General features: G+C 68.1%; 43 protein-coding genes (2 of these 43 running past the window's edge). 20 read left to right on the top strand and 23 right to left on the bottom strand.

Annotated features, from left to right (window positions below; translation table 11 throughout):
- Together QP552_RS00255 and plsB are read left to right on the top strand one after the other, a co-directional pair.
- On the top strand, positions 1-414 hold the final stretch of the coding sequence (locus QP552_RS00255; RefSeq protein ID WP_111111658.1) for a hypothetical protein. It extends 540 nt beyond the left edge of the window; only the last 414 of its 954 coding nucleotides appear in the window; the start codon falls outside the window, past its left edge; it ends in the stop codon at positions 412-414.
- A complete protein-coding gene (gene plsB, locus QP552_RS00260) occupies positions 414-3,050 on the top strand; it encodes a glycerol-3-phosphate 1-O-acyltransferase PlsB (protein WP_106551164.1) in 2,637 nt (878 codons plus the stop codon). Before QP552_RS00255 ends, plsB begins: the two co-directional genes overlap by 1 nt.
- A 116-nt stretch (positions 3,051-3,166) precedes the next feature.
- Here plsB and QP552_RS00265 read toward each other — a convergent pair whose 3' ends face one another.
- Positions 3,167-3,370 carry a YdcH family protein gene (locus tag QP552_RS00265; protein WP_049430910.1) on the bottom strand — a complete coding sequence of 68 codons (204 nt, stop codon included), beginning with the start codon at positions 3,368-3,370 and terminating at the stop codon, positions 3,167-3,169.
- A gap of 91 nt (positions 3,371-3,461) precedes the next feature.
- On the opposite strand from QP552_RS00265, the gene ttcA reads away from it, so the two are divergent.
- From ttcA to QP552_RS00280, 3 genes are read left to right on the top strand one after another with little or no spacing between them, the layout of a single operon-like run.
- A complete protein-coding gene (gene ttcA / locus QP552_RS00270; RefSeq protein ID WP_286074636.1) occupies positions 3,462-4,382 on the top strand; it encodes a tRNA 2-thiocytidine(32) synthetase TtcA in 921 nt (306 codons plus the stop codon).
- Positions 4,383-4,418: 36 nt separating this feature from the next.
- A complete protein-coding gene (locus QP552_RS00275) occupies positions 4,419-5,324 on the top strand; it encodes a recombination-associated protein RdgC (RefSeq protein ID WP_005411825.1) in 906 nt (301 codons plus the stop codon).
- A gap of 59 nt (positions 5,325-5,383) precedes the next feature.
- Entirely contained in the window at positions 5,384-6,163 is a 780-nt protein-coding gene (locus tag QP552_RS00280) for a SprT family zinc-dependent metalloprotease (RefSeq protein ID WP_111111656.1), read from the top strand.
- Positions 6,164-6,582: 419 nt separating this feature from the next.
- Here QP552_RS00280 and QP552_RS00285 read toward each other — a convergent pair whose 3' ends face one another.
- The gene (locus QP552_RS00285; RefSeq protein ID WP_286074638.1) at positions 6,583-7,449 is read right to left on the bottom strand and encodes a methylglyoxal synthase; all 867 of its coding nucleotides are present in this window, start codon (positions 7,447-7,449) and stop codon (positions 6,583-6,585) included.
- Between the two features lie 159 nt (positions 7,450-7,608).
- Here QP552_RS00285 and QP552_RS00290 point away from each other — a divergent pair, with 159 nt between their 5' ends.
- Positions 7,609-10,026, top strand: coding sequence for a response regulator (locus QP552_RS00290; protein ID WP_286074639.1), 2,418 nt, complete (start codon positions 7,609-7,611; stop codon positions 10,024-10,026).
- On the opposite strand, the gene QP552_RS00295 is transcribed toward QP552_RS00290, so the two are convergent.
- From QP552_RS00295 to QP552_RS00305, 3 genes are all read right to left on the bottom strand, one after another.
- Positions 10,012-11,457 (bottom strand): FAD-dependent oxidoreductase, encoded by a 1,446-nt coding sequence (locus QP552_RS00295; protein WP_106550574.1) that lies wholly within the window; start codon positions 11,455-11,457, stop codon positions 10,012-10,014. The genes QP552_RS00290 and QP552_RS00295 overlap by 15 nt on opposite strands.
- Before the next feature lie 95 nt (positions 11,458-11,552).
- Complete coding sequence (gltB, locus tag QP552_RS00300; RefSeq protein ID WP_286074640.1) at positions 11,553-16,007, bottom strand: glutamate synthase large subunit; 4,455 nt, start codon at positions 16,005-16,007, stop codon at positions 11,553-11,555.
- 174 nt (positions 16,008-16,181) lie between these two features.
- A complete protein-coding gene (locus tag QP552_RS00305) occupies positions 16,182-16,571 on the bottom strand; it encodes an I78 family peptidase inhibitor (protein WP_099552806.1) in 390 nt (129 codons plus the stop codon).
- A 112-nt stretch (positions 16,572-16,683) separates the two neighbouring features.
- Here QP552_RS00305 and QP552_RS00310 point away from each other — a divergent pair, with 112 nt between their 5' ends.
- Positions 16,684-17,739: a DNA topoisomerase IB gene (locus QP552_RS00310; RefSeq protein ID WP_286074641.1), complete on the top strand. Its 1,056-nt coding sequence runs from the start codon at positions 16,684-16,686 to the stop codon at positions 17,737-17,739.
- Here QP552_RS00310 and QP552_RS00315 read toward each other — a convergent pair.
- Entirely contained in the window at positions 17,717-18,025 is a 309-nt protein-coding gene (locus tag QP552_RS00315) for a hypothetical protein (protein WP_286074642.1), read from the bottom strand. The two genes, QP552_RS00310 and QP552_RS00315, sit on opposite strands and share 23 nt — an antisense overlap.
- A 196-nt stretch (positions 18,026-18,221) precedes the next feature.
- On the opposite strand from QP552_RS00315, the gene QP552_RS00320 reads away from it, so the two are divergent.
- The 3 genes from QP552_RS00320 (at position 18,222) to QP552_RS00330 (ending at position 21,686) form a co-directional block, all read left to right on the top strand.
- A complete protein-coding gene (locus QP552_RS00320) occupies positions 18,222-19,343 on the top strand; it encodes an SDR family oxidoreductase (protein WP_111113219.1) in 1,122 nt (373 codons plus the stop codon).
- A gap of 123 nt (positions 19,344-19,466) precedes the next feature.
- Positions 19,467-20,882, top strand: a complete 1,416-nt coding sequence (locus tag QP552_RS00325; RefSeq protein WP_286074643.1) for an XVIPCD domain-containing protein — start codon at positions 19,467-19,469, stop codon at positions 20,880-20,882.
- A 21-nt stretch (positions 20,883-20,903) separates the two neighbouring features.
- On the top strand, positions 20,904-21,686 hold the full coding sequence (locus tag QP552_RS00330) for a hypothetical protein (RefSeq protein WP_258394068.1): 783 nt from the start codon (positions 20,904-20,906) through the stop codon (positions 21,684-21,686).
- Here the strand turns inward: QP552_RS00330 and QP552_RS00335 are convergent.
- Positions 21,621-22,757, bottom strand: coding sequence for a serine hydrolase domain-containing protein (locus QP552_RS00335; protein ID WP_286074644.1), 1,137 nt, complete (start codon positions 22,755-22,757; stop codon positions 21,621-21,623). The two genes, QP552_RS00330 and QP552_RS00335, sit on opposite strands and share 66 nt — an antisense overlap.
- A 141-nt stretch (positions 22,758-22,898) precedes the next feature.
- On the bottom strand, positions 22,899-23,846 hold the full coding sequence (locus QP552_RS00340) for an AraC family transcriptional regulator (protein ID WP_111113222.1): 948 nt from the start codon (positions 23,844-23,846) through the stop codon (positions 22,899-22,901).
- Positions 23,847-23,973: 127 nt separating this feature from the next.
- On the opposite strand from QP552_RS00340, the gene QP552_RS00345 reads away from it, so the two are divergent.
- The 5 genes from QP552_RS00345 (at position 23,974) to QP552_RS00365 (ending at position 30,344) form a co-directional block, all read left to right on the top strand.
- On the top strand, positions 23,974-24,366 hold the full coding sequence (locus QP552_RS00345; protein WP_258394069.1) for a hypothetical protein: 393 nt from the start codon (positions 23,974-23,976) through the stop codon (positions 24,364-24,366).
- Positions 24,356-25,576, top strand: coding sequence for an MFS transporter (locus QP552_RS00350; RefSeq protein WP_286074645.1), 1,221 nt, complete (start codon positions 24,356-24,358; stop codon positions 25,574-25,576). Before QP552_RS00345 ends, QP552_RS00350 begins: the two co-directional genes overlap by 11 nt.
- A gap of 17 nt (positions 25,577-25,593) precedes the next feature.
- Positions 25,594-27,849, top strand: coding sequence for a TonB-dependent receptor (locus tag QP552_RS00355; RefSeq protein ID WP_286074646.1), 2,256 nt, complete (start codon positions 25,594-25,596; stop codon positions 27,847-27,849).
- Between the two features lie 107 nt (positions 27,850-27,956).
- On the top strand, positions 27,957-28,343 hold the full coding sequence (locus QP552_RS00360) for a BlaI/MecI/CopY family transcriptional regulator (RefSeq protein WP_049430885.1): 387 nt from the start codon (positions 27,957-27,959) through the stop codon (positions 28,341-28,343).
- A gap of 3 nt (positions 28,344-28,346) precedes the next feature.
- Positions 28,347-30,344, top strand: coding sequence for a M56 family metallopeptidase (locus tag QP552_RS00365; protein WP_286074647.1), 1,998 nt, complete (start codon positions 28,347-28,349; stop codon positions 30,342-30,344).
- Between the two features lie 93 nt (positions 30,345-30,437).
- Here the strand turns inward: QP552_RS00365 and QP552_RS00370 are convergent, their stop codons facing one another.
- The 3 genes from QP552_RS00370 to QP552_RS00380 all read right to left on the bottom strand — a co-directional run bounded on the left by QP552_RS00370 (position 30,438) and on the right by QP552_RS00380 (position 34,327).
- The gene (locus tag QP552_RS00370; RefSeq protein WP_111113227.1) at positions 30,438-30,752 is read right to left on the bottom strand and encodes an I78 family peptidase inhibitor; all 315 of its coding nucleotides are present in this window, start codon (positions 30,750-30,752) and stop codon (positions 30,438-30,440) included.
- A gap of 66 nt (positions 30,753-30,818) precedes the next feature.
- Positions 30,819-31,841, bottom strand: coding sequence for a ribonuclease H-like domain-containing protein (locus QP552_RS00375; RefSeq protein WP_111113228.1), 1,023 nt, complete (start codon positions 31,839-31,841; stop codon positions 30,819-30,821).
- Positions 31,838-34,327, bottom strand: a complete 2,490-nt coding sequence (locus QP552_RS00380) for a DEAD/DEAH box helicase (protein WP_111113229.1) — start codon at positions 34,325-34,327, stop codon at positions 31,838-31,840. Before QP552_RS00380 ends, QP552_RS00375 begins: the two co-directional genes overlap by 4 nt.
- A gap of 205 nt (positions 34,328-34,532) precedes the next feature.
- Here QP552_RS00380 and QP552_RS00385 point away from each other — a divergent pair, with 205 nt between their 5' ends.
- Entirely contained in the window at positions 34,533-35,045 is a 513-nt protein-coding gene (locus QP552_RS00385; RefSeq protein ID WP_286074648.1) for a hypothetical protein, read from the top strand.
- A 40-nt stretch (positions 35,046-35,085) separates the two neighbouring features.
- Positions 35,086-35,760 carry a hypothetical protein gene (locus tag QP552_RS00390; RefSeq protein ID WP_286074649.1) on the top strand — a complete coding sequence of 225 codons (675 nt, stop codon included), beginning with the start codon at positions 35,086-35,088 and terminating at the stop codon, positions 35,758-35,760.
- Positions 35,761-35,961: 201 nt separating this feature from the next.
- On the opposite strand, the gene QP552_RS00395 is transcribed toward QP552_RS00390, so the two are convergent.
- From QP552_RS00395 to QP552_RS00440, 10 genes are all read right to left on the bottom strand, one after another.
- Positions 35,962-37,770, bottom strand: coding sequence for a hypothetical protein (locus tag QP552_RS00395; RefSeq protein WP_286074650.1), 1,809 nt, complete (start codon positions 37,768-37,770; stop codon positions 35,962-35,964).
- Entirely contained in the window at positions 37,767-39,932 is a 2,166-nt protein-coding gene (locus tag QP552_RS00400; protein WP_286074651.1) for a hypothetical protein, read from the bottom strand. Before QP552_RS00400 ends, QP552_RS00395 begins: the two co-directional genes overlap by 4 nt.
- On the bottom strand, positions 39,929-41,050 hold the full coding sequence (locus QP552_RS00405; RefSeq protein WP_286074652.1) for a BatA domain-containing protein: 1,122 nt from the start codon (positions 41,048-41,050) through the stop codon (positions 39,929-39,931). The genes QP552_RS00400 and QP552_RS00405 overlap by 4 nt, the downstream gene beginning before the upstream one ends.
- Positions 41,047-41,943, bottom strand: coding sequence for a DUF58 domain-containing protein (locus QP552_RS00410; protein WP_286074653.1), 897 nt, complete (start codon positions 41,941-41,943; stop codon positions 41,047-41,049). Before QP552_RS00410 ends, QP552_RS00405 begins: the two co-directional genes overlap by 4 nt.
- Before the next feature lie 7 nt (positions 41,944-41,950).
- On the bottom strand, positions 41,951-42,934 hold the full coding sequence (locus QP552_RS00415) for a MoxR family ATPase (protein WP_286074654.1): 984 nt from the start codon (positions 42,932-42,934) through the stop codon (positions 41,951-41,953).
- Positions 42,935-42,950: 16 nt separating this feature from the next.
- Positions 42,951-43,658 carry a DUF4159 domain-containing protein gene (locus QP552_RS00420; RefSeq protein ID WP_049430856.1) on the bottom strand — a complete coding sequence of 236 codons (708 nt, stop codon included), beginning with the start codon at positions 43,656-43,658 and terminating at the stop codon, positions 42,951-42,953.
- Positions 43,658-44,992, bottom strand: coding sequence for a TldD/PmbA family protein (locus QP552_RS00425; protein WP_106550556.1), 1,335 nt, complete (start codon positions 44,990-44,992; stop codon positions 43,658-43,660). Before QP552_RS00425 ends, QP552_RS00420 begins: the two co-directional genes overlap by 1 nt.
- 21 nt (positions 44,993-45,013) lie before the next feature.
- Positions 45,014-46,648, bottom strand: a complete 1,635-nt coding sequence (locus QP552_RS00430) for a TldD/PmbA family protein (protein WP_286074657.1) — start codon at positions 46,646-46,648, stop codon at positions 45,014-45,016.
- A 30-nt stretch (positions 46,649-46,678) separates the two neighbouring features.
- The gene (locus tag QP552_RS00435) at positions 46,679-48,310 is read right to left on the bottom strand and encodes a TldD/PmbA family protein (RefSeq protein ID WP_286074659.1); all 1,632 of its coding nucleotides are present in this window, start codon (positions 48,308-48,310) and stop codon (positions 46,679-46,681) included.
- 341 nt (positions 48,311-48,651) lie between these two features.
- Positions 48,652-49,566 carry an IS110 family transposase gene (locus QP552_RS00440; RefSeq protein WP_286074661.1) on the bottom strand — a complete coding sequence of 305 codons (915 nt, stop codon included), beginning with the start codon at positions 49,564-49,566 and terminating at the stop codon, positions 48,652-48,654.
- Positions 49,567-50,211: 645 nt separating this feature from the next.
- Here QP552_RS00440 and QP552_RS00445 point away from each other — a divergent pair.
- Positions 50,212-50,826: a DUF938 domain-containing protein gene (locus QP552_RS00445; protein WP_111112285.1), complete on the top strand. Its 615-nt coding sequence runs from the start codon at positions 50,212-50,214 to the stop codon at positions 50,824-50,826.
- A gap of 83 nt (positions 50,827-50,909) precedes the next feature.
- Here QP552_RS00445 and QP552_RS00450 read toward each other — a convergent pair whose 3' ends face one another.
- Complete coding sequence (locus QP552_RS00450) at positions 50,910-54,596, bottom strand: indolepyruvate ferredoxin oxidoreductase family protein (protein WP_111112286.1); 3,687 nt, start codon at positions 54,594-54,596, stop codon at positions 50,910-50,912.
- 171 nt (positions 54,597-54,767) lie between these two features.
- Between QP552_RS00450 and QP552_RS00455 the strand changes: the two genes are divergently transcribed.
- On the top strand, positions 54,768-55,403 hold the full coding sequence (locus tag QP552_RS00455) for a tetratricopeptide repeat protein (protein WP_111112287.1): 636 nt from the start codon (positions 54,768-54,770) through the stop codon (positions 55,401-55,403).
- 567 nt (positions 55,404-55,970) lie between these two features.
- Here QP552_RS00455 and QP552_RS00460 read toward each other — a convergent pair.
- Positions 55,971-57,455 carry an AAA family ATPase gene (locus QP552_RS00460; protein WP_111113342.1) on the bottom strand — a complete coding sequence of 495 codons (1,485 nt, stop codon included), beginning with the start codon at positions 57,453-57,455 and terminating at the stop codon, positions 55,971-55,973.
- A 123-nt stretch (positions 57,456-57,578) separates the two neighbouring features.
- On the opposite strand from QP552_RS00460, the gene QP552_RS00465 reads away from it, so the two are divergent.
- Positions 57,579-57,671: the beginning of a ParA family protein gene (locus QP552_RS00465; protein ID WP_049446080.1), read on the top strand. Its footprint extends 537 nt past the window's final position; only the first 93 of its 630 coding nucleotides appear in the window; the start codon lies at positions 57,579-57,581; its stop codon lies off the right edge, out of view.

Here is a 57,671-nt window from a genome sequence, read left to right on the forward strand (position 1 = left end):
GCCGCGCTGGTCGGCGCCGCCAACAAGGTCGGCTTCGACGACGAAGCCAGCCTGCAGGCCGCCGGCATGGAAGGCAGCCTGGAGCAGCTGGCGCCGTTCATCCACACCCTCAAGGCGGTGCTGGGCAGCTACGGGCTGGGCGTGGACGACGCGTTGCGCAGCGTGCGCGGCGAACTGCTGTCGGTGGAAGGCGACAACGCGCTGGTACGCCTGCGCTACGACCTCGCTGGTCGCGAGATGAGCCTGCAGCTGCCGCTGAGCCGGCGCGAAGGCCACTGGTACCTGACCCGAACCCTGGCCGACACCGACGCCCTGCTGCACAAGGCCGATGCGGCCCGCGCCGCCGCCGCACCCGAACCGGCTGAAGCCCCCGCCGAGGGTGGGGAAGCGGCAACGCCACCGCCTAAGCCATAATGGCGCCGATGTCGAAACAGAACCCGCTGCCGTTCCCCGGCGAAGAATCCCAGTCGACGCCCGCCGATACGGTGCCGGCGTCCCCCTCGACCGGTACCGGCCCGAACCCGGTACCGCCGCCCGCGCACGCGCGTCCGGCCGGCCGCCGCCCGCTGTGGGCTCGCCTGCTGGGCCGCCTGGTCGAGCCGTGGCTGTCGCTGAAGATCGAGCCGGAAGACCCGGGCCAGTACAACGATGGCCGCCCGGTCATGTACGTGCTGGAAGACTATGGCCTGTCCAACGCGCTGATCCTGGACAAGGCCTGCCGCCAGGCCGGCCTGCCGTCGCCGCTGGTGCCGCTGGCCGGTGACCCGACTGGGCGCAAGCGCGCTTACCTGGCACTGTCGCGCCGCAGCTCCAGCAATTCGCTGATTCCCGAACAGCGGGGCGCCAAGACCCATTCCGACTCGTTGGCCAAGGTCCTGCAGGCGCACCGCGTGCGCGAGGACCTGGATGTCCACCTGGTGCCGGTGTCGATCTTCGTCGGCCGCGCACCGGACAAGCAGAGTGGCTGGTTCGCGGTGCTGTTCTCGGAAAACTGGGCGCTGGTCGGCCGCTTCCGCCGCCTGCTGGCGGTGCTGCTGAATGGTCGCAGCACCATCGTCCGCTTCGCGCCGCCGATCTCGCTGCGCAACACCGTTGACGAAGGCCTGGAGCCGGAGCGCACGGTGCGCAAGCTGCAGCGCGTGCTGCGTACCCATTTCCGCCGCATCCGTGAATCGGTGATCGGCCCTGACCTGTCGACCCGGCGCCTGCTGGTGGACCAGGTGCTGGCCGCCGAACCGGTGCGCGAAGCGATTGCCGCGCAGGCCAAGCGCGACAATTCCAAGCCGGCCGATGCCTGGAAGAAGGCGCACGCCTACGCCTGGGAAATCGCCGCGGACTACTCCAGCCCGGTGGTGCGTTCGGCCAGCTTCATGCTCAGCCACGTGTGGAACCGCATCTATGCGGGCGTGCTGGTGCACCATCTGGACAAGTTCAAGGCCGCCGCACCGGGCCACGAAGTGGTCTACGTGCCCAGCCACCGCAGCCACATGGACTACCTGCTGCTGTCCTACCTGCTGTACGACCGTGGCATCGTACCGCCGCACATCGTGGCCGGCATCAACCTGAACCTGCCGGTGGTCGGTACCCTGCTGCGCAAGGGCGGTGCGTTCTTCATCCGTCGCTCGATCCGCGGCAACGCGCTGTACTCGGCCGTGCTCAGTGAGTACGTCGCGCAGCTGGTGGCCGGTGGCTACTCGCTGGAGTACTTCGTCGAAGGTGGCCGTTCGCGCACCGGCCGCCTGCTGCAGCCCAAGGGCGGCATGATCTCGATGACGCTGCGCGCGTTCCTGCGCCAGCCGCGCAAGCCGGTGCTGTTCCAGCCCATCTACATCGGCTACGAGAAGCTGATGGAAGGTGGCAGCTACCTGGACGAACTGTCCGGGCGGCCGAAGGAGAAGGAATCGATCTGGTCGCTGCTGTGGGGCATCCCCAAGGTGCTCAAGCAGAACTACGGCCAGGTGGTGGTGAACTTCGGCGAGCCGATCGCGCTGAACGACGTGCTGGCCGAGAAGGCGCCGGAGTGGAAGGGCGAGGCGGTGTCCGAGGACGAGAAGCCGGCGTGGCTGTCGACCACGGTGGATACGCTGGCCGAGCGCATCCAGGTGCACATCAACGGTGCTGCCGACGTCAACCCGATCAACCTGCTGGCACTGGCCCTGCTGTCCACGCCGAAGCATGCGATGGGCGAGGCCGACCTGATCGCGCAGATCGAGCTGTGCAAGACCCTTCTGGTCGAAATGCCGTATTCGGACCGGGTGACGGTGACCCCGCACTCGCCGGAGCGGATCATCGCCCATGCCGAGGAAATCAACGTCCTCACCCGCATCAAGCACCCGCTGGGCGATGTGCTCAGCGTCAGCGGCGATACCGCGGTGCTGCTGAGCTACTTCCGCAACAACGTGCTGCACCTGTTCACCGCCTCGTCGTGGGTGGCCTGCTGCTTCCAGAACAACCGACGCATGAGCCGTACCGGCCTGGTCCAGCTGGGCCGTACGGTGTACCCGTTCCTGCAGGCCGAGCTGTTCCTGCCGTGGAGCGAGGACGAGTTCGCGCAGCGCATCGACCAGACCATCAACGTGTTCGTGCGCGAGGGCCTGCTGCAGAACGTCAATGATGACGACGGCGGCATCCTGGCGCGCAACACCGGGCAGACCGACGAAGTGTTCCGCCTGCGTGCGATCGGCCACTCGCTGCAGCAGGCGTTCGAGCGCTATTACATCGCCATCTCGGTGCTGGTGAAGAACGGCCCGGGCGTGCTGGGTGCGGCCGAGCTGGAAAGCCTGTGCCAGCAGGCGGCGCAGCGCTTGAGCCTGCTCTATGCACCGGCCGCGCCGGAGTTCTTCGACCGCACCCTGTTCCGCGGCTTCATCCAGAAGCTGCGCGAGCTGCGCCTGGTGTGGCCGGACGAGAACAGCAAGCTGCTGTTCGACGAGCGCCTGGATGCCTGGGCCAAGGACGCCAAGTTCATCCTCGGCCGCGAACTGCGCCACACCATCGAACGGGTCAGCCCGGAAGCGGCACGCCCGGACGAGCCTGCGCCGCAGGATTGAACTGAATCCTGCGGTGGGTGTGGACCTTGGTCCACACACCTTCCATCTGTGCCAACCAAGGTTGGCACCCACCAGAGCAGGAAGCCAACCAAGGTTGGCACCCACCTGAACCGGGCTCAGGCCGGTTCGTCGGGAATCTGCAGGCTTTCCAGCTTGGCGATGCAGTCCTTCAACTGCAGCTTGCGCCGCTTCAGGCGCTTGGATTCCAGCTCGTCCTCGCCATTGGCGGCCATGCGGGTGATCTGCTCATCCAGCAGGCGATGCTCGGCGCGCAGGGCGGCGAGGCGTTCGACGATCTCAGCGGGGCTGTAGGTGTCCACAGCCTCCGAGCATACACAGCGATGATGACCGCCGGGAGAGGGGAATTCCGACCCCCGGCCGGGGCGGCTCCGAGCCGTTAGAATGGACCCCATGAGTGCCGTGATTTCCCTTCCCGATCCCCAGCCGCGCGCTGCCCGCGATCCGCGCGTGGCCGAGCGCGAGCAGCACAAGCTGGCCAAGCGCCTGCGCCGCCAGGTTGGCGAGGCGATCGCCGACTTCGGCATGATCGAGGCCGGTGACAAGGTGATGGTCTGCCTGTCCGGCGGCAAGGACAGCTACACCCTGCTGGACGTGCTGCTGCAGCTGCAGAAGAAGGCACCGGTGCCGTTCGAGCTGGTGGCGGTGAACCTGGACCAGAAGCAGCCGGACTTCCCCGAGCATGTGCTGCCGGAGTACCTGGCCGGGCTGGGCGTGCCGTACCACATCATCGAGCAGGACACCTATTCGGTGGTCAGCCGGGTCATTCCGGAAGGCAAGACCATGTGTTCGCTGTGCTCGCGCCTGCGTCGTGGCGCGCTGTACAACTACGCCGAAACCCACGGTTTCACCAAGATCGCGCTGGGCCACCACCGCGACGACATGGTGGCCACGTTCTTCATGAACCTGTTCCACCACGCCAAGCTGTCGGGCATGCCGCCGAAGCTGCGCAGCGACGACGGCAGGCACGTGGTGATCCGGCCGCTGGCCTACGTGCGCGAGAGCGACATCGTCGAGTACGCGCAGGCGCGCCAGTTCCCGATCATTCCCTGCAACCTGTGCGGCAGCCAGGAGAACCTGCAGCGCCGCCAGGTCGGCCTGATGCTGAAGCAATGGGAAAAGGACCACCCGGGCCGCATCGAGCAGATCGCGCGTGCCATGGGCGAAGTCCGGCCCTCGCAGCTGGCTGACACCACCCTGTTCGACTTCATGGCGCTGGGCCGTCGCGACGACGCGCCGCTGCCCGACGCCCATGCCTGGCTGGCCGGTTCCCCGGCCGACGCCGACGCAGATCCCGAGACGCCCGCCGTTTAAGGTCGGCCGCCCTTCCTCTTTGCCATCCGGAATTCCATGTTCTTTCGCAACCTGACGTTCTTCCGTTTCCCGACCACCACCGATTTTTCCGAAGTCGACACCCTGCTGCCACACGCCCTGCTGAAGCCGGTCGGCGCACTGGAGATGAATTCGCGCGGCTTCATCTCGCCGTTCGGCCGCGAGGAGAAGGAACTGCTCTCCCACCGCATCGCCGAGCACCTGTGGCTGACCGTGGGCGGCGAGGACAAGATCCTGCCGGCGGCGGTGGTCAACGACCTGCTCGAGCGCAAGCTGGAGGAGATCGAGGAGAAGGAAGGCCGTCGCCCGGGTGGCCGCGAGCGCAAGCGCATGAAGGACGACCTGTTGCATGAACTGCTGCCGCGCGCCTTCGTGAAGTCCTCGCGCAACGACGCCTTCATCGACCTGCAGCACGGCTACGTCGCGGTGGATACTTCCAGCCGCAAGACCGGCGAATACTTCATGTCCGACATCCGGGGCCTGCTCGGCAGCTTCCCGGCGATGCCGCTGAACGCCGAAGTCGCGCCGCGCTCGATCCTGACCGGCTGGATCGCCGGCGAGCCGCTGCCGACCGGGCTGAGCCTGGGCGAAGAGTGCGAGATGAAGGATCCGGTGGAAGGCGGCGCGGTGGTCAAGTGCCAGCATCAGGAGCTGCGCTGCGACGAGATCGACAAGCATCTGGATGCCGGCAAGCAGGTGACCAAGCTGGCGCTGATCTTCGAGGACAACCTCTCGTTCGTGATCGGCGACGACCTGATCGTGCGCAAGCTGAAGTTCCTCGACGGTGCCCTGGACCAGCTGGAGCACGCCGACGAAGACGGCCGCCGCGCCGAGTTCGACGCCCGCTTCGCCCTGCAGAGCGCCGAGATCCGCCGCCTGTTCCTGTTGCTGGAAGAAGCCTTCAAGCTCAGCAAGGCTGACTGAACAGGCAACCCGACGGCCGCCGGTCATCCGGCGGCCCGAAGCGGCGCTATGCTGGGCGCATGAGCCGTCTGCTGCGCCGCCTGATCAGCCCGACCCCGCCCGCCACCGTACAGCGCGACACCGTTCGCCTGCGGCTGGAGGATGCCGAGATCGAGGTGCTGCGCGTGCGCGACCCGCGTGCGCGGCGCATCAAGCTGAGCGTGGACGAGCGCGGCGCGCGCCTGACCCTGCCGCTGCGGGCAAGCCTGGTGATGGGCGAACGCTTCCTGGAACAGCACCGCGACTGGCTGGCGCTGCAGCTGCGCCAGTACCAGGGCCAGGGCCTGCCGGCACTGCTGCAGCCCGGCGAAGATGGCGTGCTGCCACTGCGCGGTGAACTGCTGCCGCTGCGCTGGCAGGAAGGCCGCTACGCACGACTGGAGATCGACGCGCACGGCGCCTGCGTGCAGTGGCCGACCCGTGGCGGTGACGCCACCCTGCGCCGCCTGCTGCGCGAGTTCTACGAAGCACAGACCCGCGCCGACGTCGGCCGATGGTTGCCGAAGTACCTGCCCACCCTGCCGCGCGCGCCCAGCCGCCTGCGGCTGAAGGTGATGTCCTCGCAATGGGGCTCGCTGGCCCCCGACGGCAGCATGGCGCTGGACCTGGCCCTGGTGTTGGGCAGCCCGCAGGCCTTCGAGTACGTGCTGGTGCATGAACTCTGCCACCTGATCCAGCCCAACCACTCGCCCGCGTTCTGGCACGAAGTGGAACAACGCTTCCCCGCCTGGCGCGAGCAGCGCGACTACTTCCAGCTGGAAGGTCGGCGCCTCAAAGCGATGCTGCGCCAGCTGCTGTGACCGCGCCCCGCACCCTGTAGAGCCGAGCCCACGCTCGGCTGACGCGCGCAGCGCGGGATTCCAGTCATCACGTTGAAGAGCAGCCGAGCATGGCGATGCCGGTCGTCCTGACCGGCACCCTTCGGGCCGTCGCAAGCGACGTTGGCAGCGGCTCCTGCCGCTGCCTTCGGCTCTACAGAAGAGCGCGCGTTGCGCGCGACCGGCTCTTGCTCTTCCTTCTTTCTTCCGTGGTGGGCACACCGGAAACTGTCGAAGGACGGGCGGGTGGGCCATGCAGGGGCGTTGGCGCCATGGATGGCGCCATCGAGCTTACAGGGACGTACTTGCAGCGTCCCCTGCATGGCTCACCCGCCCGGCCAAGCACGGCTTTGCCGTCGGATGCCACCCACCACGAGGGGCTCAGCCGTTGGCCGAAACCCTCACCCCGCCCGCAACGCCGCCGCCGTCGCCCACCGCGCGGCCACCCGTGGTGCCGTAATGCACACCGCCCGGTCGGTCACCGTCGTCACCGCCCGCTCCAGCAGCTGGATATCCGCCTCATGCTGGCGCGCCACATGCGGGTCCTCGAAGAAGATCGCGCGTTGGCAGCGCCCTTCCAGCACCCGGTCTGCAATCTGTGCATCGCCGCCCATCGGGCCGCTCTGGTAGCGCGTCACCCACGGCGTATCGCTGGGCCAGCCACGGCTCCAGGCCAGCTCGTTCAAACGCTGGCCGGTAGTACCGGTGGCCACCCGCTCGCCGAACCGGGCCAGCACATCGAAGTGCTCGTCGGCGAAGGCCAGCATCGCCGGCTTCATCGCGTCGTGCGCGATCAGCGCCAGCGTCTGCCCCTCGAACGCGTGCAGGTCGTCAGCCCCGGCATCGGCGGCCAGGCCGGCGTGGATGCGTTCCACCTCGATCCAGTCGCGCGCGGTGGCCACGGTGGAGATGAACGGCTTGCCGTGGATCACGCACTGCCGCTTCAGCGCCGTGGCTTCCGGAAACACGGAGGACGGATCGACCGGATCGATCAGGTAGATCGCGCCATCCAGCGTCCGTTCCGGCCCCATTCCAACCACCTCGGCGACCAGCTTCATCAGGCCACCCTCGCGACCATAGGGATAGCGGTGCAGGCCTGCGTATCCGGTCAGGAAGCCCTGTCGCTCGATCGCGTCATGGGTGCGGCCGACCGCGTGCAGCGACACGCCCAGTTCGCGCAGGCCGGGTTCGCTGACGCGCAGCCAGCGGAAGAGGGCGGCGCGCGCGTCGTGGTGATGGAGACGGTTGGCAGCCAGGCCGATGCGCATCGAGAACTCCGCAGGAACGGGTGAAAGCGGCAGTGTATGTCGGCATTCCCCCTACTTGCTGCTTTTACAACTTTCTTCATTGCGCCTCGTCCACGCGCCGCTAGCGTGAGAGGCAGCGGTACCGCTGCGCGGCCGTTCATTTCCGCCCGCGAGAAGAGGATGCCCATCGTGAACGCCGCTGGCCTGCGTGCCGCCACCGCGGTCGTGGCCAGCCTGCTGTTGCCTGCCCTGGCCGCCGCTGCAGGTTGCAGGACGCCGCTACGCATTGCCTGGCCCGCCGACCGCGCGCCGCTGTCCTCCAGCGAGCAGGGCCAGCCGAGCGGGCTCAGCGCGGAGTACCTGAAGCTGCTGGGCAGGCAGCGGCCACTGCAGATGCAGCCATTGCCGGCCGCTGGCATCGCCGAAGGAACGGTGCCGCCCGGCATCCAGGCACTGCTGGGCTGGCCGCGCTCTCAGTTGCCAGAGGGCTGGGTGGCCAGTGCTCCCTATGTGCAGCTTCCACAGGTCATCGTCCGGCGCCGGGATGCATCGCCGGTGCTGGGCCTGGAAGCGCTGCGCGGACGCACCGTAGCCAGTCCCGACCCGCTGTCGCTGGTCGGGGCGCTGACCGAACAGGCACCTGGCGTGCAGGTGCTGCCCCCCGCCCCCATCGACGACGCCTTGTCACTGCTGGGCACGGGGCTGGTCGATGCCGTGGTCGCCAATCTTGGCGAGGTCGAGGCCGCGTTGCGCCACTATCAGGGCGAGCCGCTGGTAGTCGCCGCGCCGGCCGGAATCGTCGACGCACCAGTGCTGGCCACGGTGCAGGCCTGCGCCGACGTCATCCCGCTGTTCGAGCAGGCCGTGTCGCAACTGTCCGCGAACGATCGCGCGGCGATCCGCAGGGCCTGGTTGCCAGACCAGCCGCGACACCCGTCCTCGGCGTCCCCCTTGCGCTGGCTGGTGCCGGCCTCGCTGACCCTGCTGGCGCTCTTACTGGTGTACGCCTTCGGCTACTGGCGCGTGCATCGCGAGAGCGAGCGCCGCCGCGAGGCTGCGCAACGCCTGCAGGAGGTGACCTCGAACCTGCCAGCGGTGGTCTATCAGGCGCGCCGCTCCGCCACCGGCCGTTACAGCTTTCCCCAGATCGCAGGCGATGTGCAGGCGTTGTTCGGTATCAGCGTGGAAACCGCCCTGATCGATCAACAGCGCCTGCTGGCAGCGGTTCATCCCGATGATCGCTCGCGGTTGATGGACACCGTCGACGCCGCTGCCCTGGCGCGGGGCGCGATCGACGTCATTTTCCGCACGCGCTCGCCACAGGGCTGGCGTTGGGTCCACTCGCATGGACGGCCGCTGTCCCTGGACAGCAGCGACGTCGAGTGGAGTGGCTACTGGATCGACGTAAGCGAAGTGCAGTCGCGCACCCATGCGCTGGCCGAGGCACGCCATGCGGCCGAGCAGGCCGCGCTGGCCAAGACCCATTTCCTGGCAACCATGAGCCACGAGATCCGCACACCGATGAGCACCCTGCTGGGCATGCTCGAGCGGCTGGCGGGCAGCGATCTGGATCACCGCCAGCAACAGGTGCTGGTGACCGTAGGTGATGCTGCCCAGATGCTGCGGCAGATCCTGGACGATGTGCTGCACAGCCAACGGCTGCAGGCGCTGCCGCTGCAGCTGCGGCCCACGAGCGTGGCGGCACTGGTGCGTGCGGTGCAGCAGCTGCTGATGCCGGTGGCGGCCAGCCGGAGCCTGCATCTGCGGATCGAACTTGATCCGGAATTGCAGGCCGGATCGCTGGCCGACGGCCTGCGCCTGCGCCAGATCCTGTTCAATCTTGCCGGCAACGCGCTCAAGTTCACCGAGCATGGTGGCGTGGACCTGCAGGTGCGGGTGCTGCAGCAGCGCGATGGCGGCCAACGCCTTCGCCTGCAGGTAAGTGACAGCGGTCTGGGCATCAGTCCGGAACGGCAACAGGCGGTGTTCGCTGCCTACACGCAGGCCGAGGCATCGACAACGCGCCGTTTCGGCGGCAGCGGCCTGGGCCTGGCGATCTGCCGTGAACTGGCCGCATCGATGGAAGCAGAACTTTGCCTGCGCAGCACGCCGGGCAAGGGCACCACCGTGTGGCTGGAACTGGACCTGGACGCCTGTGAGTTGCCTGCGGAGGTGTTGCCGCTTCCCGCAGAGGCGGCGTGGCCACTGTCGTCGGCCCGGGTGCTGGTGGCTGAAGATCATCCCACCAACCTGCATCTGCTGGAGCAGCGGCTGCGCGACCTGGGACTGCAGGTGCACGCCTGCACCGATGGTCGCCAGGCCTTCGAGGCCTGGCAGGCGCGGGCGTTCGACCTGGTCATCACCGATTGCCACATGCCGCACATGGATGGCTTCGCCCTGGCACGGGCCATCCGTGCCGACGCCTGTGCGGTTCGCGCGCAGGTCCCGATCATCGCCCTCACGGCCAGCGTGCTGGACCGCACCCGCGAGGCCTGCCGCGAAGCGGGCATCGATCATTTCCTGGCCAAGCCGGTAGAGGCGCAGGAACTGCGTGGCTTGCTGGCCGTGCTGCTGGTGCCGGAATCAGTGCGCCAGTAGGCGGATGATGCTGGCGGCGGCATCGCGGCCTTCGGCCACGGCGGTCACCACCAGGTCGGCGCCACGCACTGCGTCGCCACCGGCGAACAGGCGTGGGTGCGCGGTCTGGAAGGGCAGGCGGTCCTTGCCCCCGGCCACGATGCGGCCGTTGGACTGGCCTTCCACGCCGTGTTCGGCCAGCCAGGCCGGTACGGTCGGCGAGAAGCCGAAGGCGATGATCACCACGTCCGCCTCCAGCAGTGATTCACTACCGTCGATCGGCACCGCATTCTGGCGGCCGTTGGCATCCGGCTCTCCCAGGCGGGTCTCGACCACGGTTACACCGATCACTTCGTCATCGGCACCGGCTTCGATCGACAGCGGCTGGCGGTTGAACAGGAAGCGCACGCCTTCCTCGCGCGCATTGGCGACCTCGCGCGCGCTGCCGGGCATGTTGGCCTCGTCGCGGCGATAGGCGCAGGTCACCTTGGCTGCGCCCAGCCGGACCGCGCTGCGCACGCAGTCCATGCCGGTATCGCCACCGCCGAGCACCACCACGCGCTTGCCGTTGAGATCGGGCAGGGCGATGGTGTCTTCCCAGCCGGCGATCGGCCGGCCCTTCGGATCATCACCACCGACGATGCGGCTGTTCTGCACCAGGAACGGCAACGCCGGCAGCACGCCTTTCAGGTCCTGCCCGTCGAGGCCACCGTCGGTATAGCGGTAGGCGCCGGTACCGACGAACACCGCATCGTGGCTGTCCAGCAACTGCTGCACGCTGAGGTCACGGCCGATCTCCACGCCGAGGCGGAACTGCACGCCCATGCCCTCGAGCACTTCGCGGCGGCGGTGGATCACGTCCTTGTCCAGCTTGAAGCTGGGAATGCCGAACTGCAGCAGGCCGCCGATCTGTTCGTAGCGGTCGTAGACCACCGCGGCAATGCCGGCGCGCGCCAGGCGGTCGGCACAGGCCAGCCCGGCCGGGCCGGCGCCGATCACCGCCACGCTGTGGCCGGTCGGCTGCACCGCGCCCAGGTCCGGACGCCAGCCCGTGGCCAGGGCGGTATCAACGATGTACTTCTCGACCGCGCCGATGGTGACCGCGCCGAATTCCTCCAGCGTGCAGCTGCCTTCGCACAGCCGGTCCTGCGGGCAGACGCGGCCGCACACCTCCGGCAGCGGGTTGGTGCTGTGGCACAGCGTGGCCGCTTCGTGGATGCGGTTTTCCTGCACCAGCTGCAGCCACTGCGGGATGGCGTTGTGCACCGGGCACTTCCAGCTGCAGTACGGATTGCCGCAGTCCAGGCAGCGGCCGGCCTGGTACTGGGCATCTTCCTTGCCGAATTTTCCGTACAGCTCACCCCAGTCGCCGGAGGTGCGCAGTTCCACCGGAATGCGCTGCGGCATGGTGCGAGGCAGGTCGAGGAACTGGAAGGCGTGCTTGCGGCTCATGGCGGGCTCTGTGGTGTTTTCCGGATGCCGGCCAGCGGCCGGCACTACAGCGGTGGGGAGGTCAGGGCGCCGGTTGCGGACGGCGCCCCGCCATGTCACGCCGCGCGGCGGAGGGTTTCGGTCAGCGACTCGATGCTGGCGGCCTTGGGTTTGACCAGCCAGAACTTGCCGATGTAATCGCGGAACTCGTCCAGGATCTGCTGCGCCCAGATGCTGCCGGTCAGCTCGCGGTGGCGGCCGATCAGGCGGTGCAGGTGCTGGCGGTAGTTCTCGAAGCCCTCGGCTGAGACGCGATGGATGTCGATCAGCTCGTGGTTGTAGCGATCGACGAAATCGCGGTCGACGTCCAGCACGTAGGCCAGGCCACCGGTGAAGCCGGCACCGAAGTTCAGGCCGACCTTGCCCAGTACCAGCACCACGCCGTCGGTCATGTACTCGCAGCAGTGATCACCGGCCCCTTCCACCACCGCCAGCGCGCCGGAATTGCGCACCGCGAAGCGCTCGCCCGCGCGGCCAGCAGCAAACAGCTCGCCCCCGGTGGCGCCGTACAGGCAGGTGTTGCCGATGATGGCGGTGCTGCGTGCCTCGAAGCGCGCGCCGCGCGGTGGGCGTACCACCAGGCGGCCACCGGCCATGCCCTTGCCGACGTAGTCGTTGGCTTCGCCTTCCACTTCCAGGTGCAGGCCGCCGACGTTGAAGGCACCGAAACTCTGTCCGGCACTGCCGCGGAAGCGCAGTTCCAGCGGCGCCTCGGTCATGCCCTGGTTGCCATGCGCGCGCGCCACGGCGCCAGCCAGGCGCGTGCCGATACTGCGGTCGGTGTTGTGGATCAGGAAGCGGTGTTCGCCGCCGCGCTTGTGTTCGATGGCCGGGGCCAGCAGGCCGTCCATCTGCGTGGCCAGGCTGTCCGGCGATTCGTACAGGCGCTGCGCGGCGCAGTGGCTGCCTTCGTAACGGGCATCGGCCAGCAGGCGCGACAGGTCCACGCGCACACCATCGCGCGGTGCGGCCTCGATCTGCCGCAGCAGGTCGGTGCGGCCGACGATCTCTTCCAGCGAACGCGCGCCCAGGTACGACAGCCAGCCGCGTACTTCCTCGGCCAGCAGGCGGAAGAAGTTCTCCACGCGCTCGGGCTGGCCGTTGAAGTGGTTCTCGCGCAGGCGGTCATCCTGGGTGGCCACGCCGGTGGCGCAGTTGTTCAGATGGCAGATGCGCAGGTACTTGCAGCCCAGCACGATCATCGGCGCGGTGCCGAAGCCGAAGCTGTCCGCACCCAGCAGCGCGGCCTTGACCACGTCCAGGCCGGTCTTCAGGCCACCATCGGTCTGCAGCAGGGTGCGCCCGCGCAGGTCGTTGGCCAGCAGCGCCTGGTGCGCTTCGGCCACGCCCAGTTCCCACGGCACGCCGGCATAGCGGATCGAGCTGACCGGCGAGGCACCGGTACCGCCGTCGTGGCCGGAGATGGTGATCAGGTCCGCACCGGCCTTGACCACGCCGGCGGCAATCGTACCCACACCGGCATGGCTGACCAGCTTCACCGACACCAGTGCGGTCGGGTTGACCTGCTTGAGGTCGTAGATCAGCTGCGCCAAGTCTTCGATGGAATAGATGTCGTGGTGCGGCGGCGGCGAGATCAGGCCGATGCCCGGGCGCGCATAGCGCAGGCGTGCGATCAGTTCGTTGACCTTGTGGCCCGGCAGCTGGCCGCCCTCGCCGGGCTTGGCGCCCTGCGCAACCTTGATCTGCAGCACCTCGGCGTTGACCAGGTATTCAGCGGTGACGCCGAAGCGGCCCGAGGCGACCTGCTTGATCTTGCTGCGCTTTGCGGTGCCATAGCGGGCGGGATCCTCACCGCCTTCGCCGGAATTGCTGCGGCCGCCGAGTCGGTTCATGGCAATGGCGAGGGCTTCATGTGCTTCCGGCGACAGTGCGCCCAGGCTGATCGCCGCGGTGTCGAAGCGCGGGAACAGGGCACTGGCAGGCGCCACTTCATCCAGCGGCACGGGCGTGGCCGCCGGCACCAGTTCCAGCAGGTCGCGCAGCGCCGACGGCGGCCGTGCATGCACGGCATCGCAGTACTGCTGCCACGCACGCGGGTCACCGCTGCGGGCCGCGCGCTGCAGGGTGGTGACCACGTCCGGGTTGTACATGTGGTACTCGCCGCCGTGCACGTACTTCAGCAGGCCGCCGACATCCACATCCTGCTGCGCGTCCCAGGCCTGCGCGCGGAGTTCGCGTGCATCGGCATCCAGGCGGGCGAAACCGGCGCCACCGATGCGCGAGGCGGTATCCGGGAAACACAGGTCCACAACTTCAGGTTCCAGGCCGATGATCTCGAACAGCTGCGCGCCGCGGTAGCTGGCCACGGTGCAGATGCCCATCTTCGAAATGATCTTCGACAGGCCCTTGTAGACGCCCTTGCGGTAGCGGCGGCCAATCTGCGACTGCTCACCGCCCTTGCTGAGCTTGAGGATGCCGCGGCGGCCGAGGTCGAACAGGGTCTGGTAGGCCAGGTACGGGTACACCGCGGTGGCGCCGAAGCCGAGCAGGCAGGCCATGTGGTGCGGGTCGCGCGCGGTGCCGGTTTCGACGATCAGGTTCACATCGCAACGCAGGCCCAGCCGCGAGAGGTGGTGATGGATGGCGCTGGTGGCGAGCAGCGCATGCACCATCGGCCGCGCGGCCACCGGGTAGCGGTCGGACAGCAGCAGCATCACCATGCCATCGCGTGCGGCCTGTTCGGCCTCGGCGCAGATGCGTTCGATGCCGGCGCGCAGGCCTTCGTCTTCGCTGTAGGACAGGTCGAGCAGGCGGTTGGCCTGCACGTACTGGTCCATCTTCAGCAGCTGGCGCAGCTTGCGCTGGCTCAGTACCGGCGAATTGAGGATGACGTGGTTCACCGTCTCCGGGCCGGCATGGAAGATGTTGGTCTCCTTGCCGAGCTGGGTGGACAGGGACATCGCGCAGTCTTCGCGCAGCGGGTCGATCGGCGGGTTGGTGACCTGCGCGAAGGCCTGGCGGAAATAGTCGTACAGCGGGCGGCTGCGCTGGCTCAGCACGGCCATCGGCGTGTCATCGCCCATCGAGCCGGTGGCTTCCTGCTCGGTCTCGGCCAGCGGCCGCAGCACCTGCTCCACTTCCTCGCTGCTGAGCTGGTACAGCTTGTGGTAGCTGCGCAGGGTGCCTTCGTCGAAGGGTTCTTCCACCAGCGACGGGTCGATCAGTTCGGTCTGCAGGTAGGTCACGCCCTGCTGCAGCCACTGCTTGTACGGCGCGCGGCCACGGTTGATGCGGTCCACCGCGTCGGAGTCGAGCAGGTCGCCGCGCTTGAGGTCGATGGCGACCATCTCGCCGGGCCCGAGCTTGCCCTTGCGCACCACGCGCTCGGTCGGCACTTCCCACACGCCGGCTTCGGAGGCGACCAGGAAGTGGCGGTCGGCAGTCAGCATCCAGCGCGCCGGGCGCAGGCCGTTGCGGTCGAGGGTACACACGGCGTAGCGGCTGTCACAGGCGACGATGCCGGCCGGGCCGTCCCATGGCTCGCTGTTCAGACCGTGAAACTCGTAGAAGGCCGCCAGGTCCGGATCCTTGAATTCCAGCGACTGCGTGGCCGGCGGCACCAGGATGCGCAGCGCCTGGATCAGCTCCATGCCACCGGCGACCATCAGCTCCAGCATGTTGTCCAGGCTCTGCGAATCCGAACCGTGCATGGAGATGACCGGGTCGAACTCGGCGATGTCGAAGCGCGGCGTCTTCCACACCTTGCTGCGCGCCTGCGCCCAGCGCCGGTTGCCTTCGATGGTGTTGATCTCGCCGTTGTGGGCGAGCATGCGGAACGGGTGTGCCAGTGGCCAGCGCGGCAGTGTGTTGGTGGAGAAGCGCTGGTGGAACACGATCGCGCTGGAGGCCAGTTCGCGGCGCTGCAGGTCCGGATAGAAGCGGCTGAGCTTGTCCGGCAGCACCATGCCCTTGTAGCTGATCGCATCCGGGGTGAGGGTGGTGACGTAGAAGTCGGCGTGTTCGCGCAGCTGCTGCTCGCTGCGGCGACGGGCCAGGAACAGCGCCAGCGCGAAGCCGGCATCGTCCTGGCCGACGCCGGCGTCGACGAACACCTGTTCGATGCGCGGCAGCGTGTCGCGCGCCAGCTGGCCGCAGACGCTGTCGTCGGTGGGTACCTGGCGCCAGCCGGCGACCTTGCAGCCCACCGCTTCCACCTGCGCCTGCAGCTGCGCGCGGCAGGCCTGTGCCGCGTCGGCATCGTGCGGCAGGAACACCAGGCCGGCAGCGAAGCGCGCGGTGGTGGCGATGCCGGCCTCGCTGGCCAGCAGTTTCAGGAACGCATCGGGGCGGCGCAGCAGCAGGCCGCAGCCATCGCCGGTCAGGCCGTCGGCGGCAACGCCACCACGGTGGGTCATGCGCGAAAGCGCGGCGATGGCGGTATCAACCAACAGGCGCGATGGTTGATCGTCGAGCTGGGCGACCATGCCAAATCCACAGGCATCGCGCTCGGAGCGCGGGTCGTAAAGCCCTTGGCGGTTGCGGGGGGCCATCTCTACCTCGATGCGTATAGGGTTGGCGGCGACACTCGTCCCCGCTCATTCCCTGGAGCGCATCGTGAGGCCACCGGATGCCTCGACTAGATCACAGGTTGCTGCAACGCCGCAATACACGGTTGCAGGTGCAACAGAACGCGCCGGCAACCCAATGCCGGCGCGGGGCCGGACTCAGCCGCAGCGTGCACCGCTGACCGCGCCCTTGTCGTCCACTTCGATGTTCAGGCGGTCGCCGAGGAACTCCATCGTGGCCACATCATTGGGCTTGAGCACGCGCACCTGGCTGGCGCCGGCATCTTCCTGCGCCTGCTTGCCGAGGGCATCGGTGTACGCTTGGCCGACCAGGCTCTGTACCTGGCTGGCATCGCAGGTGCCGACCGGCGGTGCCTCGGTGGCCTTGCCGGCGTCGTCGGCCGGTGCCTTGGCGGCCTCGGCGGCCTGCTGGGCATGGGCCGTGGCCGAATCCTGTTCATCCAGCGCCGGTGCCTGGCAGGCGGTCAGGGCCAGCACGGCCGGCAGCAACAGGACGGAGAGCGAACGGGCGCGAATCGGAAACGACATCATGACTCCGGAAGGGGTTGTGAAAGCCCGAGCATAGCGGCGAACCGACCCTCACGTGTTTGTCTTGTGTTATCGACAGGATCACTGCGCCGCACCGGTGACACTGGCGGACATGCCGACACCCGCCACTCCGGAACAACAGGCCGCGCGCGCTGCGGGCCTGCGCTATGTCGATGACACCCAGCCCGGCATCAGCCGCCGCCGCGCTGGCAAGGGCTTCAGCTACCGCGATGCCGATGGCCACGCGCTGCGCGATGCCACCACCCTGCAACGCATCCGTGCGCTGGCGATTCCGCCGGCCTACACCGCGGTGTGGATCTGCGCCCATGCCAATGGCCATCTGCAGGCAACCGGCCGCGATGCGCGCGGACGCAAGCAGTACCGCTACCATGCCGACTGGGCCAAGGAGCGCGATGCCGGCAAGTTCGACCGCATCATTGCCTTTGGTGAGGCCCTGCCTGCATTGCGGCGGCGGTTGTCGCGCGATCTCAAGCGGCCCGGCTTCCCGAAAGAGAAAGTGCTGGCCATGGTGGTCGCGCTGCTTGCCGATACGCTGGTGCGGGTCGGCAATGAAACCTATGCGCAGCAGAACCGTTCGTTCGGACTGACCACACTGCGCAACCGCCATCTGGAGCTGCTGCAGGGGGGCCGGGTGCGCATGCGTTTCCGCGGCAAGTCCGGGCAGCTGCAGGAGGTGACCGTGGGCGATCGCAGGCTGGGGCTGCTGGTGCGGCGCCTGCAGCAGTTGCCTGGCCAGGCCCTGTTCCAGTACCGCGATGACGACGGCGCGCCGCAGCCGGTGGATTCGGGTGCAGTGAACGACTACCTGCGCGAGGTGATGGGCGAGGACTTCACCGCCAAGGATTTCCGCACGTGGGGCGGCACCGTGGCGGCGGTGCAGGCGTTTGCCACCACCGAGCTGCCGGAGCCGGCCAGCCAGCGCGCGCTGGCGCAGGCACAGCGTGCGGTGGTGTGCGAGGTGGCAGCGCTGCTGGGCAACACGCCTGCGGTGTGCCGCAAGGCCTACATCGACCCGTGCGTGTTCGCCGGCTGGGAGCGCGGCGAACTGGCCTGGCTGGCCGGGCTGCGCGGGCCGCGCCAGTGGGAGCAGGCCACCCTGCGCGTGCTGCGCAGGGCACGCCGGCTCAGCCGCAGTAGATCGCGGTGATGTTGTTGGTGCGGCCCTTCTCGATGGTCAGGCGGTCGCCACCTTCGTGGGCCGGTGGCACCCGCGGGCCGTCGTGGCGCAGCACCCGCACGTGCAGGCTGTCGCTGTCCACGCGTGCCCGCGCCACGGTGGCGACCGAAGCGGCCAGGCCGAGTGCGCCGCGCACCATGTCGCTGTGGCACTGGCCGGAAATCACACCGTCGATCGGCTGCACCTGGGCCATGGGCGTACTGCTGCAGGCAGCGAGGGCAAGGCTGAGAGCGGTGGCGGCAATGGCAGGTTTCATGGAGGCGTTCCTTGTGTGGTTGCGTGAAGGGTGCGACGGCGTGCGTGGTGGCGGAATGAATGCCGTGCACATGCAGGACACGGCGCGCTCACTGCCGCCAACAGCGTAGATGGAGACACTGCAGGAGCGGCATGCGCCGCCCCCCGGTAGTGCCGGCCGCTGGCCGGCAGCCCGTTTGCCTCCCGAGGAGACTTCCATGGCCACCACCAAGAAGAAGACCCCCGCCCGCCGCAAGGCATCGCCGAAAGTGCGTAAAGGCAGCACCCCAACCAAGACGGTCGCCGACTCCGATCGCCCGCGCGTGGTGAAGACCGCATCCCGCAAGGCGGCAGCCAGTGATCCCCGCGCCGCCCGCGTTGCGGCCCGGCAGCGGCGCCTGCAGGACCAGGAGAAGGCCAAGGACGCCCGCGCGGCCAAGAAGGCAACGAAGAAGACAACAAAGAAAACCGCGACCCAGGCCGGTGCACGCCGCCAGCCGGAGGCGATGCCGGCGCAGCAGTTGGCCAAGCCCGGGCACGAACACGAACTAGAGCTGGCGCCGCGTTTCCTTGCACCCGATTACACCGGCAGCGGCAAGCTGCAGGGCATGCGTGCGATCGTCACCGGTGGCGATTCCGGCATCGGCCGCGCAGTGGCGGTGCTGTTTGCACGCGAAGGCGCCGACGTGGCGGTACTGCACCTGGACGAGGCCGAGGACGCGGACATCACCCGCCAGCACGTGGAGCGCGAAGGCGGTCGCTGCGTGGTGATCGCCGGTGATGTGCGCGATCCGCGCTTCTGCAACAAGGCGGTCAAGCAGGTGGCCAAAGCACTCGGCGGCATCGATATCCTGGTCAACAACGCCGCGTTCCAGCTGCATTGCGAGCGGCTGGAAGACCTGGAAGACGCGCATCTGCAGGAAACACTGCAGACCAACATCGGCGGTTATATCCAGATGGCGCGCGCGGTACTGCCGCATCTGGGCGAGGGTGCCAGCATCATCAACACCGGTTCGGAAACCGGCATTTTCGGCAGCAAGGCGCTGATCGACTACTCGGCCACCAAGGGCGCGATCCATGCGTTCACCAAGTCGCTGGCCAGCCAGCTGCTGCCACGTGGCATCCGGGTCAACTGCGTGGCGCCGGGGCCGGTGTGGACGCCGCTGAACCCGGCCGACAAGCCGGCGGAGGACGTGGCGGAGTTCGGCAAGGACAGCGACATGGGCCGGCCTGCACAGCCCGAAGAACTGTCGCCGGCCTACGTATTCCTGGCCTCGCCGGTCTGTGCCAGCTACATCAGTGGCGTGGTCCTGCCGGTGATGGGCGGGCCTCGAGGCTGAACAGGCCTATTGCGTGGCGTCTGCTGAATGGGGCTTCGCGCAGGTGTGTGGTGTGTGTCAAAGGCTGCGCCGGTGTGGTGGGGTAGGCTGGACTTCCACACCGATCACGTTCAAGGAAAGATCATGCCGGAGATGGATATCAACGCAGCGGCCGATGAAGTCGTCGCCCTGCTGCGGCAGAACGACGCCCGTGGCGCGGCCGCGCGCCTGGAGGCCCTGCACAACGGCCAGAGTGCGGTGGTGCAGGAATCGCTGGATCGCTACATCGCGGCGCGTGGCGCCACCGAGCTTGAGGCGCTGCGACGGAGCGGTGGCGTGTCCGCCGCGGATGCGGCCACGGTCAACCCGATGCTGGATCGCCTGGGTGAGGCGACGCGCCCTCCGCGCATGCCCGATGCAGCAGAGACCGCAGGCCTGAGCCAGGCCCAGCAGTACGACGTATACGGCAGCATCGTGGCCCAGCGCGGCAACGCCGCGGCGAACGATGCGATGGCCACCCAGGATCGCGTGGTGCTGGGGTTGCGTGATGAGAACCGCACCACCGAGGCACGCGGGCGTGGTGTCTACGACGACCGCATCGTGGTGCTGTGGAAGGATGCGCAGGGCCACGGCCATGTGCGCGAGTTCAACCAGGCCACGACAGAGCCGACGGCCCAGTACGACGGTCACGCCAAGACCACGCCACGCAGCCCCGGTTTCGGCAACGTGGCGCCGCGTACCAAGACCGAGGGCGAGGACGTCAACGGCGACCGGGTCAAGGATCTTGGACGGTTGGGCGAAGGCACCACCGAGATGCGCGCGACCACGCATCCGCGCAACGGCCATCCCGATGAGTTCGCGTTGCGTCCTTCGCAGGCGGCCATCACCGCCGGCGCTGGCCGGGTGGAGCGCGACAGCAATGGTGACGGCTGGTTCGATGCCCGCGATACCCAGGGCGTGCAGGACCTCAACGACACCTTCAAGATCCATCGTGGCAGCCGGTCCAACACCGATTCGGCGGGCTGCCAGACCATCGGCGGCGGCGAGTACGACGACTTCGTGGCGACGGTACGCGGCACCCCTGGGCAGAACCGTTGGCAGTATGTGCTGACCTCGGTTGCGCCGGGCCAGGCGCGCGAGCTGGGACAGGACACGCCGCTCGCGGCCAACGACGATCCCCGGCAGCCGCAGCATCGCGACCATGCCCTGCAGCAGCAGATCAGCACGCACCTGCAGGCCTTGGGCGGACGCTATGCCGAGCATGCCGATGAATACAGCCTGGTGATGCTGCGCGAAGCGAAGGCCGCAGGCATCACCCGGGTCGACCAGATCGTGGCCAGCAATCCCAGTGGTGGCCGCGCTGCGGGCGAGACACTGTTCCTGGTGCAGGGCAGTCCGGGCGATCCCGCGGCAGTGCGCGCAGGCGTCAACGCGGCCGAGGTGCGCGAGACGGCAGTGGAAATCAGCCTGCGCCAGCTGCAGCAGCAAGCGCGCGAACAGGGTGCACCGGCACCGGCGCCTGCACAGCAGCAGGAAGCGCCGGCGATGGGAGGGCGCTGAACGATGGTCCGTCTACCATTGATGTCCGGTCTGCCGTTGGTGTTGCTGCTGGCGTGCAGCGCGTGTGCACCCGCCGGCGAGCACACCGCTGCAGCCCCGGTTGCCGCGCCCGCAGTGGCAACCGCCGCGCAATCTTCTTCGCCCGATCGCGGCTTGCCGGCGCTGCCGGAAGGATCCGGCAGCGCGCATGCCGGTGGCCGTCACGGCGCGCTGCCCGAGCCCGCCCGTCGGGTACTGCAGCAGCTGAAGTGCGACGTCGCCGGTGCGCACGACGCGTTGGTGGTATCGATTCCAGGGCAGCAGGGCGGGTCCGACGTCATGGTGACCGACCAGAGTGGACCGCGCTTCCGCTACTGGTTGCGCTCGTTCTCCGGCGGTGGCGGCAAAACCGGCTATCTGGTGCAGTTGAAGGGGTGCCCGGCCAGCACGACCGGCATGCGTGCCTATATCGCTGAGGGAACCGGACCGCTGCAGGACATCACCGACGCACTGCTGGCGCAGGCCAGCCTGCCGGATGCCACGGCACTGGCGGCTTACCAGGACAAGGGCGCGGGTGAACTGTTTGCTTTCACCGGGCAGCTGGACAAGGTGCCGGTACTGCGCTGGGTGCTCGAAGCTGATCCAGAACAGCCGCTGGCCGAGGATGCGCGCACCTTCGACCATGGCAACGCCGTGCATGCCGGATTCCTGCGCTGGAACCAGGATCATTTCGAGGTGACGCAGACCCTCCCCGCGGCACTATGGCCGTGCAACGATGGACCGTTGCTGCCCTGCACGGGCGACCGCTTTGTCATCGGCCGCTGAGGCAGCACCGGCATGGAAGTCGGCGATACGTGGAATGAAGCGCTGCGGATTGGCGCCGACCAGGTTGGTCAGCACCACCACTGCCACGCCGCGTTCGGGATAGACCACGAACGCCGAGCGCGCGCCGCCGATGCCGGCCACCTGCAGGTCGGGCGCTGCCTGCAGCACTGGCCAGCCGCCCGCCCACGGACCAGCGCGGCCGTCGGCCAGGCGCTCGGCCGACCACATGCGTGCACGCGCGGCGTCACCCAGCAGGCGGCCTTCGGTCAGCGCGACCAGCCAGCGTGCGGTGTCGTCGGCGGTGGTGAGGATGCCGCCGCCGGCCCACAGTGAGGGCGGTATGTCGTAGAACCAGTGCGACAGGCGTGGCGGCGTATTGGCCGCATCGGTCGCGCGCGGCGCCAGGCTGTACATCGTCGCCACATCCGGAACCAGGTCGTAGCTGTCACCGAAGGTGGTGCGCGCCATGCGTGCGCTGCTGAACTGGGCGGTGGCGAGGAACCGCTCGTAGGGCATGCCTGATTGCCGCGCGATGATCCGCGCCAGCAGCACGTAGTTGGTCTGGTTGTAGGCAAAGCGCTGCCCGGGTGCGGCTTCGACCGGGCGGGTGGTGACCGCCGTCCATGCCTGCGCTTCGGACCCACCGCCCAGCAGCCCCTTCGCATCGAGGATGTCCGGAAGGCCGGAGGTGTGGGCCAGCAGCTGGCGCAGGCGCACGTCTTTCCATGCCGCAGGAAGATCATCCAGGTAGCGCGAGGCCGCCGCGTCCAGATCCAATCGCCCCTGTTCTGCCAGCTGTGCGATGGCCACCCCGGTGAACGCCTTGGTGGCGGAGTTGAGCGGGAAGCGGGTGTCGCGTGAGGCGAGCACGCCGTTCTCCACGTTGGCCAGCCCGTAGGCTTCGGACAACACGATCTGGCCCTCCTTGACCACTGCGATCTGCAGCCCGGGAATGCGCTCATCGCGCATGATCTGCCGGATCAGGCGCCGGGTCTGGTCGTTGGCCCTGTCCTGGTTGGCGGACACGGTGGGCAGGGGCAGGGCGGCGAACGGCAGGGCGCTGATGAGCATGAGCACGACTCGAAGCGTTGGGCGGAACATGCGGGATTCCGGCGGGCGTCGAGGATCTGATGCTGTGGTCGCGGAAAAGGTTTAAGCGGAACCTGCGTCGCGCGGGCAGGCTCCGGGCCGGCATGCAGGGCGTGCACGCGGCTAGCGGATGCGGGAGGGCGACCGTCCGAACTGCCGCTTGAACGCGGCGCTGAAGCTGCTGGTATGGGCGTACCCGGCGAGGCTGGCCGCCACGTCCACCGATACCCGGCGCTGCAGCAGCGCATCGTGCGCCCGTTGCAGGCGCAGTGCACGCAGCCAGGCAGCGATGCTGCTGCCGTGCAATTGCTGGAAGGCGCCTTGCAGGTCGACGGCGTTGGTCCCCAGCCTGCGTGCCATCTGGTTGATGGTCAGGCCATCGGCTTCGCCGCTCTGCAGCCACTGCTGCAGCTGGTCCACGCAACGCCGCAGATGCGCGCTGGGGACTGGCGCGTCGCGTTCGGCGACCACGGATCGGATCACGCTGGCCGCGACTTCCAGCGCAAAGCTCTCGCGCTGCAGGCTGGCCAGCAGAGGCGGCTCGGCCGCTTCCGTGCCGAACAACGCAGCGGCTCGCCGCAGCAGCGGCGCAGGCGGCTGCCACGCCTGGTTGCGCGCGTGGCTCAGGCGCAGGCGGCTGAGTCCGGCCGATGCAATGCCATCGAGCTGGCGCGACAACCAGTCCTGGCTGAGGTGCAGGCTGACCTTGGTTTCCTCGCGACCCGCCTGCCAATGGCGCTGGAACGCTTCTTCCTCGCGAAGGTGGACCAGCATCGCCGGGCTCCCGGTGCGGCGGCTGTCCATGGCCAGCCGCTGGCGGGCGATGTCCACCTCGGCCTGTCCCTTCAGCAGGAAACTGGCGGTGAGGCCCGCAGGCAGGCAGTTGTGGCTGCGGCCGCCGACCATGTCCCGGCTGCGGCTGAGATAGAGCACCAGGCCGCAGTCCATCGACTGCACCTGCTGCCAGCCGGCCAGCACCGGCAGCGCGTCGGGAAGGCCCGATTCAAAGTCGACCCGGCCGCCCAGCGCGTGCGCGGCGCTCATCAGTTCGGCGCAGGAATAGACCTGCATGCAAGGCACCCACGAATGCTGTCGTGCCTAAATTTTCTTTCGTCGCGCCTAAACTTTCAATGGTATTGCAAATTATTCTCATTTGCGGGGTGGTCGCTGCCCCTTTCCCTGTTCAGCAACAAGGTCGATGGCAATGGGTCTGGTGATCAACGAGGCGGTGGTCCTGCGCGCCGTCTTCCACGGGGCGGTGGATGCGGACCAGATCCGGTACTGGCTGGACCGTGTGCAGGCGCTGATCGCGGCCCGCCGTCCCTTCTACTTCGTCGCCACCACCGCGCCCGGCGCCACCTTCTGCGATGACTACCGTGCCCTGCAGGCGGTCTGGTACAAGCAGTACAAGGCCGCCTTCCGGCAGTACTGCCAAGGCCTGGTACGCATCGCCAGCAGCGCCGCCGAGCAGCTGCGGCTGGATACGCCAGCGCTGCACGCGGCCTGGGCCGTACCCTACTTCGTCACCACCGATGCCGGCGCGGGCATGCGCTGGATTGGCGAGCAGCTGGAGCAGGCCGATGCGCACTGAGCGTGCCGCCGCGTCGCCGTTCGGACTGGGCGTGATCGTTGCGCTGTACATGGCACATGCATTGCCCCTGTACTTCTACAACGTTGCGGTGCCGGCCATCCTGCGCAGCCAGGGCGTGGATCTGCGCTGGATCGGCATGCTGTCGCTGCTGTACCTGCCGTGGGCGCTCAAGTTCCTGTGGGCGCCGCTGGTCGACCGCTGGCACCTGCCGGCCCTGGGCCGGCGCCGCAGCTGGCTGTGGCTGACCCAGTTGCTGCTGCTGTCCGGAATACTGGTGCTGGCCTTCACCGGCCTGGACCATGGCCTGACAGTGTTCGTGCTGGTCGGCATGTGGATCTCGACCATCGCCGCTACCCAGGACATCGCCATTGACGGCTACACCGTGGAGGCGCTGGCACCCGCCGAGCACCGGCTGGGCAGCATGGCGCAGAGCGTCGGCGTGGCCCTGGGCAGCATGATCGGTGGCGCCGGTGTGCTGTGGCTGTATGAAACCCGTGGCTGGAACGTGGCCCTGCTCAGCCTGGCTGCGATGAGCGCGCTGACCCTTCTGGCGGTACAGCAGATCAATGAAACGCCGGCCAGGCCCGATGCGCCGCGACCCAGCGTCCTGCGCGCGCTGCGCCGCCAGGAGCTGCGCTGGGCGCTGTTGCTGATCGTGCTGTACCGGGTGGTCGAAGCACCGGCCATGGCCATGATCAATCCGCTGCTGGTGGACCAGCAGTTCAGCCTGACCGAAATCGGTTTGCTGATCTCGGTCGGGGGCGCCGGTACCGGCATGCTGGCAGCCGTTGCGGCAGCGTGGCTGCTCAAGCATCGGCGCGCCGAGCAGCTGCTGATGCATGCCGGCTGGTGGCGCACAGCGCTGTATGTGTTGCTGGCGCTGATGCTCTACAGCGGCGCGGTGGCAACGTCACGGCTTGGTCTGGGCGCGCTGGTGATCGCCCTGCTGGCCCTGCGCTATGTGGCGATGACAAGCCTGTACGCCTTGTTCATGAGGGTCAGTTCGCGGCAACAGGCGGGCACCGATTTCACCCTGCTGGTGTGCTTCGAGCTGCTGGTCAATTTCATCGGTGGCGCATTGTCCGGCTTCCTCGCCAAGGGCATGGGCTTCCCCACCTACTACATCGCGCTGGCGACGGTTTCGGCGCTTGGACTGCTGTTGTGCGGGCCGCTGATGCGCCGCTTCGCAGCACCCACGAACTCCCCCTGATACGCAACGAGGACACCATGCGGCATACCGCAGCAACCCTTCCGCTGGCCATGCTGGCGCTGGCCATCAGTGGCCAGCTGGCGGCGCAGAATGCGTCCGCTACGACCGGCACCCGGCAACTGGATGCGGTCAGCGTCACCGCCGTGCGAGGTGCACGCAGCGTGGCCGAGATTGCCGGCACTGTGTATGCCATTGAACGCGAGCAGATTTCCCAGCAGATCACCGCCGGGCGCAGCACCGCCGATATCCTCGGCCAGCTGGTGCCGTCGCTGGCGCCGGCCAGCGGGACCACCAGCAACTACGGCATGACCATGCGCGGCCGCAGCGTGCAGGTGATGATCGATGGCGTACCGCTGACCGGCGCGCGCGATGGATCGCGCCAGCTCAACAGCATCTCTCCGACCATGATCGAGCGCATCGAGGTGATCTCCGGCGCCACCGCGCTGTACGGCGCCGGTGCCAGCGGCGGCATCATCAACATCATCACCCTGCAGCCCGGCGAGCAGCCGGTGCAGCTGGCCAGCCAGTTCGGTCTGCGCAGTCCGTCGCACCTGTCCAGTGACACATTGGCCTGGAATGCAGCCCAGACCATGACCGTGCGCGGCGAGCAGTTCAGTGGCGCGTTCGGTTTCGCCTATGGCCGGCAGGGCGCCTCGCTGGATGCGCATGGCCGCCGCATCGGCCCGGAGATCGCGCAGACCGATCGCCAGGACACCGAGACGCGGGAGCTCAATGCGCGCTTGGACTGGACCCCGACGGAAAGCCAGCAGTTCAGCGTCGGTGTCCGCTGGTTCGACGATCAGCAGGACAGCGATCATGGCCCCGACTATGGCCCGCGCCTGGCGGCACTGCTCAGCCCGGCCCATGCCCCGAGCCACCAGGCGCTGCCGGGCCTGCAGCTGGAGGCACAGCCACGTACGCGCCATCAGGGAGTCAACGCGCAGTACCGCAACCGCGACGTGCTGGGCGGGCAGGAACTGAGCATGGAAGCCTATTACCGCAACGAGCAGGGGCGCTGGTTCCCGTCGGTGTCGACCCTGGTGCACCCCGCGCTGCGCGGGGGCTTCGCCTATGTGGCGATGCAGTCCAACACCAACATTGATGTCTGGGGCCTGCGCAGCGCGCTGCACAAGGATTTCCAGGTCGGTGGCCGCAGCCTGCAACTGTCGTATGGCGTAGACCATGAACGCGAGCAGGATCGCCAGCGTGGTCAGATGTATGACATCAATCGCTTCATCGCCAGCAATGGCCTCGATTACCAGCCCACGGCGCAGTACGCGATGGGGCCGGACGTGAGCGTGGATACCACCGGCCTGTTCCTGCAGGCCGATCATTCGCTGGGTGAGCGCTTCAGCGTACAGGCCGGCGTGCGCCACCAGATCCTGCGCAATCGCGTAGAAGACTCGCTTCCCTACACCGAAGCGATCACCGCCGACGCCGTTGCCGGGTATCAGCCGCGCCTGCTGCAGGGCGGCCGCGTGCGCCACTCGCAGACCCTGTTCAATGCCGGTGTTGTGTACCGGCTGGATGCATCGCAACAGCTGTTCGCCAACGTCTCGCAGGGCTTCAGCCTGCCCGACACCCAGCGCATGCTGCGCGACGTACCGGCAAGCTTCGTCATCGACAGCCGCAACATCGGTCCGATCAAGGTCGACAGCTACGAGCTGGGCTGGCGCCGCAGCGATGCATCGCTGCAGAGTGCGGTGACCGCGTTCTACAACCGTTCGGACAAGACCGTGCAGTTCAACCGCGACTACAGCGTGTCGGTGGCCGACACCGACGAGCGGGTGTGGGGCGTGGAGGCCAACCTGCGCTACACGCCAGCCACGCAGCTGGAACTGGGCGCCAGCCTTGCCAGCACCCGGGGCCAGTACCGCGACGCTGCCGGACGCTGGCGCGAGCTCAATGCGTTCCGCGTTTCGCCGCTGAAGGCCGGTGTGCATGGGCAGTGGCGCTTCGCCAATGACAGCCTGCTGCGGCTGCAGGGGCAGGTGGTGGGCGGAACCGATCGCGCCTGGCGTGATGCACCAGCTGCTGCGATCAGCCCGAGCATCCGCGCAACCCCGGCCGCGAAGATCCACGGCTATGCGGTGTTCGACCTGATCGGCGAAGTACCGGTGGCTGGAGGACGCTTGAGCGCTGGCATCTACAACCTGGCTGATCGTGACTACCGCACGGTCTATGGCCAGCAGGCCGAGGCGACCTACGGAAAGATGTCCAGCCTGCCGGCCGCGGGGCGGACCTTCTCGATCGGGTACCGGGTGGAGTACTGAGGGAGGCGAGCACCGCCTACCGTTCGTCGGCCCATGACTTCCGGGGGGTTGACTACAGTTGTCGTCACGCAGAAAGTGACGACACGTGTAGTCAAGGGAGTGGTGTCATGCGTGGCAAGACCATCGGGGACCAGGAGCTGGCCCTGCTGCAGTACATCGATGAACATGCGCCGGCCAGCGTCGGCGAGGTCGCCAGTGGCTACGGGGAGGCCCGTGGCCTGGCCCGTTCCACCGTGCTGACGATGATGGAGCGGCTGCGGGCGAAGGGGTATCTTCAGCGCCAGCAGCAGGACGGCGTCTACCGCTACCAGGCCACCCGTGGCCCGCAGAGCGTGCTGCAGGGTGCCGTGGCCCAGTTCGTCGACAACACCCTGCAGGGTTCGGTGTCGCCGTTCGTGGCCTACCTGTCGCAGCGCCAGCAGGTCAGCGACAACGAGCTGGCCGAGCTGGAAGCGCTGGTCGCCCAACTCCAATCGCGTCGCCACGAGGGCTGAGCCATGGACACCACGATGCTGATCCCGATGTTGGAACGGCTGGGCTGGACCAGCCTGCAGACGGTGCTGCTGGTGGCCCTGGTGTACGGCCTGTGCCGTGCGCTGCCGTCGCTGTCGGCGGCCACCCGCTGCCGCCTGTGGTGGCTGGTTTCGCTGCAGGCCGTGCTCGGCCTGTTCTGGAGCCAGCCGTTGCAGCTGGCCTGGCTGCCGGCCCCCCAGGCCGTGGCGGTGACCGCTACCGAAGTGGCTACCGAGACGCTTCACCCGCTGGCCCCGGAGGCTTCGGCGCAGCTGCTGGCCGCGATGCCGATGCCTGCGGCGGACGTGCCGGCGGTTGCGTGGTGGGCGGTCGCACTGGCCGCGCTGTGGCTGTCCGGCGTGCTGCTGATGGCCCTGCGCACCTTCGGTGAGTGGCGCCGCTGCCGCGCACTGCTGGCTGCGGCGTATCCCTGCGAGGACGAGGCGCTGGTACAGGCCCTGCAGCTGGCCTCCGATGCGCACGGCGTGCGCCCCGCACCGCGGCTGTGGATGAGCACGCAGGTGGACTCGCCGCAGCTGGTCGGGCCGTTCCGCCCGGTGCTGCTGCTGCCCGCGGGTGACAACGCGCTGCAGGGCGACGCGCTGGACCTGGCACTGACCCACGAACTGCAGCACCTGCAGCGTCGTGACCTGCAGTGGGGGCTGCTGCCCGCACTGGCCCAGCACCTGTTCTTCTTCCACCCGTTGCTGCGCCTGTCGGTGCGCGAATACGCCCAGGCCCGCGAGGAAGCAGTGGATGCGGCCGTGGTCGGCCAGCACGGCGCCAGCCGCCAGGCCTATGGCCGGCTGTTGCTGCAGCTGGGCGTGGCACCGCAGCCGCATCTGGGCGTGGCCAGTGCCGCACCGAGCACCACCAGCCTCAAGCGTCGCCTGCTTTCGCTGCAGTCGCACCGGTCCTGCCCGCGCCTGCTGGCGATGGCGTTGACCGCCGTCGTGGTGGTGGTGGGCGTGGCGCCGATGCGCCTGGTTGCAGCCCCGGTGCCGCCGGCACCGCCTGCGCCGCCGGCCGCACCGAAGGTTGCTGTGCCGCGGCCGCCGAAGGCCCCGGAAGCGCCGCCGGCACCGCCTGCATCAGTGGTACCTGCTGCACCGGTTGCCCCGGTGCCCCCCGCCGAGCCGACCGATGCGGAGGCGACGTCGGGCCCTGACGACGCGGATGTGGCGGTCGATGTCGATGCCGATGTGGATGTCGACACCGGCATGGACGCTGGCCACACGACCTCGCGCATGTCGTCCATCACCACCTACGGCCGCCTGGATCTGGGCCAGTCCCCGTCGCAGGCGTTCGTGCTGGTGGATGGTGATTCGACCTTCGCCAACGGCGGCATCGACGATGTGACGCTTGCACGCAAACAGCTCGGCAAGGGCCCGGCGCTGTGGTTCCGCCAGGGTGACAAGCGCTACATCGTGCGCGACCCGATGCTGATCCAGTCGCTGCAGCGCGCCTATGCCGGTGCGGCGGACCTCGGTCGCCAGCAGAGCGAACTGGGCCGCCAGCAGAGTGCGCTGGGCCGCCAGCAGAGCAACCTCGGCAAGCAGATGGGCGAGATGGGGCGTCTGCAGGGTGAAGAGGCGCGTCGCATGGCACTGGCCGCAGCGGAGGCCGCGCGCAGTGCGATGGCTGCGCATGACATCAACCGCGAAGCGGCGGCGGAAGCGGCGAAGGCGGCACGGGGCGCAACCAATGATGCGGCCGTTGCACGTGAGGCCGCACGCGAGGCGGCCGCCGAGGCGCGTCGTGCGATGCAGGAAGTGGACAACGAAACCGCGCGTGCCAGCCGCACCCGCGAGATGAGTCGTCTGGCCAGCCAGCAGTCTGAACTGGCCGGCCGCCAGGCCGCGCTGGGCAGCCAGCAGGCCGCGCTGGGCGAACGCCAGGCGCGCGTGCATGCGCAGGCATCGCAGCAGGCACAGCAGGTGATCGCCCGCGCATTGGCCAGTGGCAAGGCCGAGCGCCTCTGAAACGGCGGTAGCGCCGGGCCATGCCCGGCGAGCGCAGCGGCACACCTGATGAGGGAAGGCGCCGGGCATGGCCCGGCGCTACCCAGCGGAACATCAACCGCAGCTGGCGCGCTCGATGCGGTTCTGCGCATCCACCTGCACGGTCACGCGGTCCTGGCGGAAGTCCATGGTCACCGCCATGCCTGGCTTGACCACCCGTGCATTGCGCGCGCCGCTGGCGCTGACCAGCTGCTTCACGGTGGCTTCGTCGGCGGTCTTGCCGGTGAAGGCTTCAAGCTTGTCGGGCTGGCACTCATGCGGGCCATCGGCCGCCGGTGGCGGCGTGGTCTCATGCGCGGTACTGCTGCCGGCATGGCTGCAGGCGGCCAAGGGCAGAATGGCGAGCAGGACCAGGGGATTGAGGCGCATCGTCGGGCTCCAGGCGTGGATGGTGGCGGCAGTGTCACCGCTGCCACCGTCAGGCCGTGTCAACGCCTATTGCCCGACCAGCGCCAGTGTCTCGCGCTCGCGCTGTTCCTCGTGCACCAGCCTCTGCAGCAGCAGGGCCAGGGTCACCACGTCCTGCTGATTGTGGTCGGCCACCCGGCGCAGGTTCACCGCGTCCCCGCCGCGCAGGAAGCGCAGCCATGCGCCGGGCGCCTCGGAGCCCGGCAGGTCGTCCTCGCGTACCACGCGCAGCAGCTGGCGCTCGATGGTGGACAGCTTGCAGTTCTCCCAGCTGCCGCGATAACGGCGGCGGGTGGGGTAGAGCAGGTCGACATGGTCCAGCGCGCTGATCGGGTCGCGTTGCCGGGCCAGCCGGTACCGCGCCTTCAGCAGTGGGGCGTCATAGCTGCGGCCGTTGTAGCTGCAGAACACGGTGGAGGGCTGCAGCCAGCTGGCGAAGGTGGCCAGCATCGCGTCCTCGGCGGCCATCGTCGACATCAGCAGCTGGCGGATGCGCAGGCCTTCGCCGCGTCGTGGGCAGACATGCCAGTCGGCGGCGCCGATCATGAAGGCGCGGGTGCCGGTGCCGCCGGCCAGGCCGGTGGTTTCGGTATCGAAGAACAGCAGGTCGCGCGCGGCCACGTGCTGGCCTTCGCGACGGGCGAAATCCAGCGACAGGGGCTGCGCCGGAATCGTCTGCGGCTGCAGCGATTCGATCAGGAACAGACCCGGTGCGATTTCTTCGCCGGGTAGTTGCCGATCCTGTGCACTGGCATGCACCGGTGCAGGACCGCCGCGTGTGCGCAGGCCAAGCAGGCGATGCAGGCTGCCCACCTCCGGCCGACGCAGCGTTGCCGGTGCCGGTGCGGCGGCCGCAGTACCGGTCGGCTTGTGGCGGATTTCCTGTTCGACCCAGGCGAACACCGAACGCTCGGCCGGTGGTTGCCGTGCATCGTTGGCAGCCACGGGTGCGGGGGGCGCAGGCGCTGCATCCGGCGTCGTCGGCGTGGCCGCCTTCGGGTCGCCGGCCTGCTTCCGCAGCAGGCGCAGCTTGTCCAGGCTCAGGCTCACGGTGCCAGCAGCTCCATCGGATCGCGCACGGTCACCACCACGTCGGGCACATGCTGGCAGGCATCGGCATCGAACAGGTCGAGCACGCGAAGTGCCAGTGCGCGCGGTGAGGTCTCATCCTCTTCCTGCGCGGCCAGGACTGGGCCGACACAGGCCGGGCAGCCGGCCTTGCAGTCGCAGCGCTGCACCAGTTCGCGCGCGCGCTGCACCAGCTCGGTCTGGCGCTGCCATAGCGGTTCGCTGAGGCCAACGCCGCCGGGGAAATTGTCGTACAGGTAGACAGTGGGCACGAATTCCTGCAGCAGCTCCACTGCACCCGGGTCACCATTGCTGCCGCGCAGCTGGCCACGGCCACTCTGGTCGGCAATCGCGAACCAGGCGCCATCGCCGTTGCCGACCGACTTCTGCAGGTCGCGCGCGTCGGCCATCACCGCCACGGTGGCGACGATGTGCAGCGCATAGGCGGCGCCGAGGAAGCCATCCAGCGCATCCTGCTTGCTGGCGAAGGCGCGCAGCAGCAGTGCCTGCGGCAGCTGCCACCACACCGCGGTGGTGTGCAGTTCCTGGTCGGGCAGGTTGACCGGCCCGTAGCCGATGTTCTCGTGGGTGTAATAGCGGATCTTCTTGTAGCCTGCCACGCGGCGCACCACGTGCACTTCGCCGTGGTGCGAATCGCCACGGCCGGCCACGCCTCCATCGAAGCGGTCCAGCACCTTGAGTTTGGTGAAGTCGATGCTGTCGGTGTAGTAGTCCACGTGGGTGCGGGTGACGTAGGCCTTGCGGCCATCCCAGTCCAGCGTTTCCACCTGGTACGGGGTGGACTGCACCATGTGGATGGCGCCTTCGTACAGGGTGAGCGCGGCGGCGGAGTAATCCACTTCGGCGATGATCTGCTGGCGGCCATCGCTGCGGTCGACCACCACGAAGTTGCCATCGGCCACCGCGCGCAGGCTGACCGCGTTGGCCGGGTAACTGTCGGCGATCCATTCCCAGCGTTCGCCTTCGCGGTGGATCACCTCGGTTTCGGCCAGCGCTTCCAGGAACACTTCGGGGTCGATCGGGCCGAAGCCATCGCCTACCCGGAACGGCAGCTCGAACGCCGCGCAACGGATATGGTCGAACAGGATCAGTGGCTGGTCCGGGGCGATGCGCGCATGTTCGGGCGAGGCCTCGGCGAAGAAGTCCGGATGCCGCACCACGTACTGGTCCAACGGCTGCGAACTGGCCACCATCACGCCGAGCGCGGGCTGCTGGCGGCGACCGGCACGGCCGAAGCGCTGCCAGGTGGCGGCCACGCTGCCGGGGTAGCCGTTGAGGATCACCACGTCCAGGCTGCCGATGTCCACGCCCAGCTCCAGCGCCGAGGTGCTGACGATGCCGTCGATGTTGCCGGCGCGCATCGCGCGCTCGGTCTCGCGGCGCTCGGTGGGCAGGTAGCCGCCGCGGTAGGCGCGGATGCGTGGCGGTTTGCGCGGGTCGTGGTCGAAGATGTCCTTCAGGTACTTGGTCAGGACCTCGACCATCAGCCGGGTCTGTGCGAACACCAGCGTCTTCAGCCCGGACTTGATCGCGATGCGCGCGATGCGGTTGCTCTGCGAACGCGCCGAGGCGCGCAGGCCCAGGTCCGGGTTGATCACCGGCGGGTTCCACAGCAGCACCTGCTTGGGCCCGCTGGGTGCGCCGGATTCGGTGATGGCAGTCACCGGCGCCTCGATCAGCGCTTCGGCATGCGCCTGCGGGTTGCCGATGGTGGCCGAGCACAGGATGAACTGCGGTTGCACGCCGTAGAACGCGCAGATGCGCTTGAGCCGGCGCAGCACGTTGGTGACGTGGCTGCCGAACACGCCGCGGTAGGTATGCACTTCGTCGATGACGATGTAGCGCAGGTTCTCGAAGAACTGCGCCCACTTGGTGTGATGCGGCAGGATGGCCTGGTGCAGCATGTCCGGGTTGGAGACCACGATGTCGCCATGCAGGCGGATCGCCTGCCGCGCATCGCCAGGGGTGTCGCCATCGAAGGTGAAGGCCTTCACCCCGAGGTCGCCGGCGCGGTTGAGTTCCAGCAGTTCGGCCACCTGGTCCTGGGCCAGCGCCTTGGTCGGGAACAGGTACAGCGCCTTGGCCTTGTCCTGCATGGCCGCGCTGACCACCGGCAGGGTGTAGCACAGCGACTTGCCGCTGGCGGTGGGGGTGACGATGGCCACGTGTTCGCCGCGCTGGCTGGCCTCCCACGCTTCGGCCTGGTGGCTGTAGAGCTGCTCGATGCCACGGGCCTTCAGGGCGGCGGCCAGGGCCGGCGGCACCGACCCGGGAAGGGGCGCGTAGCGGCCTTCCCGGCCCGGAATGGCAAAGCTGCCGGTGATGCGGTCCTGGTAGCGGCGCTGCAGCCGCGCACTGAGCAGGGCGCCATCGCGGGCGGGCAGGCCGTCGCGGGTGGCGAGCTTCTGCTCGGCGTCGGCGGTGCGCTTGGCGAGTTCGTAGGCCATGGAAGATGGAGCCAGTACGGATTGCGAGGGGTCACATGGCACCACATCCACGTCTCAGGATGTGAGACAACGGCTTGGGATGCAGTGAACCGTTCAGAGCCCCTGGCGTCGAAGCTGCTCCATGGGCTGAACAGTCGCCGCAGTGGCAACGAAATCTGAAGCCCGCATCCGTATCCTTGTTCACTGGACGCAACCAACAGGGTGGATGGCTGTGGCACGACGTGGAACGCAGGGAGCACTGCTGGCCAGCCTGTTGCTGGCGGGCATCGCGCAGGCGCAGCAGGCAGCGCCGGTAGCGGTGCCCGTGCCTGCCGCCGTTGCGGATGCTCCGGCGGCAACCACCGCGCCGGTTTCCACCACCCTGCCGCAGGACAACGTCACCACCCTTGGCGAAGTGCGCGCACTCAAGCCGGAAGACGAGCCGCTGGACCTGTACCGCTTCAAGAACCCGGTGAAGTTCGGCGACAACCGCTTCAGCCGCGACTGGAGTGAACCACCGTCGCCGGAACAGGTCAGCATGGGCGGCGGCTACATCATGATGGGCGTGGTCAAGGGCGTGATGGCAGCCGCAAAGGGCGTGAACAAGCTTACCGGTGGACCGGCGCAGATCCAGGCTGCGGTGGCGCGGCCACCGCCGGAACTCAGTGCCGAACAGCAGCAGCGTGCGCTGCGGTTCTCCGAGGAGCAGGGTGCCGCCGACCCATCGCCGGTGAAGTAGGCCGGTATATCCTGCCGGCATCCCCATCGGTGCCATCGCCATGTCCCTGCGTTCCTTCTGCCTGGTGGCTGCGTTGCTGCCGGCCTCCGCCTTCGCTTCAGGCATCGCCGATGGCGGCGCCTGCCGCAACGGCGCGTTCCCCTCCGAACAGAGCCGGTTTGCACTGGCGCGGGTGGTCGACGCACCGCGCCTGTACCTGCTCGGCGACATGGACGGCTGCCCGGGCAAGGGCGAGCCGGCCTGCCGCCAGCGCAGCTATGTGGTCAACGGCGATACGGTGGTGATCGGACGCGACCTGGGCGGTTATCGCTGTGCATTCTTCCCGAACAAGGTGGGCGGCAGCGCCGGTTGGGTGGACCGCAGCAAGCTGCAGCCGTTGCCTGCGGTCGTGCCATCCCTGCAGGACTGGGCAGGCCATTGGAAGGATGGCGACAATGGCCTGCGCATCTCGGTGCAGGGTGGGCAGCTGCATGTGGACGGCGACGCTTATTGGCCCTCTGCCAACCCGACGCCGGAACAGCGTCCGTATGGCCCCAACATGGGCCAGGTGGAAGCGCGCGCGACGCCGCGTGGTGCTGATGTGGAGTTCGCCGAAGACACCTGCAGGGTGCGCGTGCATTCGCTGGGCGAGGTGCTGATCGTGGCCGACAACAGCGAGTGCGGTGGCATGAACGTGCGCTTCAATGGTGTGTACCGGCGCGCGGGAAAACGTTGAAGGGCACATGAGGGACCAGTAGATCCACGCCATGCGTGGATGCTCTTTGCGATCCAATCGGCTGGGGTCAGAGCCCTTTCGCGGGCGAAAGGGATCCGACCCCGGCGCCGTCAGTAGATCCACGCCATGCGTGGATGCGGTTCGCGATCCAATTGGTGGGGTCAGAGCCCTTTCGCCCCCGAAAGGGATCCGACCCCGAAGTCACCGCCGCCGTTCCAGCCACCACAGCAGCGCGGCGCACAGCACGAAGGCCAGCCACCACGGCCAGCGCGAGCCGGCAACCGGCTGCGTGGCCTGCGCATTCGCGGGCATGCTGCGGGCCAGCGCCCGCGTGGTTGCATCGATCATCGCCTGCCGATGCAGTGCCGCGGCGTCCTTCGGGGCGAATACATAGCGCCAGACGATACTGTTCCCATGCTGCAGGCGCTGCCAACCTGCGCCACGTGGCCACCAGCCGGCACAACGCAGCGCCGATGTCGCACCATCGACGATCAGCGGCACGCTGTCGCCATGCTGGTTGAGTGCCTGCAGCGGCGCCTGCACGCCACACAGTGCCTGCCGCTCGCCGGCCCAGGCAATCGCTTGTGGTGACCACAGCGCATCACCGCTGCCCTGCGCACGTGCCAGCGTGGCAACCACCCCGCTCCACAGTTCGCCGTGGCGGTCATCGCGGCCGGCCAGCACCCAGCGCCAGCTGTCGGTGATTGGCAGCAGGCCGATGCGCCCCTTGCCGGCCGCACGCCAACCGCCGACGGCCTTGCCATCAAGACCATGCAGCAGTGCGTTGCTGCCCGGTGCCTGCAATGCCAGTGCTTCCAGCGAAGGCAGCGCAGCGCTGTGCGAGCTGCGGTCGGCCTCTTCGCCGTAGCCGGTTGGCAGTGTGCCGGCGGCAAGCGGGCCACGGCGCGCGACGAGAATCGCGCTGTCACCGTCGCCGGGAAGTTCGAGGGTGCGGCTGCTGCCATCGCCCTGCACGGGCAGGCCAAGATCATGCAGGCGCTGGCGCGCGCTGGCCGAAGGTGCCCCCGCACTGCGTACCAGTACACCCAGACCGTCGCGCAGCGCCTGGCGCACGGCGGCCAGCTGGCCTGCACTCAGGGCCGCCAGGCCGCGTTCGTCCAGCAGCAGCAGGTCGCTGCGCGCCAGCGTTGCAGCATCGAGCGAAACCACGCCATCGCCCACGCTGAGCCCTGCACCGGTATCGGCCTGCACCTGCACGCGCAGGCCGGCGTCAGCGGCCCAGCGCCGCAGGTACTTCAGTTCCGGGCCGGGTGCGCTGGCACGCACCAACAGGCGCAAGGGCGCTGCCGGCAGGGTCTGCTGCGGCACCGGTACGGTATCCACCACATGGCCTTCGGTGTCGAGCAGGCGCAGCCGGAATATGCTGCGGCCTTCGGCGCGGGCGATGCCGGTGAGCTGGACGCGGCCGTCTTCGGCAACGTCCGCGCGATCGACCACGGTGTCGGCCGGGTCCAGCAGCTCGGCCTTCGCCTTTGCCGCGCCACGCGACTGCGCCTGTACCTCGAAGCGTCCGCCGGGAGCAACGTCGGCCGGTGGCTGCAGCGCGACCCAGCCGCGCGGTGCGGGTGCTGCCTGCCAGCGCACGTCGCCTGGCAACGCCGCGTCGCGATCGCGTGCGACCAGGCCGGCGCCAACGAGGGTGAGCGTGGAGGCGGGGTGTTGGCGCAGCCCGGTGGCCAGGTCGGGGATACGCTGTCCACCAGGTACATCGCCCGCTTCCGGCAACAGCAGCAGCGGACCTTCGCTGGCCGGCGGTGCGCCTGCCTTGCCGGCCTCGGCGCCGAGCACGACCAGGCCGGCGGCGGGTTGCTGATGGGGAGGTGGTACCAGGCAGAAATACAGCAACGTGGCAGCGACGATCTGCAGCGCGAAGACGAGCCAGCGGCGGCCTGGGTGCGTTGTGCTTCCACGCAACTGGCGCACGCTGGCAATGACCACGACCAGGGCAAGTGCCAGCGCAATCCACAGGCTCGAACCGGAGGCGTTCATGGCTGCGCCTCCAGCGCGTCGAGATACCGTTGCCCCATCGCATCGGCTGCACTGCGCCGCATCACCTGCGGCAACGGACGCTGCAGGGCACGCCACAGCTGCGCACGCAGGCGCTGGCGGCAGTCGCGGCAGCCGGGCTCGATGCGCAGCTGCTCGATGGCGGCAGCCAGGTCCAGCGCATCGGGCAGGTAGGTAGCGTTGCGTTGCTGCCAGCTGGCGAGCGCATCGAGATCGGGTGTGCCGATGTCATCGCCTAGACGCTGCCAGGCTTCGACAATGGCCGGGTCCGGCGGCGTGCGTGCGGCCAGCGGCAGTTCGCGGCTGGCCAGCCCGGCGCGATCACCGCCCAGCCGGCGGCTTTCATCGATCGGTGGCAGTTCCGGGCCAACCCGTGCCAGGTAGATGCGCTCGGCCTGCTGCACCTGCTTGATGAAGCCCAGCGCCTTGTAGGCGAATGGCAGCGCCTGCTCCGGGCGGCCCTGGCGCAGCTCGCCTTCAGCCGACCACATCTGGTCCAGCGCGGCCTTCAGCGTGGCACGCGTCTGCGGGTCGAGCAGGGTGGCCGCCTCAGCGTGGTCATGGGTGTGTCCGTACTCGGAAAGCACGTCGGTCGCGCTGCCGAACACTGGCGGGGTACCTGCGCTGGCTGTACCGCCATGATCATGGCCATGGTCGTCGTGCGCATCGGCCTGCGCGCCATGGTCGTGCTCGTGATCGTCGTCGTGGCCATCTGCGGTCGGCGTATCGCTGGTGGGCAGGTCGCTGGTCGGCGGCGGCTTCGGTGCGCCTTCGCTTTCCTCGCCCAGGAACTGGCCGTAGCGCAGGCGCAGGATGCGCTGGTCGACACCGATCGCATCGCTGCGCTTGATGAAGTCATCAGCGGCGAGACCGCGCCGCTGCCGGATCAACGCCTCGGCATCGATGATGATCTGTCGCTGGCTGCGGAAGTAGGCCGGCAGTGTCTTCTTGATACGGCCTTCCAGCTCGGCACCCAGCGCCACCTCGGCACTGGGCAGGCGCAGGATCACACTGCTGCTGCGTCCGGCCTGCGGTGTGGGCGCGTGGTTGTCGCGCACTTCCAGCTGGGCGATCACATCGTTGCCAGGCTGCGCACCCAGCGCGGCGAGGTCGAGCGTATGCGCGAAGCGTCGTGCGGTCGGCTCGCCACTGCCGGTGAGGCTGACGCTGCGACGGACAAAGGTGATGTTCTCACCGCTGCCTTGGGTGGTGGTGATCGACAGCGTTGCCTGTGCGGCCACGCCGTAGTCGTCGCTGGCCTCGAAGCGCAGCGACCATTGGCGCTGTCCGGGCGTGGCAAGCACCAGGCTGGCCGCCGGTTCCAGCACGCGTACGGAGGGTGCACGGTCGGCCACCACGTCCAGCCGATGCAGGCGGGTCTCAGCCAGTGCTGGTTCGCTCACCACGCGATACAGCACCGGCGCGCGTGCCACATCCTGCGCCTGCCATTGGCCGTCCTGCTCGTTCAGCGGCAGGCGTCGGCCATCGTGGAACTGCAGCCACGCCTTGTCCGGTGCACGGTCGAAGCGCAACGACCACGACAGGCGGCTGTCGGCGGCAACCTTGGCATCCAGCGCATTCTGGGTGAGCGTGGCCCGGCCGGTATAGGCCGGTGCGTCGATGCGCAGGCGGGTGGACTGCAGGTGCAGTGGGCCCGCGGGTGTGGTGCCGCCATGCGGTGTGGGTTCAACGGTGGCGGGGCCGCTGTTCGAGCGCGGCCAGCCGAATGCCAGCAGTGCGATGGTCAGGCCCGCAATCCAGCACAGGGCCAGCGCCGCGCGCGGCCAGCGCGGTCGCAGCTCCGGCATGTGGCGCTCCAGCGCGGCCAGCACGTGCGTGCGTTGGCGCTGCTGCAGCGGATTGAGCGTGGCGGTCCCGGCGAACAGCAGGTCCGCGCTGTCCTCGCTGGTGCCGCTGGCATCAAGTTGCCGCTGCAGCCACCGACGGTCGAGCTGCCGGGCACGCGCCGTCGCAACGGTGGCGCAGGCGAGTACGGCGAGCGTGCCGACCACGCAGGCCAGATCGAAGCCGGACAGGCGCAGCGCCAGCGCGGTGGCGGCCAGCGCCAACGGCAGGCCAAGCAGCAGGGTGATCAGGGCGCGTCGGCGTCGCGCGCGCTGCCAGGCACGTTGCAACGCGTTCATGCTGCCACCCTGCGCCGGGTGCTGCTGGCCATCCAGCGTTCGACGGCGAACAGCAGCACGATGGCCAGCAACAGCCATGCGGTCGGCTCACGCAGCGGCGGCGTTGCGGCCGGCAGGGCGGTCTGGCGGGGCGCGTGGTCTGTTGCATCCCCCACGCGTGGGGGCGATGGCGGTTGCAGTGCCAGCAGCAGCGAGCGTGGCAGGTGCGCGTCGCGCAACGCGGCATGGGTAGTGATGTCCCAGTCACCGGGCAGTGACAGCAAGCGTCCGTGGCCGACGCGCTGCTGCCAGAGCAGCGGCGCGCCATCGGCGCTGCGCAGCAGCACACTGGCCTCGGTGGCAGGTTTTGCAGCGCTCAGTACGCTGCCGCCATCGCGCAGCCAACCCTGCCAGTGCGGCGGCAGTGCGTCGCTGCGGCTCCAGACACCGATCTCGCCGCGTTCGGGCAAGGCATCGGCCGTCAACGGTGCCGGGGGTGCCTGCGCGCCCCAGGCCCGCTGCAGTGCGCCGATCCAGCGCTGCACCCCGGCGGGCGCATCGGCGTGCATGCGCAGCCGTGGCGGCGTCGTGGCGGCCTGTGTGGCTGGGGCCGCGACGGCATGCGGGTGCCACTGCACATCGCGCGACAGCTGCAGGCGTGCGCCGTCCAGGCCGGGCAGCGGATCGGGCATGTGCACGGTCAGCGCGGTACCGGCCGGCAGCTGGGCATCCAGTTCGCGCAGCAGGCTGGGCAGGGAGGCATTGGAGGCCAGCGGTGCCTGGTCGATGGAGGGGAAGCCGGTGGCCAGCCAATGCCAGTTGCCATCGTCGACGGTGCCGCGCAGTGCGGCGGCATCCAGGCCCGGGGCCACCACGGTCCATGCAGCGGGGACCGGCGCAGGGCCCGTCAGCGCCGGCCGCGCCAGCAACAGCGCCAGCGCGGCCAACAACAGCAGGCGCACCAGCAGCAGCGGCCAGTCATCGAAGCGGATGCGCTGGCGCGGCCGGATCTGCGCGCGCAGCCAGCGCAGCGCGGCGAAATCCAGCGGCGTATACGGATGGCGGCGGGCGAGGTGGATCAACAACGGCAGCAGCCATGCGGCGAGCGCGGCCAGGCCCAGCGGGAACAACAGGTTCATGCGCCGCCCCCACGGCCGAACAGCGCCTGCAGCGGCTGGTCCAGTGGCTGGTCGAGCCAACCGGTGGCGCTTGCGATGCCACTGGCCTGCAGGCGCGCCTGCAGCGCGCTGCGTGCATCGGCGAAGCGCTGCAGGTAGTCGGTGCGGATCGCCGCGCCATCGCCCAGCAGTTCTTCGCCGGTCTCCGGGTCGCGGAAGCGGTGGCCGGCGTCGAAGGGGAAATCGCGTTCGTCAGCGGTCAGGATCTGCAGCAGTGCCACTTCGCGGCGGGCGCTCGCCAGTTGTTCCAGCAGCACGATGCCGGCCTCATCGAAGCCATCGCCGATCGCCAGCAGCAGGTCGCCTGGACGCACCCGTTCCCATAGCGGCCGCAGGCGATCAGGCGCGGGCCAGCCACCGCGTGCCTGCAACGCCTGCAACTGCAGATACACACGGTCGCGCTGGCGCGCGCCGTTCGCCGCAGGCACCAGTTGCAGGCCATCGCCATTGATTGTCAGCAGGCCAAAGCGGTCGCCTTGTTGCAGGGCCAGTTCAACCAGGCATGCGGCCACGCCACGCATGTGGTCCAGTCGCGTGCGCTGCGGTGCCGCGCGATCAGCCTGGCCGGCCGAGGCGGTGGCATCGAGCAGCAGCCAGACCGTGATCGGGCTTTCGCGTTCGGATTCGCGCACGAAGAAACGGTCCGAGCGTGCGTACAGCTTCCAGTCGATCTGGCGCAGTTCGTCACCCGGCTCGTAGGCACGGTACTGCGCGAATTCCAGGCCGGCACCGCGGCTGCGGCTGGCGTGCTGGCCGATGCCGTTTGCCCCGCTGGCCACGCGCGGCCGCAACCGCAGCAGGCGCAGGCGCGCACGCAGTTCCGGCGGCAGGGTCAACGGCGTACCTGCGTTCACGCGTGGCTCAACCCGGGAACGGCACGGCCTGCAGCAGCGCGGCGACCACATCGTCGGCACGCTTCTGCTCGGCCTCGGCGGCGAACGACAGCAGCAGGCGATGGCGCATCACCGGCGCGGCCAGCACCTGCACGTCCTCGCGGGTGGCGGCGAAACGGCCCTGAAGCAATGCGCGTGCCTTCGCTGCCAGCACCAGCGACTGGCCGGCACGCGGGCCGGCGCCCCACTTCACCCACTGGTTGATCGCCGCCGGTGCGCCTTCGCCAGGCCGGCTGGCACGTACCAGGCGGGTGATCCAGGCCAGCACATCGGGGCTGACATGCACCTGGCGCACCGCGGCCTGCAGTGCGATCACCGCCTCGGCATCCATCACCTTCGGCACCGTATCGGTGGCGCCGCCGGTGGTCTGCTCCAGGATCTGCCGTTCCTCGTCCTCGCTGGGGTAATCCACCAGCACGTGCAGCAGGAAGCGGTCCAGCTGCGCTTCCGGCAGCGGGTAGGTGCCGGCCTGCTCGATCGGGTTCTGCGTGGCCAGCACGAAGAACGGCGCCGGCAGCGCATGGGTGGTGCCGGCGTAGCTGACCGTGCGCTCCTGCATCGCCTCCAGCAGCGCCGCCTGGGTCTTGGGCGGGGTGCGGTTGAGTTCGTCGGCCAGCAGCAGGTTGGTGAAGATCGGGCCCTGCTGGAAGCGGAAATGGCGATGGCCAGTGCCGTGGTCTTCCTCCAGCAGCTCGGTGCCGAGGATGTCGCTGGGCATCAGGTCGGGGGTGAACTGCACGCGCCGGAACTGCAGTTCCAGGGCCTGGCCGAGCGAGCGCACCAGCAGCGTCTTGCCCAACCCGGGCGCACCTTCCAGCAGGCAGTGGCCACTGGCCAGCAGGCCGATCAGCAGCTGCTCGACCACGGTGTTCTGGCCCACCACCGCGCGTGCGAGCGCAGCGCGCAGATCGTGCAGGCGCGGCAGCAGGGAATCGAGGTCGGGGGCGGTCATGGGCGTGCAGGTCCTATCAGTTGTTCAACGCGTACATCACGATGTTGACGCCGAAGCGGGTGTTGTCTTCGGCCAGGAAACGCTTGTTGCGCCAGTCGTAGTCCCACTCGCAGCCATAGTCCTTGTTGCTGTAGAGCAGGCCCAGGCGGCCATCGACCTCGATGCCCTTCAGGTAGTCGTGCACCAGGTCGTCGCCCCAGCCGTTGAGCTCGAAGCTGGTCGCGGGCGGGCCGTCGGGGAAACGGAAGAAACTGCGGTACAGCGCGTGGCTGTTGGGCAGCTTCTGCAATGCCCTGGGCCCGAACAGGCGGCCCATCTGCGCTTCGAACGAGGTGGCGAACAACCCGTCGATGTCATGGTTGCAGTCATCGACGAAGACGAAGCCGCCGTTGCGCACGTAGCGCACGAAGTTCTGCCGTTCGGCGGCGTTGAACTCGACCAGCGTGTGCCCCGCCAGGTAGCAGAACGGCGCTTCCAGCATGCGCGGGTCGGCCAGCGCCACCACGTGTTCCTGCGGATCCACCCGCAGCGAGGTGTAGTCGATCAGCGAGGTGATCAGGTTGGACGGCATGCGCGCGTCCACGTCCCAGTCGCCGGAGTCGTACTGCAGGCGGGTGAACCAGAAGTCGTAGCGCGAACTGCGCGGGCCTGCCTGTGCCCAGGCCGGCAGCGCCGCCGCCGAAGCGGCAGCGGCCAACCAGCGCAGGCAGGCCCGGCGATCCATCAGACGGCGTCGGACAGCGAGGTGAAGGTGAAATCGCGCAGCTTCATCGGCGGAATCATCATCACGTAGCTGGATTCATCACCGGCCACGCGCACCGGCTTGCCCAGCTCTTCGATGTTGTTGAGCATGATCACCGGCGACTCGTTGAAGCGGAAGTTCTTCACCGGGTGCTTGATCTGGCCGTTCTCGATGTAGAAGGTGCCGTCACGGGTCAGGCCGGTCAGCAGCACGGTCTGCGGATCGACCATGCGGATGTACCAGGTACGGGTGACCAGGATGCCCTTCTGGGTGCCGCGCACCAGCTCGGCGGTGCTCTTGTCGCCACCGCTCATCAGCAGGTTGCCCGGCGACGCCTTGGCGGTCTTGCCCTGCTTCTGTGCCCAGAAGCGCGAGTAGTCCAGGTTGGCGATCTTGCCGTTCTCGATGATGGCCATGCGCTCGCGTGGCAGGCCCTCGTTGTCCCACGGCAGCACCGGTGCGTCCGGATGCCACGGGTCGGCGATCATGGTCACGCGCGGGTCGTAGACCTGCTCGCCCAGCTTGTTGCCGCCGCCCTTCTTGGACAGGAAGCTGCGGCCTTCATCGGCCGAACGGGCGCTGAAGAAATTCATCATGAAGCTGATCAGGCCCGCAGCCGCTGCCGGTTCCAGGATCACCGTGTACTTGCCCGGCTCCAGCGCCTTGGCTTCGGCCGATTCAGTGGCCTTGCGCATGGCGATGCGGATGTCCTGGTCCGCCTTGAAGTCCGCCGCATCCTTCAGGTTGCGGCCGACCCAGCCCGAACCACGGCCATCTTCGGTACGCACGGTGCAGGTGTAATCGAAGTTGGTGGTGCGCTGGTAGGCGAAGTTGCCGTTGCTGTTGGCGGTGGCCTGGAAGCCCTGGCCGTCTTCGAGGAAGCCGGCGGCGATCAGGCCATGGCCACGGCACGGCGCGATTGAATCGGCGGCAACCTTGGCACGAAAGGCCGGATCGATCGCGGCCGTGGATTCGCTGAAGGTCGGGCTGGCGCGGTAGCTCTGCTTGCCGATGGCCGGCATGAACTCCGGGTTCTCCGGCGCCAGGCGGGCCAGGTCTTCGGCGCGGCGCACCACGCGTTCCAGCGCGGCATCGTCGAACTCGTTGATCGAGGCGGTGCCGACGCGCTTGCCGAAGGCCACGGTGACGGCCAGTTCGGTGTTGTCGACAATGCCGCTGGTGGAAACGTTGTTCAGTGCGAAACGGATGTTGCCGTCGATCGCGCCGGCCAGCACGGCGGTGCACTCATCGGCCTTGGACAGGGCAATGACCTTGTCGAGGATGGCCTTGGCCTGGGCTTCGGTGAAGATACTCATGGTGTAAGGGCTCCTGACCGATCAGCCGAGGCTGCGTGCGGTGTTGATGACGTTGATGCCGTTGAAGCGCGCGGTGGAAGAACCGTGCGAGACCGCCGAGACCTGGCCCGGCTGGCCCTTGCCGTCGAAGAACGAACCGCCCAGGCGGTAGTCGCGCTCGTCGGCCACGGCGGTGCAGGCGTTCCAGAACTCCGGCGTGCGGATCTGGTAGGCCACGTCTTCCAGCATGCGGGTGATCTGGCCGTTCTTGATCTCGTAGAACAGCTGGCCGCCGAACTGAGCGTTGTAGCGTTGCTGGTCGATCGAGAACGAACCGTCACCGATGATGTAGATGCCGTTCTCCACGTCCTTGATCAGGTCGGGCACGCTCAGCGGCTTCTTGCCTGGCGCCATCGACACGTTGGCCATGCGCTGGAACTGCACGCTGGACCACGAGTCGGCATAGCAGCAGCCGTCGGACTCGGTCTTGCCGAGGATGTGGGCCTGGTCGCGGATGGTCTGGTAGTCCACCAGTTTGCCGCTGCTGATCAGGTCCCAGCGCTTGCACTTCACGCCTTCGTCGTCGTACGCCACCGCGCCGAGGCTGCCCGGCTGGGTCTTGTCGGCAAAGATGTTGACCAGCTCGCTGCCGTACTGGAAATGCTGTTCGCGCTTGTCCAGGGTGGCGAAGCTGGTGCCGGCATAGTTGGCTTCGTAGCCGAGCACGCGGTCCAGTTCCAGCGGGTGGCCGATCGACTCGTGGATGGTCAGCCAGGTGTGCGACGGGTCGAGAACCAGGTCGTACTTGCCCGGCTTCACAGACGGTGCCTTCAGCTTCTCCTGCGCCTGCCTGGCGGCGGCGATGGCGTCCTCCTTCATGTCGTAGGACGAGCTGTAGTTGACCACGCCATTGGGGCTGACCACCTTGCCGGCGGCGGCGCCATCCAGGTATTCGTAGCCCAGGCCCATCGGCGAGGACAGGCCCGAACGGGTACGGAACTTGCCGCTGGACTTGTCGATGGCGGTGACCGTCATCGGGGCCCAGATGCGGTGCACGTCCTGGTCGATGTAGGAGCCGTCGGTGGAGGCGAAGTACTTCTGTTCGTTGACCAGGAACAGCATCGAGTTGACGAAGCTGGCACCGGCGCCCATCGCCGCAGCGTTGACGTCCAGCAACAGGCCGACCTTGTCCTTGATCGGCACCTCCATCGCGTTCTTGCGGATCGGCGTGCGCCAGCTCACTTCGCCCACGCCCGGTGCCTTGGCCAGCTGCACCGGTGCGGTCTGCACGCCGGCGTTGGCCTTGGCGATGGCTGCCGCCTGCTGCGCGGCCTTGGCCACATCGGCAGTGCCCAGCGCGTTGGTGGCGGCGAAGCCCCACGCACCATTGACGATCACACGGATGCCCACGCCGGTGGACTCGGTGTTCACCACGTTCTGCACCTTGTCCTCGCGGGTGATCACGAACTGCCGCAGGTAGCGGCCGATGCGCACGTCGCAGTAGGTGGCGCCAGCGCTGCGTGCGGCCTGCAGGGCGGCGTCGGCCAGGCGCTTCTTCAGCGCCGGGTCAAGGCTGGACTGCAGCTGCTCGGCGGCGATCACCTTGCCGAAGAAGGAGGGCACGATCAGCCCGCCCGCGGTAAGCCCGGTCAGGGCCAGGAAGTCACGTCTTTGCAAGGCTGCTCTCCATGTCGAAGGATGGGTGGCTCAAGCGCCGAGACTGCGCGCGGTGTTGATGATGTTGATGCCGTTGAAGCGGGTGGTGGACGAACCGTGCGAAACCGCCGAGACCTGGCCGGGCTGGCCCTTGCCGTCGAAGAACGAACCGCCCAGGCGGAAGTCACGCTCATCGCAGATGGCGGTGCAGGCGTTCCAGAACTCCGGCGTACGGATCTGGTAGGCCGCATCCTCGACCATGCCGGCGATCTTTCCGTCCTTGATCTGGTAGTACAGCTGGCCGCCGAACTGCGCGTTGTAGCGCTGCTGGTCGATCGAGTACGAACCGCGGCCGTGGATCCAGATGCCGTTCTCCACGTCCTTGATCATGTCTTCGACGCTGAGCGGCTGCTTGCCCGGTGCCAGCGAGACATTGGCCATGCGCTGGAACTGCACGCTGGACCACGAATCGGCATAGCTGCAGCCATGCGATGCATCGCGGCCGAGGATGTGGGCTTCATCGCGGGTGGCCTGGTAGTCGACCAGGATGCCGTCGCGCACCAGGTCCCAGCGCTGTGTCTTCACTCCTTCGTCATCGTAGCCGACCGCACCGAGGCTGCCCGGCTGGGTCTTGTCGGCGAAGAAGGTGACGATGTCGCTGCCCCAGCGGAAGCCGGCATCGCGCTTGTCCAGCGTGGCGAAACTGGTGCCGGCGTAGTTGGCCTCGTAGCCGAGCACACGGTCCAGCTCCAGCGGGTGGCCGACGTTCTCGTGGATGGTCAGGAACAGGTTGGACGGGTCCAGCACCAGGTCGTACTTGCCGGGCTTCACCGACGGCGCCTTCAGCTTCTCGCGCGCATGGCGGGCGGCGGCGATGGCGTCCTCGACCGGGTCGTAGGAATCACGGTAGGCGGTGATGCCGCCCGGCAGCTGCACCTTGCCGCGTGCATCGCCATCCAGGAACTCATAGCCCATGCCCATCGGCGAGGACAGGCCGGCGCGGGTGCGGAACTTGCCGCTGGCCTTGTCGATGGCGGTGGCGGTGAACGGCAGCCAGATGCGGTGGATATCCTGGTCGATGAACGAGCCGTCGCTGGAAGCGAAGTACTTCTGCTCGTTGACCAGGAACAGGGTGGAATTGATGTAGTCGGCGCCCGCATTCAGCGCGGCGGCATTGAGTGCCAGCAGCAGCTCGACCTTGTCCTGGATCGGCACTGCCATCGCGTTCCTGCGGACCGGCGTCTGCCAGCGCACCTCACCGACCGACGGCGTCGGTGCCAGCTGCACCGGCCGGGTCTGGATGGCGGCGTTGGCGCGCGCGATCGCGGCGGCCTGCTCGACCGCGGCACGCACGGCGGCCTCGGTCTGCTGATGGGTGGCGGCGAATCCCCAGGCGCCGTTGACGATCACGCGCACGCCCACGCCGGACGACTCGCGGTTGGTCACATTGCCGACCTGGTGCTCGCGGGTGATGACCGATTGGTTGAGGTAGCGGCCGATGCGCACATCGCAATAGCTGGCCTTGGCGGTGCGTGCGGCTGCCAGCGCGACCTCGGCCAGGCGCCGGCGCTGGGCGGTATCGACCGGGGCCAGCAGCTGCTCGGCGGCGATGGCACGGGAATGCGGCAGCAGCAGGCCCGCCAGGCCCAGACCGGAAAAAGCCAGGAACTCACGTCGTTGCACAGCGTTTCTCTCTCTCGCTTGCGTGCGGTTGGCAACGGGCCGGACCGATCACGTCAACTGCCCGACTTTCGCCAGCGCGGCGGCTTCGGGCAAGTGACTGCAGTCATGGTTGGGGAGGGTTTCGGCAGGGCTTGCAGCCCTGCACCTGCTTCAAGCCAGGGCAACGTCAACGTCAAAAGCGGGCTATCCGTGGGTTGGTGGGGCGGTGTCGGAGTGCGGGGACGCCGCAAGTACGTCCGTGTAGCAACTGTGTTGCCGGGGAGGCCTGGCCCTCTCCGGCAGACAGGCACGGTAGTGCCGGCCGCTGGCCGGCAGCCTCTGGGGGAACGCCGCAACTGTCCTTAGGCAGGGACCGGTCCGCTTCGGGCGTCGCGTACGCGGGCGTTGAGAATCACCAGCATCTTGCGCATTACCGCCACGATGGCCACTTTTCCTTCCTTGCCGCGAGCCCGCAGCGACTGATAGAAATCGCGCAGTCGAGGTTCATGCCGCATGGCCGACATGGCGGCCATGTAAAGCACTTGGCGGATCTCGGCCCTGCCACCGTGGATGCTTCGTTTGCCGCGCATGGTCCCGCTGTCGTGGGACATGGGTGCTACACCGACCAGGCTGGCGATGGCCTTGCCGCTGATCTTCCCCAACTCGGGAGGATAGCTTGCCAATACCGCCTGCAGGCCAGAGCCAACGCCTTTCATCGACTTCAGGACAGCCAGTTGAGGCTGATGGGCAACCTGCTCGGCAATTTGCTTTCCCAGACGTTCAACCAGCGTCTGCAAGCGGGTGATGTTGGCCTGCAGTAGCCGGCGCAATTCACGATCACCGACCATTTCCTGCTGCTGCCGCGCGATGGTCAGCGCGTGCATCGCCTGTCGACGTGCCCGCACGAATTCCCGCATTTTCTGCTGCCAAGGCTCCAGCGGTTGGTAGGCGGGCAGTTTCACCAAGGCTGCCATCTGCGCCAATGCATAGGCATCCAACCGGTCGGTCTTGGCCATCTGGCCCATCCCCTGGGCCAGCCTGCGGGCCCGCAGGGCATTGGCGCGGACCACCGGATGGCCCGCTGCGTGCAGAAAATCCAGCACCGGCCGCTCGTAGCCGCCGGTGGCCTCCAGCACGATCTGGCTGACCGGACGCTTCTTCAGCCAATCATCCAACTCAGAAAAGCCGGAGCGGCTATTCCAGACCTGCAGGGTCTCTCCGTCCGTCGTGCCGACATCCAGTTGGCGCTTGCTGACATCAATCCCGATCCCGTTCATTACCGGACTCCGTATAGTCTGGAAGGGTCGAGAGCTCCCCCGCTTGCCCAGTCTTATCACTGCGAGTGTCAGCTCCAGCAACTGTTCGGGCGGATCAAGGGAGATTCCGGCGTGGGCGCCAAGCTACATGGCGATCGTCGAGATCCAGGCTTGTACGGCGGCCCACGCCGGCTCTCGGCACCTACGCTGCCAGATTCCGATCAGATAAGGCTTGGCAGCCGCATCCATGCGGCTGACACCCCGCAATCCGACACCGCCCCACCTTCGACAGGTTCCGTGTGCTGTTGGTGGGTGTCGACCTTGGTCGACACAATCTGTCAGATATCGAAATGAATCCGGGGTCAGATCCGTTTTCCTGCGGAAAACGGATCTGACCCCAAGAGTCATTCCAACAGACCGCAGAAAGCTGTCGAAGGCGGGGTGGGTCCGGTTGCGGGGGTGTCCGCGGCATGGATGCCGCGGCCAAGCCCCCAAGGACGGGTTTACGGCGTCCCCCGCAACCGGGCCCACCCCGCCAACACGCGGAATGCCAGTTTTTGAAGTTGCTCTGGCTCTGGCTCCGGCTTCGGCGGGTGCAGGGCGCAGCCCTGTCGAGCAACACCCCCTCGTGCACAATGGGGCCGACCCCGCCTGGACCCCGTCCTGATGTCGAGCAAGCCGTATTCAGAAGCCTGCGAGCGCAACCGCGAGCCGATCGCTGCCGCACTCGACCCATGGATGGGCGACCGCCACCGGGTGCTGGAAATCGGCAGCGGCACCGGCCAGCACGCTGCCTTCTTCACCGAGCGTTGGCCGTGGCTGCGCTGGCAGCCCAGTGATCATCCGGACCACCTGCCCGGCATCGAAGCGTGGCGTGCCGAAGCGGCCTTGCTGAATCTGCTGCCGCCGCTGGCGCTGCAGGTGGAACTGCCTCCGGCGCCCGGGTTGAGGCTGCCGGAGGGAAGTACGTTCGACGCCGCATTCAGCGCCAACACGCTGCACATCATGAGCTGGGACCACGTACAGGCGCTGTTCGCCGCGCTGCCACCGGTGCTGCGCCGTGGCGCGCTGCTGGCGGTCTACGGTCCGTTCAACTACGGCGGCCGCTACACCAGCGACAGCAACGCGCAGTTCGATGGCTGGCTGAAGGCGCGCGACCCCCGCAGCGGTATCCGCGATAGCGAAGCGGTGCAGGCGCTGGCGGCCGACAATGGCTTCACCCGCCTGGGCGACGTGGCGATGCCGGCCAACAACCGGCTGCTGTTGTGGCGGTTGGGCTGAACCGCCGGTAGTGCCGGCCGCTGGCCGGCATTCGATTGCCAGGAAGATGCCGGCCAGCGGCCGGCACTACCTGTTTCGCGGTGTTACGCCACCTGCACGATATGCAGCGCCTTCGGGTTGCGCCACTGCGCCAGCAGGGCGGCTTCACGCGCCTTGGCCTGTTCGAAGTGGGCTTCCTTGACGTGGCCGAAGCCGCGGATGTGCTCGGGAATGCTGGCAATCTCCACCGCCAGCGCCAGGCGGTCGTCGTCCAGGCCGTCCAGCAGCACCTGCACGGTCGCCTCGTAGTCGCCGATCAGCTTGCGTTCCATGCGGCGCTCTTCGGTGCGACCGAACACGTCGAAGCGTCCGCCGCGCAGGAACTTCAGCTTCGCCAGCAGGCCGAACGCCTTGAACATCCACGGGCCGTATTCCTTCTTCAGCAGCCGGCCCTGCTCGTCCTTCTTCGCGAACAGCGGCGGCGCCAGGTGGAAGCGCAGCTGGTAGTCGCCCTCGAACTGCTGCTGCAGGCGGCGCTGGAAGTCGCCGCTGGTGTACAGGCGGGCCACTTCGTACTCGTCCTTGTAGGCCATCAGCTTGAACAGGTAGCGGGCCACGGTCTCGGTCAGTGCGGTGGAACCGCCGATGCGGTCGGCCTCGGTGGCGCGCACGCGTGCCACCAGATCACGGTAGCGGTTGGCATAGGCGGCATCCTGGTACTCGACCAGGAAGGCGGCGCGACGCTCGATCATTTCGTCCAGCGAACGCGACAGGCGCGCGTCGTCCAGCGGCAGGAAGGCCACGTCGCCGCCATGCGAGGGCAGACCGCGCAGTTCGCGTTCGTCGCCGGTGTTGCGCGGCGCCGCGGTGGCGCCCCACTCGTTGCCTTCCCACTCGCCCGGCGGCAGCGGGTGCAGCGGGCCCGGGGTGGATTCGGTATCGGTATGGCGGTTGCGCACCAGGCCGGCGGCCTGCTGCACGGCCTGCGGATCGACCACGGCCAGGCGGCCCCAGGCGAAGGCCTGCTGGTTCATCGCCACGGCCGCGCCGTTCAACTCGATGGCGCGCATCAGCGATTCGAACGACAGCGGCACCAGGCCCTGCTGCCAGGCGTAGCCGAGGATGAACAGGTTGGCGGCGATGGCATCGCCCAGCAGCGCGGTGGCCAGCTGGGTGGCATCCAGCAGCAGCGGCTCCTGGCCGCCCAGGGCCACGCGCACGCCGGCGACGATGTCGGCGGCGGGGAACTGCATGTCCGGACGGGTGGTGAAGGTGCCCGGCATCGCTTCGTAGGTGTTCAGCACCACCTGCGAACGACCGGCGCGCACCTTGGACAGTGCCCAGTAGTCGTTGACCACCACCATGTCGCAGCCCAGCACCAGGTCGGCCTCACCGGCGGCGATGCGCACGGCGTGGATGTCATCCGGGCGGCGTGCGATGCGGATGTGCGTGGTCACCGCGCCACCCTTCTGCGCCAGTCCGGTCTGATCGAGCACGGTGGCGCCCTTGCCTTCCAGGTGGCCGGCCATGCCCAGCAGCGCGCCGATGGTCACCACGCCGGTACCGCCGACGCCGGTGATCAGGATGTTCCAGGGCTGTTCCAGCGTGCCGCGGATGGTCGGCGCCGGCAGGTTGTCCAGCAGCGTGGAGGCATCACGCTTGCTGCCCTTGCGCGGCTGGCCGCCGTGCACGGTGACGAAGCTCGGGCAGAACCCGTTCACGCAGGAATAGTCCTTGTTGCAGTTGGACTGGTCGATCTCGCGCTTGCGCCCGAACTCGGTTTCCTTCGGCAGCACCGACACGCAGAAGCTCTTCTTGCCGCAGTCGCCGCAGCCCTCGCAGACCAGCGAGTTGATCAGCACGCGCTTCTGCGGGTCTTCCAGCTTGCCGCGCTTGCGGCGACGACGCTTCTCGGTGGCGCAGGTCTGTTCGTAGATCAGGATGGAAACACCCTTCACCTCGCGCAGGCGCTTCTGCACGGCGTCCAGCTCGCTGCGGTCGTGGAACTCGACGTCGCTGGGGAAATGCTCGCGCTGGCCGGTCCACTTGCCGATGTTGTCCGACAGCACCACGATGGTGTGGATGCCTTCGGCGCGCATCTGCTTTGCAATGTCCGGCACGCTCAGCGGTCCGTCCACCGGCTGGCCGCCGGTCATCGCTACCGCATCGTTGTAGAGGATCTTGTAGGTGATGTTGACCCCGGCGGCGACTGCCTGGCGGATCGCCAGCGAACCGCTATGGAAGTAGGTGCCGTCGCCCAGATTCTGGAACACGTGCGGGGTGTCGGTGAACGGCGCCTGCCCGGCCCAGGTCACGCCTTCGCCGCCCATGTGGGTGAAGGTGTCGGTGCTGCGGTCCATCCAGGTCACCATGTAATGGCAACCGATGCCGGCCAGCGCACGCGACCCTTCCGGCACCTGGGTGGAGGTGTTGTGCGGGCAGCCGGAGCAGTAGTGCGGCACGCGCGGGAAACTGGCGCGCGGCAACGCAAGCTCGGCTTCCTTTTTCTGCATCCACTGCAGGCGCTGCTCGATCGATTCGTTGTTGAAGAACTTCTGGATGCGGCGGCCGATCACGCCGGCGATGGTGGCCGGGGTCAGTTCGCCGGTGGACGGCAGGATCCACTCGCCGCTCTCGTCGTACTTGCCGACGATGGACGGGCGCTGGCCCCAGCTGGCCGGCCAGTTGAAGAACTGCTCCTTCATCTGGCGCTCGATGAAGGCACGCTTCTCCTCCACCACGATGATGTCTTCCAGGCCCTGCGCGAAGCGCGCGATGCCTTCCGGCTCCAACGGCCAGGTCATGCCGACCTTGTACACGCGGATGCCGATGTCGGCGCACGCCGCTTCGTCCAGGCCCAGGTATTCCAGCGCCTGCAGCACGTCCAGGTAGCTCTTGCCGGTGGTGACGATGCCCAGCCGCGCGCGTGGCGCATCCATCACCACCTTGTCGATGCCGTTGGCACGGGCGAACGCCTGCGCGGCCTTTACCGCATAGCGGTGCAGGCGCATCTCCTGGTCCAGCGGCGGGTCCGGCCAGCGGATGTTGAGGCCACCCGACGGCATCTCGAAATCTTCCGGCAGCACGATGCGGCGTGCCATCGGATCGACCTGCACCGAGGCCGACGATTCCACCGTCTCGGCGATGGTCTTGAAGCCGACCCAACGGCCGGTGTAACGGCTCATCGCCCAGCCCAGCAGGCCCATGTCGAGGATGTCCTGCACGCCGGCCGGGTTCAGCACCGGCATCATCGCGCTGACGAACTCGTCCTCGCTGCCGTGCGGCAGCGTCGAGCTGCGGCAGGCATGGTCATCGGCAGCCAGCGCCAGCACGCCGCCGTAGCGCGAGGTGCCGGCCGCGTTGGCATGCTTGAACACGTCGCCGCAGCGGTCCACGCCCGGGCCCTTGCCGTACCACATGCCGAACACGCCCTGCACGTTGGCGCCGGGGAACAGGTTGGTCTGCTGGGTGCCCCACACCATGGTGGCGCCCAGATCCTCGTTCAGGCCAGGGGTGAATTTCACCTTCGCCGCTTCAAGATGCTTGCGCGCGCGCCACAGTTCCAGGTCGAAGCCACCCAGCGGGCTGCCACGATAGCCGCTGACGAAGCCGGCGCTGTCGATGCCTTCGGCGGCATCGCGCAGGCGCTGCATCAGTGGCAACCGCACCAGCGCCTGCACGCCACTCAGGTAGATCCGCCCCTCGTTGCGGGTGTACTTGTGGTCGAGCGTGTAATCACGGTCGAGCAGGTCGGCGGAAGAGGGCGAAGTGAGTTGCGCGGTACTGGTCATGGCTGGCCCGGTAGGATCGGCTGGCACCGGCCGCGTGCAGGCACGCGGCGGGAAAGGCGCGAATTGTAGCAGCGGGGCCGTGGTGGTCCCGGCACTCGCGCCCGCGCCGCTGCTGGGGTTAGGATCGGGGCGAGAGAGGGAGGCTGCGGTTGTGCAGCCTGGGGAGAAGGGATGTCAGTTCCAGGAAAGATCCTGGCCAGCGTGCTGCTGGCCTCGGGAGCGGCCACGGCGTGGGCCGCGCCGGCCATGCCGGTACCACAGGAGTTCTACTTCGACAGCGACCTGGCGGCGGCACCGATGGTGGCGATGCAGGGCGAGGGCGATGAGCTGGTGACCCAGCTGGTGAGGCTGCGCGAGCGCGGCCGGCGCGCGGTGGAAGCTACCGTGCAGCTGGCTTCGGTGGCCAGTACCCAGGGCCGTGCCGAGCTGGCCGACCAGCTGTACGGCGAGGCGTTGAAGGAGGCACCGGCACAGAGCAGCGCGGGCCGCAGCGTGCGCTGGAACTACGGCTGGGACCTGCTGCGCCAAGGCAAGCCGGAGGCCGCGCTGGAGCAATGGCTGTCTTCGGCCGGCAATGCGCGCAGTAAGCCCAGCTGGGTGCCACCGACCTATGCGCTGGCGCTGTGGCGGATGGGGCAGAAACAGGAAGCGGTGCAGTGGTATGCCGCGGCGGTGCGCACCGAGCCGTCGCAATGGAGCACCAGCGCCAATTACGCGCAGCTGCTGCCGCAATGGCGCGAGGATGAGCGTGCGTCGTTGGCCGAAGTGCAGCAGGCGTGGGTGGCTGCCCCGCCGGCCTGGCCCTGAGGGAGGGGGTCCGGCCGGGTTGCACCCGGCACCCGCAGAAGCAACAGCCCAAGCAACAGCGGGCTTCCTGTGGGATGGCGGGGCACTGCGGGTTTGCGGGGCCGCCGTAAACCCATCCATGGGGGCTTGGTCGCCGCATCCATGCGGCTCACACCCCGCAAACCCACAGTACCCCGCCTTCGACAGGTTCCGGCGGCTGTTGGTAGGTGTCGACCTTGGTCGACACGGTAGATCCACGCCATGCGTGGATGAATCTGCATCGGAATCGAATACGGGAAATCTGATCGAAGAGCAGCCGAGCGTGGGCTCGGCTCTACAGAAAAGCGGCCAGCCAACCGGTTCTGCTTTTGCTCTTGCTCTTCTTCTTTCTTCTACGTGGCTGATCGCCCCCGGAAACCGTCAGAGGCCGGGCGGGGTGGGTTCGCGGGGGTGTCCGCGGCAGGGATGCCGCGGCCAAGCCCCCATGGATGGGTTTACGGCGTCCCCCGCGAACCCACCCTGCCCGGCCAACCACGGCTGTTGCTTTGAGCGATCAACCACGAGGGGCTGCGCCGTTCGCGGGAAAACTCAATCGTCCGCGGAAACCGTCCGCCCCGACGCCCACGCCCGCAGGGCCTCCACCTGCTCGGCCATCAGCACCGACAGCGGCCGCGTGGCGCGGATCTCGTTCATCAGCAGCTCGGTATCCAGCGGCCGGCCCTCGGCATGCGCCGCGTACAGCCCGGCCACGATCGCCTGCTCGATCTCGGCGCCGGAGAACCCATTGGCGGCAGCCGCCAGCGCCGGTAGCGCGAAGTCGTCGGCGTTGAGCTGGCGCCGGCCCAGGTGCAGCCGCAGCAGCTCCACGCGCACCTCAGGCGAGGGCAGGTCGACGAAGAAGATCTCGTCGAAGCGGCCTTTGCGCAGCAGCTCGGCAGGCAGCTCGTGCACCTGGTTGGCAGTGGCCACGATGAACACTGGTGCCTTGCGCTCGGCCATCCAGGTCAGCAGATGGCCGAGCACGCGGCGCGACACGCCGCCGTCTTCGCCACCGCTGGCCAGGCCCTTCTCGATTTCGTCCATCCACAGCACGCAGGGCGCCAGCTGCTCGGCCGAGGCCAGGGCCTGGCGCAGGTTGGCCTCGGTCTCGCCGTGGTATTTGTTGTACAGCGCGCCGACGTCCAGGCGCAGCAGCGGCACACCAAAGCCGGCAGCGGTGGCCTTGGCCAGCATCGACTTGCCGCAGCCCTGCACGCCCAGCAGCAGCATGCCGCGCGGCGGGTCCAGCCCGGCCGGTGCGGAGCCAGCGATGAACGCCACCCGCCGCTGGTTGATCCAGCGCTTGAGCCGGTTGGCGCCGGCCACGTCGCCGAAGCGCGCGCTGTCATGCTCGAAGAACAGGTGCCCGCTGCGGTTGAGCAGCTCGAACTTCAGCCGTGCCAGCTGCGGCAGGTCGTCGTCGCGCAGCGCGCCATCGGCGTAGATCAGCTGGCGCGCGATGCGGCGGGCGTCGACCAGGCTCAGGCCCTGCAGGTTCTTCAGGATCTTCTTCACCGCCTCGCTGTCGACCTCGACCCGGCGGCCGCCATGCTCCCGGGCGTAGGCATCGGCCTCCTCGCGCAGCATCTTCAGCAGGGCATTTGCGTCGGGCAGGCGCGGGTTGAAGCGTACCGCCAGCGCTTCCAGCTCGGCCGGCAGTTCCACCTTGGCACCGATCAGCACCAGCACATGAGGTTCGCTGTGGCGGCGCTGGATCAGGTCGCGCAGGGCGCGCTGGTGGCTGGCATAACCCAGGTAGGGGTGGAAATCGAGGAGCAGGTAGACCCCGCGCTGCCCGGCCTGGCGGATCATCTGCAGGGCCGCGCTGGCGTCGGGTGGCCCGACCGGCGGATCTTCGCTGTCCAGGTCGATGCGGCGCAGGCCCTCGGTGATCGACCAGCGGTGCAGCGCCCGCCACACGTGCATCAGCGTCTGCCGGAACAGATCGACGATGCGACCCTCGTCCTGGGTCTCGATGACGATCAGGGGGGTGTTGGCGCGGATCAGTGCGCTCAGGTCCTGCAGCTCGCTCATGCCGGTTCGATCCTTCGGGGGCGCCACGATAGCAAAGGCGATGGCCACAGGTTCAGCGCAGTGCTACCTCCCGTCACCACCGCCGGTGTACGCTCGGGGCACGTACCCGGAAGCGAGGCTGGCATGAAGACGATCCTGGTGGCCGGTTCCAAGGGCGGGGTGGGCAAGACCACCGTCGCCACCCACCTGGCCGCGTACGCGGCATTGCAGGGCAAG

The organism is Stenotrophomonas sp. 59 (assembly GCF_030291095.1).
In the GTDB taxonomy this organism is placed as follows: Bacteria; Pseudomonadota; Gammaproteobacteria; order Xanthomonadales; family Xanthomonadaceae; genus Stenotrophomonas; species Stenotrophomonas maltophilia_Q.

Coding starts and splice junctions, on each gene's coding strand:
- plsB (WP_106551164.1), top strand. CDS start 414: ATGGCGCCGATGTCGAAACAGAACCCGCTGCCGTTCCCCGGCGAAGAA.
- ttcA (WP_286074636.1), top strand. CDS start 3,462: ATGAGTGCCGTGATTTCCCTTCCCGATCCCCAGCCGCGCGCTGCCCGC.
- QP552_RS00275 (WP_005411825.1), top strand. CDS start 4,419: ATGTTCTTTCGCAACCTGACGTTCTTCCGTTTCCCGACCACCACCGAT.
- QP552_RS00280 (WP_111111656.1), top strand. CDS start 5,384: ATGAGCCGTCTGCTGCGCCGCCTGATCAGCCCGACCCCGCCCGCCACC.
- QP552_RS00285 (WP_286074638.1), bottom strand. CDS start 7,449: ATGCGCATCGGCCTGGCTGCCAACCGTCTCCATCACCACGACGCGCGC.
- QP552_RS00290 (WP_286074639.1), top strand. CDS start 7,609: ATGCCCATCGTGAACGCCGCTGGCCTGCGTGCCGCCACCGCGGTCGTG.
- QP552_RS00295 (WP_106550574.1), bottom strand. CDS start 11,457: ATGAGCCGCAAGCACGCCTTCCAGTTCCTCGACCTGCCTCGCACCATG.
- gltB (WP_286074640.1), bottom strand. CDS start 16,007: ATGGCCCCCCGCAACCGCCAAGGGCTTTACGACCCGCGCTCCGAGCGC.
- QP552_RS00305 (WP_099552806.1), bottom strand. CDS start 16,571: ATGTCGTTTCCGATTCGCGCCCGTTCGCTCTCCGTCCTGTTGCTGCCG.
- QP552_RS00310 (WP_286074641.1), top strand. CDS start 16,684: ATGCCGACACCCGCCACTCCGGAACAACAGGCCGCGCGCGCTGCGGGC.
- QP552_RS00315 (WP_286074642.1), bottom strand. CDS start 18,025: ATGAAACCTGCCATTGCCGCCACCGCTCTCAGCCTTGCCCTCGCTGCC.
- QP552_RS00320 (WP_111113219.1), top strand. CDS start 18,222: ATGGCCACCACCAAGAAGAAGACCCCCGCCCGCCGCAAGGCATCGCCG.
- QP552_RS00325 (WP_286074643.1), top strand. CDS start 19,467: ATGCCGGAGATGGATATCAACGCAGCGGCCGATGAAGTCGTCGCCCTG.
- QP552_RS00330 (WP_258394068.1), top strand. CDS start 20,904: ATGTCCGGTCTGCCGTTGGTGTTGCTGCTGGCGTGCAGCGCGTGTGCA.
- QP552_RS00335 (WP_286074644.1), bottom strand. CDS start 22,757: ATGCTCATCAGCGCCCTGCCGTTCGCCGCCCTGCCCCTGCCCACCGTG.
- QP552_RS00340 (WP_111113222.1), bottom strand. CDS start 23,846: ATGCAGGTCTATTCCTGCGCCGAACTGATGAGCGCCGCGCACGCGCTG.
- QP552_RS00345 (WP_258394069.1), top strand. CDS start 23,974: ATGGCAATGGGTCTGGTGATCAACGAGGCGGTGGTCCTGCGCGCCGTC.
- QP552_RS00350 (WP_286074645.1), top strand. CDS start 24,356: ATGCGCACTGAGCGTGCCGCCGCGTCGCCGTTCGGACTGGGCGTGATC.
- QP552_RS00355 (WP_286074646.1), top strand. CDS start 25,594: ATGCGGCATACCGCAGCAACCCTTCCGCTGGCCATGCTGGCGCTGGCC.
- QP552_RS00360 (WP_049430885.1), top strand. CDS start 27,957: ATGCGTGGCAAGACCATCGGGGACCAGGAGCTGGCCCTGCTGCAGTAC.
- QP552_RS00365 (WP_286074647.1), top strand. CDS start 28,347: ATGGACACCACGATGCTGATCCCGATGTTGGAACGGCTGGGCTGGACC.
- QP552_RS00370 (WP_111113227.1), bottom strand. CDS start 30,752: ATGCGCCTCAATCCCCTGGTCCTGCTCGCCATTCTGCCCTTGGCCGCC.
- QP552_RS00380 (WP_111113229.1), bottom strand. CDS start 34,327: ATGGCCTACGAACTCGCCAAGCGCACCGCCGACGCCGAGCAGAAGCTC.
- QP552_RS00385 (WP_286074648.1), top strand. CDS start 34,533: ATGGCTGTGGCACGACGTGGAACGCAGGGAGCACTGCTGGCCAGCCTG.
- QP552_RS00390 (WP_286074649.1), top strand. CDS start 35,086: ATGTCCCTGCGTTCCTTCTGCCTGGTGGCTGCGTTGCTGCCGGCCTCC.
- QP552_RS00395 (WP_286074650.1), bottom strand. CDS start 37,770: ATGAACGCCTCCGGTTCGAGCCTGTGGATTGCGCTGGCACTTGCCCTG.
- QP552_RS00400 (WP_286074651.1), bottom strand. CDS start 39,932: ATGAACGCGTTGCAACGTGCCTGGCAGCGCGCGCGACGCCGACGCGCC.
- QP552_RS00405 (WP_286074652.1), bottom strand. CDS start 41,050: ATGAACCTGTTGTTCCCGCTGGGCCTGGCCGCGCTCGCCGCATGGCTG.
- QP552_RS00415 (WP_286074654.1), bottom strand. CDS start 42,934: ATGACCGCCCCCGACCTCGATTCCCTGCTGCCGCGCCTGCACGATCTG.
- QP552_RS00420 (WP_049430856.1), bottom strand. CDS start 43,658: ATGGATCGCCGGGCCTGCCTGCGCTGGTTGGCCGCTGCCGCTTCGGCG.
- QP552_RS00425 (WP_106550556.1), bottom strand. CDS start 44,992: ATGAGTATCTTCACCGAAGCCCAGGCCAAGGCCATCCTCGACAAGGTC.
- QP552_RS00440 (WP_286074661.1), bottom strand. CDS start 49,566: ATGAACGGGATCGGGATTGATGTCAGCAAGCGCCAACTGGATGTCGGC.
- QP552_RS00445 (WP_111112285.1), top strand. CDS start 50,212: ATGTCGAGCAAGCCGTATTCAGAAGCCTGCGAGCGCAACCGCGAGCCG.
- QP552_RS00450 (WP_111112286.1), bottom strand. CDS start 54,596: ATGACCAGTACCGCGCAACTCACTTCGCCCTCTTCCGCCGACCTGCTC.
- QP552_RS00455 (WP_111112287.1), top strand. CDS start 54,768: ATGTCAGTTCCAGGAAAGATCCTGGCCAGCGTGCTGCTGGCCTCGGGA.
- QP552_RS00460 (WP_111113342.1), bottom strand. CDS start 57,455: ATGAGCGAGCTGCAGGACCTGAGCGCACTGATCCGCGCCAACACCCCC.